General features: G+C 58.7%; 61 protein-coding genes (2 of these 61 running past the window's edge). 49 read left to right on the forward strand and 12 right to left on the reverse strand.

The features are described from left to right. The 24 genes from fabD to AB4P92_RS24215 all read left to right on the forward strand — a co-directional run. Positions 1–93, forward strand: the final stretch of a protein-coding gene (fabD, locus tag AB4P92_RS24100) for an ACP S-malonyltransferase (protein WP_395598264.1). The gene continues 846 nt to the left of window position 1, outside the view; only the last 93 of its 939 coding nucleotides appear in the window; its start codon lies beyond the left edge, outside the window; it ends in the stop codon at positions 91–93. A 16-nt stretch (positions 94–109) separates the two neighbouring features. Continuing rightward, the gene (gene fabG / locus AB4P92_RS24105) at positions 110–850 is read left to right on the forward strand and encodes a 3-oxoacyl-ACP reductase FabG (RefSeq protein WP_042560433.1); all 741 of its coding nucleotides are present in this window, start codon (positions 110–112) and stop codon (positions 848–850) included. Between the two features lie 196 nt (positions 851–1046). After that, on the forward strand, positions 1047–1283 hold the full coding sequence (gene acpP, locus AB4P92_RS24110) for an acyl carrier protein (RefSeq protein WP_003442511.1): 237 nt from the start codon (positions 1047–1049) through the stop codon (positions 1281–1283). A 108-nt stretch (positions 1284–1391) separates the two neighbouring features. Continuing rightward, positions 1392–2636, forward strand: coding sequence for a beta-ketoacyl-ACP synthase II (gene fabF / locus AB4P92_RS24115; protein ID WP_042560432.1), 1245 nt, complete (start codon positions 1392–1394; stop codon positions 2634–2636). After that, on the forward strand, positions 2636–3451 hold the full coding sequence (pabC, locus tag AB4P92_RS24120) for an aminodeoxychorismate lyase (RefSeq protein ID WP_042560431.1): 816 nt from the start codon (positions 2636–2638) through the stop codon (positions 3449–3451). Before fabF ends, pabC begins: the two co-directional genes overlap by 1 nt. Before the next feature lie 3 nt (positions 3452–3454). After that, positions 3455–4630, forward strand: a complete 1176-nt coding sequence (gene mltG, locus AB4P92_RS24125) for an endolytic transglycosylase MltG (protein WP_047302579.1) — start codon at positions 3455–3457, stop codon at positions 4628–4630. A 19-nt stretch (positions 4631–4649) separates the two neighbouring features. Then, positions 4650–5282, forward strand: a complete 633-nt coding sequence (tmk, locus tag AB4P92_RS24130) for a dTMP kinase (RefSeq protein ID WP_042560429.1) — start codon at positions 4650–4652, stop codon at positions 5280–5282. Then, on the forward strand, positions 5275–6258 hold the full coding sequence (locus tag AB4P92_RS24135) for a DNA polymerase III subunit delta' (RefSeq protein WP_047302577.1): 984 nt from the start codon (positions 5275–5277) through the stop codon (positions 6256–6258). Before tmk ends, AB4P92_RS24135 begins: the two co-directional genes overlap by 8 nt. 57 nt (positions 6259–6315) lie before the next feature. Beyond that, positions 6316–6672 (forward strand): PilZ domain-containing protein, encoded by a 357-nt coding sequence (locus AB4P92_RS24140; RefSeq protein WP_042560427.1) that lies wholly within the window; start codon positions 6316–6318, stop codon positions 6670–6672. 14 nt (positions 6673–6686) lie between these two features. Continuing rightward, positions 6687–7472, forward strand: a complete 786-nt coding sequence (locus AB4P92_RS24145) for a TatD family hydrolase (protein ID WP_115146231.1) — start codon at positions 6687–6689, stop codon at positions 7470–7472. Between the two features lie 341 nt (positions 7473–7813). Beyond that, the gene (locus AB4P92_RS24150; protein WP_007908276.1) at positions 7814–8452 is read left to right on the forward strand and encodes a TetR/AcrR family transcriptional regulator; all 639 of its coding nucleotides are present in this window, start codon (positions 7814–7816) and stop codon (positions 8450–8452) included. Between the two features lie 137 nt (positions 8453–8589). After that, positions 8590–9558: a GTP 3',8-cyclase MoaA gene (locus tag AB4P92_RS24155; RefSeq protein WP_047302572.1), complete on the forward strand. Its 969-nt coding sequence runs from the start codon at positions 8590–8592 to the stop codon at positions 9556–9558. Between the two features lie 170 nt (positions 9559–9728). Next, positions 9729–10334: a DUF4823 domain-containing protein gene (locus AB4P92_RS24160; protein WP_042560424.1), complete on the forward strand. Its 606-nt coding sequence runs from the start codon at positions 9729–9731 to the stop codon at positions 10332–10334. Positions 10335–10350: 16 nt separating this feature from the next. After that, positions 10351–10911 carry a DUF1285 domain-containing protein gene (locus AB4P92_RS24165; RefSeq protein ID WP_042560423.1) on the forward strand — a complete coding sequence of 187 codons (561 nt, stop codon included), beginning with the start codon at positions 10351–10353 and terminating at the stop codon, positions 10909–10911. A 190-nt stretch (positions 10912–11101) separates the two neighbouring features. Then, entirely contained in the window at positions 11102–11818 is a 717-nt protein-coding gene (locus AB4P92_RS24170) for a FadR/GntR family transcriptional regulator (protein ID WP_042560422.1), read from the forward strand. 53 nt (positions 11819–11871) lie between these two features. Beyond that, positions 11872–12747, forward strand: coding sequence for an SMP-30/gluconolactonase/LRE family protein (locus AB4P92_RS24175; RefSeq protein WP_395598265.1), 876 nt, complete (start codon positions 11872–11874; stop codon positions 12745–12747). A gap of 271 nt (positions 12748–13018) precedes the next feature. After that, positions 13019–13837, forward strand: a complete 819-nt coding sequence (locus AB4P92_RS24180; protein ID WP_200617136.1) for an SDR family oxidoreductase — start codon at positions 13019–13021, stop codon at positions 13835–13837. Between the two features lie 135 nt (positions 13838–13972). Next, positions 13973–14977, forward strand: coding sequence for a substrate-binding domain-containing protein (locus AB4P92_RS24185; RefSeq protein WP_395598266.1), 1005 nt, complete (start codon positions 13973–13975; stop codon positions 14975–14977). Positions 14978–15032: 55 nt separating this feature from the next. Further along, positions 15033–16577, forward strand: coding sequence for an L-arabinose ABC transporter ATP-binding protein AraG (gene araG, locus AB4P92_RS24190; protein WP_395598267.1), 1545 nt, complete (start codon positions 15033–15035; stop codon positions 16575–16577). A 12-nt stretch (positions 16578–16589) separates the two neighbouring features. Next, positions 16590–17558, forward strand: a complete 969-nt coding sequence (gene araH, locus AB4P92_RS24195; RefSeq protein WP_261736494.1) for an L-arabinose ABC transporter permease AraH — start codon at positions 16590–16592, stop codon at positions 17556–17558. Positions 17559–17837: 279 nt separating this feature from the next. Further along, positions 17838–18551, forward strand: coding sequence for a GntR family transcriptional regulator (locus AB4P92_RS24200; RefSeq protein ID WP_042560418.1), 714 nt, complete (start codon positions 17838–17840; stop codon positions 18549–18551). Continuing rightward, on the forward strand, positions 18548–19546 hold the full coding sequence (locus tag AB4P92_RS24205) for an ADP-ribosylglycohydrolase family protein (protein WP_395598268.1): 999 nt from the start codon (positions 18548–18550) through the stop codon (positions 19544–19546). The genes AB4P92_RS24200 and AB4P92_RS24205 overlap by 4 nt, the downstream gene beginning before the upstream one ends. A 219-nt stretch (positions 19547–19765) precedes the next feature. Beyond that, positions 19766–21232, forward strand: a complete 1467-nt coding sequence (locus AB4P92_RS24210) for a cytosine permease (protein WP_047302562.1) — start codon at positions 19766–19768, stop codon at positions 21230–21232. Then, on the forward strand, positions 21225–22154 hold the full coding sequence (locus tag AB4P92_RS24215; RefSeq protein ID WP_395598269.1) for a PfkB family carbohydrate kinase: 930 nt from the start codon (positions 21225–21227) through the stop codon (positions 22152–22154). Before AB4P92_RS24210 ends, AB4P92_RS24215 begins: the two co-directional genes overlap by 8 nt. Positions 22155–22320: 166 nt before the next feature. Here AB4P92_RS24215 and AB4P92_RS24220 read toward each other — a convergent pair whose 3' ends face one another. The 4 genes from AB4P92_RS24220 to AB4P92_RS24235 all read right to left on the reverse strand — a co-directional run bounded on the left by AB4P92_RS24220 (position 22321) and on the right by AB4P92_RS24235 (position 25002). Beyond that, positions 22321–22578: a hypothetical protein gene (locus tag AB4P92_RS24220; protein WP_042560413.1), complete on the reverse strand. Its 258-nt coding sequence runs from the start codon at positions 22576–22578 to the stop codon at positions 22321–22323. Between the two features lie 45 nt (positions 22579–22623). Further along, the gene (locus tag AB4P92_RS24225) at positions 22624–22959 is read right to left on the reverse strand and encodes a hypothetical protein (RefSeq protein ID WP_047302557.1); all 336 of its coding nucleotides are present in this window, start codon (positions 22957–22959) and stop codon (positions 22624–22626) included. Positions 22960–23041: 82 nt separating this feature from the next. Further along, complete coding sequence (locus AB4P92_RS24230) at positions 23042–24238, reverse strand: MFS transporter (protein ID WP_395598270.1); 1197 nt, start codon at positions 24236–24238, stop codon at positions 23042–23044. A 110-nt stretch (positions 24239–24348) separates the two neighbouring features. Continuing rightward, positions 24349–25002, reverse strand: coding sequence for an HD domain-containing protein (locus AB4P92_RS24235; RefSeq protein WP_395598271.1), 654 nt, complete (start codon positions 25000–25002; stop codon positions 24349–24351). A 225-nt stretch (positions 25003–25227) separates the two neighbouring features. Here AB4P92_RS24235 and AB4P92_RS24240 point away from each other — a divergent pair, with 225 nt between their 5' ends. The 11 genes from AB4P92_RS24240 (at position 25228) to AB4P92_RS24290 (ending at position 34467) form a co-directional block, all read left to right on the forward strand. Beyond that, positions 25228–25710, forward strand: a complete 483-nt coding sequence (locus AB4P92_RS24240) for a GNAT family N-acetyltransferase (protein ID WP_042562173.1) — start codon at positions 25228–25230, stop codon at positions 25708–25710. Positions 25711–25868: 158 nt separating this feature from the next. Then, a complete protein-coding gene (locus AB4P92_RS24245) occupies positions 25869–26531 on the forward strand; it encodes a hypothetical protein (RefSeq protein ID WP_395598272.1) in 663 nt (220 codons plus the stop codon). Beyond that, positions 26528–27022 carry a PAAR domain-containing protein gene (locus AB4P92_RS24250; RefSeq protein WP_395598273.1) on the forward strand — a complete coding sequence of 165 codons (495 nt, stop codon included), beginning with the start codon at positions 26528–26530 and terminating at the stop codon, positions 27020–27022. The genes AB4P92_RS24245 and AB4P92_RS24250 overlap by 4 nt, the downstream gene beginning before the upstream one ends. Before the next feature lie 5 nt (positions 27023–27027). Beyond that, entirely contained in the window at positions 27028–27765 is a 738-nt protein-coding gene (locus AB4P92_RS24255) for an alpha/beta hydrolase (protein ID WP_150686818.1), read from the forward strand. A 78-nt stretch (positions 27766–27843) separates the two neighbouring features. Next, entirely contained in the window at positions 27844–28263 is a 420-nt protein-coding gene (locus AB4P92_RS24260; protein WP_395598274.1) for a hypothetical protein, read from the forward strand. Positions 28264–28277: 14 nt separating this feature from the next. Further along, entirely contained in the window at positions 28278–29219 is a 942-nt protein-coding gene (locus AB4P92_RS24265) for a hypothetical protein (protein WP_395598275.1), read from the forward strand. A gap of 77 nt (positions 29220–29296) precedes the next feature. Further along, positions 29297–30286 (forward strand): 2-dehydro-3-deoxygalactonokinase, encoded by a 990-nt coding sequence (locus AB4P92_RS24270; protein ID WP_042560407.1) that lies wholly within the window; start codon positions 29297–29299, stop codon positions 30284–30286. A 19-nt stretch (positions 30287–30305) separates the two neighbouring features. Continuing rightward, positions 30306–30926 carry a 2-dehydro-3-deoxy-6-phosphogalactonate aldolase gene (locus AB4P92_RS24275; RefSeq protein WP_200616938.1) on the forward strand — a complete coding sequence of 207 codons (621 nt, stop codon included), beginning with the start codon at positions 30306–30308 and terminating at the stop codon, positions 30924–30926. 45 nt (positions 30927–30971) lie between these two features. Beyond that, a complete protein-coding gene (gene dgoD / locus AB4P92_RS24280) occupies positions 30972–32120 on the forward strand; it encodes a galactonate dehydratase (RefSeq protein WP_395598276.1) in 1149 nt (382 codons plus the stop codon). A gap of 172 nt (positions 32121–32292) precedes the next feature. Then, on the forward strand, positions 32293–33603 hold the full coding sequence (locus AB4P92_RS24285; protein ID WP_042560404.1) for an MFS transporter: 1311 nt from the start codon (positions 32293–32295) through the stop codon (positions 33601–33603). A 60-nt stretch (positions 33604–33663) separates the two neighbouring features. Beyond that, entirely contained in the window at positions 33664–34467 is an 804-nt protein-coding gene (locus tag AB4P92_RS24290; protein WP_210704457.1) for an IclR family transcriptional regulator, read from the forward strand. On the opposite strand, the gene AB4P92_RS24295 is transcribed toward AB4P92_RS24290, so the two are convergent. Beyond that, positions 34468–35520: an NAD(P)-dependent alcohol dehydrogenase gene (locus AB4P92_RS24295; protein WP_200616941.1), complete on the reverse strand. Its 1053-nt coding sequence runs from the start codon at positions 35518–35520 to the stop codon at positions 34468–34470. Between the two features lie 190 nt (positions 35521–35710). On the opposite strand from AB4P92_RS24295, the gene AB4P92_RS24300 reads away from it, so the two are divergent. After that, the gene (locus tag AB4P92_RS24300) at positions 35711–36601 is read left to right on the forward strand and encodes an AraC family transcriptional regulator (RefSeq protein ID WP_042560401.1); all 891 of its coding nucleotides are present in this window, start codon (positions 35711–35713) and stop codon (positions 36599–36601) included. A gap of 183 nt (positions 36602–36784) precedes the next feature. Here the strand turns inward: AB4P92_RS24300 and AB4P92_RS24305 are convergent, their stop codons facing one another. Beyond that, the gene (locus tag AB4P92_RS24305) at positions 36785–38449 is read right to left on the reverse strand and encodes an electron transfer flavoprotein-ubiquinone oxidoreductase (RefSeq protein WP_042560400.1); all 1665 of its coding nucleotides are present in this window, start codon (positions 38447–38449) and stop codon (positions 36785–36787) included. 550 nt (positions 38450–38999) lie between these two features. Between AB4P92_RS24305 and AB4P92_RS24310 the strand changes: the two genes are divergently transcribed. The 10 genes from AB4P92_RS24310 to AB4P92_RS24355 all read left to right on the forward strand — a co-directional run bounded on the left by AB4P92_RS24310 (position 39000) and on the right by AB4P92_RS24355 (position 48428). Continuing rightward, positions 39000–39749: an electron transfer flavoprotein subunit beta/FixA family protein gene (locus tag AB4P92_RS24310; protein WP_007908338.1), complete on the forward strand. Its 750-nt coding sequence runs from the start codon at positions 39000–39002 to the stop codon at positions 39747–39749. Between the two features lie 2 nt (positions 39750–39751). After that, complete coding sequence (locus AB4P92_RS24315; protein WP_042560399.1) at positions 39752–40681, forward strand: electron transfer flavoprotein subunit alpha/FixB family protein; 930 nt, start codon at positions 39752–39754, stop codon at positions 40679–40681. 80 nt (positions 40682–40761) lie between these two features. Continuing rightward, entirely contained in the window at positions 40762–41583 is an 822-nt protein-coding gene (locus AB4P92_RS24320) for a substrate-binding periplasmic protein (RefSeq protein ID WP_395598277.1), read from the forward strand. A 9-nt stretch (positions 41584–41592) separates the two neighbouring features. Next, positions 41593–41949, forward strand: a complete 357-nt coding sequence (locus tag AB4P92_RS24325; RefSeq protein ID WP_042560397.1) for a DUF4398 domain-containing protein — start codon at positions 41593–41595, stop codon at positions 41947–41949. Continuing rightward, a complete protein-coding gene (locus AB4P92_RS24330) occupies positions 41946–42758 on the forward strand; it encodes an OmpA family protein (RefSeq protein ID WP_042560396.1) in 813 nt (270 codons plus the stop codon). The genes AB4P92_RS24325 and AB4P92_RS24330 overlap by 4 nt, the downstream gene beginning before the upstream one ends. Before the next feature lie 201 nt (positions 42759–42959). After that, the gene (locus tag AB4P92_RS24335; protein WP_042560395.1) at positions 42960–44399 is read left to right on the forward strand and encodes a PLP-dependent aminotransferase family protein; all 1440 of its coding nucleotides are present in this window, start codon (positions 42960–42962) and stop codon (positions 44397–44399) included. Between the two features lie 78 nt (positions 44400–44477). Next, the gene (locus AB4P92_RS24340) at positions 44478–44954 is read left to right on the forward strand and encodes a translation initiation factor 2 (RefSeq protein WP_261736483.1); all 477 of its coding nucleotides are present in this window, start codon (positions 44478–44480) and stop codon (positions 44952–44954) included. Between the two features lie 165 nt (positions 44955–45119). After that, the gene (locus tag AB4P92_RS24345; protein WP_042560393.1) at positions 45120–45374 is read left to right on the forward strand and encodes a YkgJ family cysteine cluster protein; all 255 of its coding nucleotides are present in this window, start codon (positions 45120–45122) and stop codon (positions 45372–45374) included. Between the two features lie 41 nt (positions 45375–45415). Continuing rightward, entirely contained in the window at positions 45416–46021 is a 606-nt protein-coding gene (locus AB4P92_RS24350) for an START domain-containing protein (RefSeq protein WP_261736482.1), read from the forward strand. Positions 46022–46334: 313 nt separating this feature from the next. After that, the gene (locus AB4P92_RS24355) at positions 46335–48428 is read left to right on the forward strand and encodes an LTA synthase family protein (protein ID WP_261736481.1); all 2094 of its coding nucleotides are present in this window, start codon (positions 46335–46337) and stop codon (positions 48426–48428) included. Between the two features lie 63 nt (positions 48429–48491). Here the strand turns inward: AB4P92_RS24355 and AB4P92_RS24360 are convergent, their stop codons facing one another. Further along, on the reverse strand, positions 48492–48650 hold the full coding sequence (locus tag AB4P92_RS24360; protein WP_181818456.1) for a DUF3309 family protein: 159 nt from the start codon (positions 48648–48650) through the stop codon (positions 48492–48494). 279 nt (positions 48651–48929) lie between these two features. On the opposite strand from AB4P92_RS24360, the gene AB4P92_RS24365 reads away from it, so the two are divergent. From AB4P92_RS24365 to csrA, 3 genes are all read left to right on the forward strand, one after another. Next, the gene (locus tag AB4P92_RS24365; protein WP_042560390.1) at positions 48930–49745 is read left to right on the forward strand and encodes an SDR family oxidoreductase; all 816 of its coding nucleotides are present in this window, start codon (positions 48930–48932) and stop codon (positions 49743–49745) included. Between the two features lie 62 nt (positions 49746–49807). Then, the gene (locus AB4P92_RS24370; RefSeq protein WP_003226957.1) at positions 49808–50140 is read left to right on the forward strand and encodes a YnfA family protein; all 333 of its coding nucleotides are present in this window, start codon (positions 49808–49810) and stop codon (positions 50138–50140) included. 148 nt (positions 50141–50288) lie between these two features. Continuing rightward, positions 50289–50474: a carbon storage regulator CsrA gene (gene csrA, locus AB4P92_RS24375; RefSeq protein WP_047302530.1), complete on the forward strand. Its 186-nt coding sequence runs from the start codon at positions 50289–50291 to the stop codon at positions 50472–50474. A 4-nt stretch (positions 50475–50478) separates the two neighbouring features. On the opposite strand, the gene AB4P92_RS24380 is transcribed toward csrA, so the two are convergent. The 5 genes from AB4P92_RS24380 to AB4P92_RS24400 all read right to left on the reverse strand — a co-directional run. After that, complete coding sequence (locus tag AB4P92_RS24380) at positions 50479–50706, reverse strand: YheU family protein (protein WP_003236706.1); 228 nt, start codon at positions 50704–50706, stop codon at positions 50479–50481. A gap of 202 nt (positions 50707–50908) precedes the next feature. Beyond that, a complete protein-coding gene (locus AB4P92_RS24385; protein WP_042560387.1) occupies positions 50909–52099 on the reverse strand; it encodes an osmoprotectant NAGGN system M42 family peptidase in 1191 nt (396 codons plus the stop codon). 162 nt (positions 52100–52261) lie between these two features. Next, entirely contained in the window at positions 52262–54010 is a 1749-nt protein-coding gene (gene ngg, locus AB4P92_RS24390) for an N-acetylglutaminylglutamine synthetase (RefSeq protein ID WP_395598278.1), read from the reverse strand. A 3-nt stretch (positions 54011–54013) separates the two neighbouring features. Further along, the gene (locus AB4P92_RS24395; RefSeq protein ID WP_042560385.1) at positions 54014–55786 is read right to left on the reverse strand and encodes an N-acetylglutaminylglutamine amidotransferase; all 1773 of its coding nucleotides are present in this window, start codon (positions 55784–55786) and stop codon (positions 54014–54016) included. Positions 55787–56009: 223 nt separating this feature from the next. Further along, positions 56010–56850, reverse strand: partial view of a dermonecrotic toxin domain-containing protein gene (locus AB4P92_RS24400; RefSeq protein WP_395598279.1) — the 3' end only. Its footprint extends 935 nt past the window's final position; the window shows 841 of its 1776 coding nt (coding positions 936–1776); its start codon lies off the right edge, out of view; it ends in the stop codon at positions 56010–56012.

Consider the following 56850-nt stretch of genomic DNA (forward strand, 5'->3'; position numbering starts at 1 on the left):
GCTGGTCTGAACAAACGTTGCGCCGAAGGCGTTTCGACTTCCAACCTCAATACCCCAGACGCTTTCGCTGCCGCTCGTGCAGCGCAGGCCTGAATCAGGAGAAACTTGCATGAGTCTGCAAGGTAAAGTTGCACTGGTCACCGGTGCAAGCCGCGGTATCGGCCAGGCTATCGCACTGGAACTGGGCCGTCAGGGCGCCATCGTTGTGGGTACCGCAACCTCCGCCAAGGGTGCCGAGGCGATTGCCGCCACGCTCAAAGAGCACGGCATTCAGGGTACCGGTCTGGAACTCAACGTCACCAGCGACGAATCCGTCAGCAAAGTGATCGCGACCATACAGGAGCAGTTCGGTGCACCGGCGATTTTGGTCAATAATGCCGGCATCACCCGCGATAACCTGATGATGCGCATGAAAGATGACGAATGGTACGACGTGATCGATACCAACCTGAACAGTCTGTATCGCCTGTCCAAGGGCGTTCTGCGCGGCATGACCAAAGCCCGTTGGGGTCGAATTATCAGTATTGGCTCGGTGGTGGGTGCCATGGGCAACGCAGGCCAAGTAAACTATGCAGCCGCCAAGGCCGGTCTGGAAGGTTTCAGCCGTGCAATGGCGCGTGAAGTCGGTTCGCGTTCGATTACGGTCAACTCGGTAACCCCAGGGTTTATCGACACCGATATGACCCGCGAACTGCCTGAAGCACAGCGTGAAGCCTTGCAGACGCAGATTCCGCTGGGTCGTCTGGGACAAGCTCAAGAGATCGCGTCTGTGGTCGCTTTTCTTGCATCCGACGGTGCGGCATACGTTACTGGGGCTACAATCCCGGTGAACGGTGGGATGTACATGTAAGTAAAATGTGACGGATTGCTTCAAAAAAATGTCATACGAGCTGTCTAAAATCCGTTATAAAGCTGCAATCTATTTATAGGCAGAGGGCCGCAGGGTTTGAGGAGTGAAGCTTTCAGTTGAAAAACTGAAAAGTCTTTCTATACACTTACCCACTGGCCAGCTGCCTGAATTTGTCCATTAGGAGTGAAAACAAGGTATGAGCACCATCGAAGAGCGCGTCAAGAAAATCGTTGCCGAGCAACTGGGTGTTAAAGAAGAAGAAGTGGTTAACACCGCTTCCTTCGTAGAAGACCTGGGTGCCGACTCCCTTGACACCGTTGAGCTGGTGATGGCTCTGGAAGAGGAATTCGAGACCGAAATCCCTGACGAAGAAGCTGAGAAGATCACTACTGTACAAGCTGCAATCGATTACGTTACAAACCACCAGGCTTAATAGCTTGTAATCGTTGCTCGCTGTCATGGAAAAACCGCACTGCCATCACGGCGTGCGGTTTTTTCTTTAGGCCTGATGCAAAGTCGTCATTTGAAAAAGGAGAGTGCTGTGTCGCGTAGACGCGTCGTAGTCACCGGTATGGGTATGTTGTCGCCACTGGGCACGGATGTGCCAAGCAGTTGGCAGGGCATTCTGGCTGGCCGCAGTGGCATTGGTCTGATCGAACACACCGACCTTTCTGCCTATTCCACCCGCTTTGGCGGCTCGGTAAAGGGCTTCAATGTCGAGGAATACCTGTCGGTCAAGGAAGCGCGCAAGCTCGACCTGTTCATCCAGTACGGTCTCGCGGCTGGCTTTCAAGCCGTACGCAACGCTGGCCTGGAAGTCACTGACGCCAACCGCGAGCGCATTGGCGTGGCCATGGGTTCGGGCATCGGCGGTCTGACCAATATCGAAGAAACCAGCCGTACTTTGCATGAGACGGGCCCGCGTCGAATCTCGCCATTCTTCGTGCCAGGCTCGATCATCAATATGATTTCCGGTTTCCTGTCGATCCATCTGGGTGCACAGGGACCTAACTACGCCATTGCTACAGCGTGTACCACCGGTACGCACTGCATCGGCATGGCGGCGCGCAACATCATGTACGACGAAGCCGACGTGATGATTGCCGGCGGTGCCGAAATGGCCGCATGCGGTCTGGGCATGGGCGGCTTCGGCGCGTCCCGTGCGCTGTCGACCCGCAACGACGAGCCAACTCGCGCCAGCCGTCCCTGGGACAAGGGCCGTGACGGTTTCGTACTGTCCGACGGTGCCGGTGCACTGGTGCTCGAAGAACTCGAACACGCAAAGGCGCGCGGCGCGACCATCTACGCCGAGCTGATCGGTTTCGGCACCAGTGGCGATGCGTTCCACATGACTTCGCCACCTGCTGACGGCGCGGGTGCAGCTCGCTGCATCACCAACGCCTTGCGCGACGCGAAGATCAACGCCGATCAGGTGCAATACATCAATGCCCACGGCACCTCGACCCCGGCCGGCGACCTTGCCGAGGCCAACGCGATCAGGTCGGTGTTCGGTGAGCACGCCTATAAACTGGCGGTCAGCTCCACCAAGTCCATGACGGGCCACCTGCTGGGTGCGGCCGGAGCGGTCGAGGCGATCTTCAGCATCCTGGCGATCAACAGCCAGGTAGCGCCGCCAACCATCAACCTTGATGAGCCGGACGAAGGCTGTGATCTCGATTTCGTGCCGCACACCGCGCGCAACATGGACATCGATGTCGTGCTGTCGAACTCCTTCGGCTTTGGCGGCACCAACGGTACCTTGGCGTTCCGTCGGTTCGCAGGCTGATGGACAGCTGGGTCGACGGTCAACCGGCTGACACTCTGTCGCTGAAAGACCGCGGCCTGGCTTACGGCGATGGTCTGTTCGAGACCATTGCCGTGCGTGACGGCCAGCCGGTATTGCTTGATCGACACATGACGCGGCTGGCCGATGGCTGCTCGCGTCTGGCTATCGCTGCCGATATCGAAATGATTCGCCACGAACTGCTGAGCTACGCTGCCGCGATGGACGAGGGTGTGCTTAAACTCATCCTCACCCGTGGCGACGGTTTGCGCGGTTACGCGCCTGACCCTGCGGCGCCGGGTCGACGCATTCTGCAAGGCAATCCGCCGGCGGCTTATCCTGCTGCGCATGCCGAACATGGCATCCGCCTGTTTCCGTGCAATACGCGTCTGTCCAGGCAGCCATTGCTTGCCGGACTCAAGCACCTCAATCGACTGGAACAAGTACTCGCCCGCGCCGAATGGCAAGACAGCGAGCACGCTGAGGGCTTGATGCTTGATCAGGCCGGTCGAGTGATCGAAGGGGTGTTCAGCAACGTGTTTCTGGTGCGCGATGGTGTGTTGATCACGCCCGATCTGAAACGCTGCGGTGTCGCCGGTGTGATGCGCGCGGAAATATTGTTTCAGGCCGAGTCATTGGCCATCCCCACCCAAACCGTTGATATCGGCCTGGAACAGCTGCAATGGGCCGATGAAGTGTTTGTCTGCAACAGCGTATATGGCGTCTGGCCGGTACGCGCCTACGCTGCACTGAGCTGGCCGGTTGGCCCGCTCACCCGTAAACTGCAAGCCATTGCCCGCGCCCTACTGGATGCCTGATTTGTGAGACGTAAATTATTGCTGCTGCTGGAAACCGGACTGGTTCTGGCGGGGCTGCTGTTGGGCGCCAGCGCCTGGAAGATTCACTCCGCGCTGGAACAGCCCTTGAACATCACGCAGGAAGAACTGCTGGATGTGCCGAAAGGCTCTACACCGACCCGTACCTTCCTTGGACTCGAAAGCGATGGCGTCATCAAAGACGCTTTCTGGCTACGGGTCTATTGGCGTTTCAATCTTGCTGGCACGCCGATCCACACTGGCGAATACCGCATGCAGCCCGGGATGACCGTCAACGGTCTGATCGATTCGTGGAAGCGTGGCGACGTGGTTCAGTACAGCCTGACGCTGGTTGAGGGCTGGAATTTCCACCAGGTGCGTGCTGCGCTGGCGAAAGATGAAAAAATCGAACAGACCATCAATGGTTTGAGCGACAGCGACGTGATGGCGAAGATTGGCCACAAGGGCCTGTTCCCGGAAGGCCGTTTCTTCCCCGATACCTACCGCTTCGTGCGCGGCGTGTCCGATACCGAGCTGCTGAAAAAGGCTTTTGAGCGTCTCGACGAAGTGCTGGCCAAAGAGTGGGAAAAACGCGCTGCCGATGCACCGTACAAAGAGCCTTACCAAGCGCTGATCATGGCGTCCCTGGTCGAGAAGGAAACCGGAGTACCGCAGGAGCGCGGCGAGATTGCCGGGGTTTTTGTGCGCCGGATGGCGCTGGGCATGCAGCTGCAGACCGATCCGACGGTGATCTATGGTTTGGGCGATCGCTACACCGGCAAGTTGACCCGCGCTCACCTCAAGGAGCCGACGCCGTATAACACTTACGTGATTCCCGGCTTGCCGCCGACGCCGATTGCGATGGTCGGGCGTGAAGCCATTCACGCGGCGCTGAACCCGGTGGGAGGCACCAGCCTCTACTTTGTTGCCCGTGGCGACGGTAGCCATGTGTTCTCTGACGATCTCGATGCGCATAACAATGCGGTGCGTGAATTTCAGCTCAAGCGCCGTGCCGATTACCGCTCCAGCCCGGCGCCGGCAACTACGCCGGAAGCGGCACCGGCCGCCGAGGAGTCGATTCCTGCCGCATCGCCTAATACTGCGCCCGAGTCGCTGCCGCAGGTTCCGACTGAGGAATCCGCGCCGACTCCTGACGCCGACGCACCACAAAACACGCAATGACTTTTATTAAGGACTGCCTGTGACTGGCTTGTTTATCACCCTGGAAGGCCCGGAAGGCGCCGGCAAGAGCACCAATCGCGAATACCTCGCCGAGCGTTTGCGCGCCGCTGGTGTCGAGGTCGTGCTGACCCGCGAGCCCGGCGGTACGCCACTGGCAGAGCGGATTCGCGATGTGCTGCTGGCCCCGGCCGACGAAGTCATGAACCCGGATACCGAACTGCTGCTGGTGTTCGCCGCGCGTGCTCAGCATCTGGCCGAGGTGATTCGCCCGGCGCTGGCGCGCGGTGCGGTGGTGCTGTGTGATCGCTTCACCGATTCGACGTATGCCTATCAGGGAGGCGGTCGCGGTTTGTCGCTGGAGCGTATCGCGACGCTGGAGGCTTTCGTGCAGGGTGATCTGCGCCCGGATCTGACGCTGATTTTCGACCTGCCGGTAGAAATCGGCCTGGCTCGTGCCAGCGCTCGCGGTCGCCTCGATCGTTTCGAGCTGGAAGGCCGGGCATTTTTCGAGGCGGTGCGCAGTGCATTCCTCAAGCGTGCTGAAGCCGATCCTGCGCGCTATGTGCGCATCGATGCCGGTCAGCCGTTGGTCAAGGTCCAACAATCGCTGGATACCCTGATTCCGAACTTGCTGGAGCTGAGCCGTGGCTGAGGCCTATCCATGGCAGGACAGCCTCTGGCAGCAACTGGCCGGACGTAGCCAGCATGCTCACGCTTATCTGCTGCATGGGCCGGCCGGGATCGGCAAACGCGCACTGGCCGAGCGGTTGATGGCCAGTTTGTTGTGCAAGCACCCGACGCCGGAGGCTTGCGGTGAATGCAAATCCTGCCTGCTGCTCAAGGCCGGCAGCCATCCGGACAATTACATTCTCGAGCCGGAAGAAGCCGACAAGGCGATCAAGGTCGATCAGGTGCGCGATCTGGTCAGTTTCGTTGTGCAGACCGCGCAACTGGGCGGGCGTAAGGTGGTGCTGATCGAACCCACGGAATCGATGAATATCAACGCCGCCAACGCCTTGCTCAAGAGCCTTGAAGAGCCTTCTGGCAATACGGTGTTGTTGCTGGTCAGCCACCAGCCGAGCCGTTTGTTGCCGACGGTCAAGAGTCGTTGTGTGCAGCAGGCCTGCCCGCTGCCGGGTGAAGCGATGAGCCTGCAATGGCTGGCTCAGGCCCTGCCGGAGTGTTCCGAAGCGGAGCGTGTCGAACTGCTGACGCTGGCCGCCGGTTCGCCGTTGATGGCGGTAACTCTTCAGTCCCAGGGCGTACGCGAACAGCGCGCACAAGTGGTCGAAGGGGTGAAGAAGTTGCTCAAGCAGCAGCAATCGCCAACGCAATTGGCCGAAGAATGGAAAAACATTCCGATGCTGCGCCTGTTTGACTGGTTCTGTGACTGGTCGAGCCTGATCCTGCGTTATCAACTGACTGAGGACGAAGCCGGCCTCGGTCTGAACGACATGCGCAAAGTGGTGCAGTACCTGGCGCAGAAAAGCGCCCAAGGCAAAGTGCTCGATATTCAGGACTGGATTCTCGCGCAGCGGCAGAAAGTGTTGAGCAAGGCCAATCTCAATCCGGCGCTGTTGCTGGAAGCGCTGTTGGTGCAATGGGCGGGACTGCCAGGCCAGCGGTGATCCCCGCAAAAACGATGGTGTGCGCCTAGACTCTGAGCATCAGCAGTGGAGGTCAACATGAATGAACCCGTCAGCCCGGGGCCGCGCAACGGCATTTTGTCCCTGACCATCAAAGACAAGTCGGTGCTTTACGCCGCTTACATGCCGTTCATCAAAAACGGTGGCCTGTTCATCCCGACCAACAAGAGCTACAAGCTGGGCGACGAGGTGTTCATGCTATTGAACTTGATGGATGAACCGGAAAAGATCCCGGTTGCCGGCAAAGTCACCTGGATTACGCCCAAAGGCGCACAAGGCAATCGCGCAGCCGGTGTCGGCGTGCAGTTCAACGACGGCGACAACACCGCGCGCAGTCGCATCGAAACCCATCTGGCCGGAGCCCTCAAGTCCGACCGTCCCACTCATACGATGTAAGTAGCCGTATTTTTATGCTCGTAGATTCCCATTGTCACCTGGATCGCCTCGACCTCACCGCCCATGACGGCTCGCTGGATGCCGCACTCGATGCGGCCCGCGAGCGCGGGGTAGGGCATTTTCTGTGCATCGGCGTAAGCGCCGACAACGCCGCTGACGTCAAAGCCCTCGCCGAGCGTTACGACGATGTCGATTGCTCGGTCGGCGTGCATCCTCTCGATGTGCAACCGGGAGCCGCCCCCGCGCTGGACTGGTTGCTGCACGAACTCAATCACCCGAAAGTGGTGGCGATCGGTGAAACCGGTCTGGATTACCACTACGAGCCGGAAGCCGCCGAACTGCAGCAGGCCTCGTTCCGCCTGCACCTGCAAGCGGCGCAGCACACCGGCAAACCGGTGATCATCCACACCCGCGGCGCCCGCGCCGATACCCTCGAACTGCTGCGTGAAGCCGCGTTGCCACAGGCCGGGGTGCTGCATTGCTTCACTGAAGACTGGGACATGGCCAAGGCTGCGCTGGACATGGGTTATTACATTTCCCTGTCAGGCATCGTCACGTTCCGCAATGCCGATGCGCTGCGTGATGTGGCGAGCAAAGTCCCGGCGGATCGTCTGCTGGTTGAAACCGATTCGCCATACCTGGCGCCGATCCCTTATCGCGGCAAGCCGAACCTGCCGCAATACGTGCGTGAAGTGGCAGAGTTCCTGGCGATGCTGCGTGGTGAGAATTACGAGCGTTTTGCCGAGCAGACGACCGAAAACTTCAAGCGGCTGTTTCCGCTGGCTCATGTGAAAGTCTGAATCGCAGGCAAAAAAAACCCGGGTTCTGGGGGGTGAATCCGGGTTAAGACCATTAGGAGTAAAACAAAGGCACGCGGTCCGTTGGTACCTTTATCGGCACGGCACTTGGGGGAGATGCCGTCCGACAGTTGAAGTATTGATCAGTCTGGCGTGCAGTCCAGTTAGCTGGTCGTGGTTTTTAAACAAATTTGGAATACGTTCGCTTCAGTTGAGTTCTCATTGCGCCCAAAACGTTCTCAAAATGAACAAGAAACACAGATGTGGTCGGATGATCCGTGCATTTTTGCGCAAGTTAGGCATAATACGCGGCTTCGAATTTTGACCCTTCAGACCTTTTTCTTATGCACAAAGAACCTCGTAAGGTCCGTGAGTTTCGTCGCCGCGAGCAAGAAATTCTCGATACCGCGCTCAAGCTGTTCCTCGACCAAGGTGAAGACAGTGTCACCGTCGAGATGATTGCTGATGCCGTAGGTATCGGCAAAGGCACGATCTATAAACATTTCAAGTCCAAGGCCGAGATCTATCTGCGCCTGATGCTCGATTACGAGCGCGATTTGAACGAGCTGCTGCATTCGGCCGATGTCGACAAGGACAAGGAAGCACTGTCCCGTGCCTACTTCGAATTCCGTATGCGTGATCCGCAGCGCTACCGTCTGTTCGATCGTCTCGAAGAGAAGGTGGTCAAGGGCAACCAGGTGCCGGAAATGGTCGAGGAGCTGCACAAGATCCGTGCCTCGAACTTCGAACGCCTGACCCTGCTGATCAAGGGGCGCATCAGCGAAGGCAAGCTCGAAGACGTGCCGCCGTACTTCCACTACTGCGCGTCCTGGGCATTGGTGCACGGCGCTGTCGCGCTGTATCACTCGCCGTTCTGGAGCAATGTGCTGGAAGATCAGGAAGGTTTCTTCCAGTTCCTGATGGACATCGGCGTGCGCATGGGCAACAAGCGCAAGCGCGACCCCGAAACGCCGAGCAGCTGAGCCATTCAGCTGCCTTATTGCGCAATGATTTCGTTACATGGCGCAGTACCGCAGGAATATACTCAGGCATAGGGCTTGCTAAAACTTGATTTGTGAGTCAAGTTTTAGCTGCTCGATTTCCTTTCGCCGGAGTAATCATGATCGTTGACCGTCAAGGCAGGCGTTTTCGCAATTTGCGGATCAGCCTGACTTCAGCCTGCAATTACGCTTGTACCTACTGCGTGCCCAACGGCAAGCGGTTGGTAGCTGCGCAGGATGAGCTGTCGGCCGACGCCATGGCGCGCGGCGTGGCGTATCTGATTGAAGCCGCTGGCATTGAGCGTTTGCGCATTACCGGTGGCGAGCCGCTGGTCAGCCCCAAACTTGAATCGTTCATGACCGCCGTCGGCAAGATGGGGCTGGAAGACATCAGTCTGACCACCAACGGTCAACTCCTCGCCAAGAAACTTCCGCTGCTGGTGGATGCCGGTCTGCGCCGGATCAACGTTTCTCTCGATACCCTCGACGCCGACGCGTTCCGCAGCATTGCCCGCGGCGGCGACCTGGCCACCGTGCTCGACGGCATGGACAAGGCCGCAGCGGCGGGGATGAAGATCAAGGTCAACATGGTGCCGTTGCGCGGCCAGAATCTTGATCAGGTCATGCCGTTGCTCGACTACTGCCTGGAGCGCGGGTACGAGCTGCGCTTTATCGAGCTGATGCGCATGGGCCACCTGGCCAAAGACTCCAATGCCTTCCTGCAGCAGTTTGTCAGTCTTCAACAATTGCTGGAGCTGATCGGTGAGCGTTACGAGTACGCGCAAGCTGATGCCCCTGTCGACGCTACGGCGGTGCGTTACGCGATTGCCGGGGTGGGCCATTTTGGGGTGATTGCCAATGAAAGCGTGCCTTTCTGCCGAACCTGCTCACGCCTGCGCCTGTCGTCGACCGGTTGGCTGCATGGTTGCCTGTCGTCGAGCAACCGCCACTACGTCGGCGATCTGCTCGACAAACCGCGTCACGAGGCACTGCCTGCGCTACAACGCTTGCTGGTGAAGGCCTTGGGCGACAAGCAGGAAGTGGCATTTTCCGGCGGCGCAACCATCATGAAAATCATCGGCGGCTGATATTCCCATTCGCGAGCAGGCTCGCTCTCACATCTGGAATGCGTTCCACTTGTGGGAGCGAGCCTGTTCGCGAAAGCGTCCTGTAGATAGACGAAGTTCCCGAGCTGGCGCAAAAGCTGCATTCAACGCCCATTCGCCGGTTTTCCGTCACCGGCTTCTGGAGGATAAGGATGCGTAGCCTGGTTTTGCTGCTGGCCATTTTGGCGCTTGGCGGCTGTATGACTGTCAGCGATATGGCCGAAGGCACTCGCTATCAGATGAGCGACGCGGGGCTGCTGGACCACAGCGACAGCCGCCGCGTGAACAACTTCCGTATTCAGCCGGATTCGTTTATCTACATCGCCCAGGGTGCGTTTGCGCCGCCGGGTGGTTCGTATCCGCGGCCGAACGTGGTCGCCGAGGAAGCGTTCAAAGGCTTTATCGAATACTTCCCGATGGTTCGCCGCGCCCGCGCGCCGGAAGGCCTCGATCAGGCAATGGGTGAAGCCCGTGACGCGGGTGCGCATTACCTGCTCTACACCCGTTTCGCCAAGGCAGACGACCGCATCGGCAACTCTGATGAGTGGCTGGATGAGGAGGCTGTGGATCGCCTCGGTATCGACGGCGGCGTGATTCAGATCATGTTGATCGAGACCAGCACCCAGTATTTGATTGATACTGCACGGATCAAGAGTCGTGGCGGTTTACTGACGTTCCACGACAGCAAACCCGAAGACCTGATCGGCCCACCGCTGGCGCAGTACGCGCGCAGCCTGTTGGGGATCGGCAACCAGTAATTTCAAGGAGTACGCCATGAGTGGCCCGCAAAAAGCCAATGACCTGTTGGGACAAATCCCCAAAACCAAAGGCCTGCCACCGGTGCACTTGTGGAACCCGGACTTCTGCGGCGACATCGACATGCGCATCGCCCGGGACGGCACCTGGTATTACCTGGGCACGCCGATCGGGCGCAAGCCGATGGTTAAGCTCTTCTCCACGATCATCCGCCGCGACGGTGATGATTATTTTTTGATTACCCCGGTCGAGAAGGTCGGCATCAAGGTCGACGACGCGCCGTTTGTGGCGATTGCCGTCGAGGTTGAAGGCGAGGGCGAGGCGCAGGTGCTGCGCTTTACCACCAATGTTGACGAAACCGCTGAAGCTGGGCCGGAGCATCCGATTCGAGTTGAGATCGATCCGGTCACTCAAGAGCCTGCGCCTTACGTACACGTGCGCACCAACCTTGAAGCCTTGATTCATCGCAATGTGTTCTACCAATTGGTCGAACTGGCGGTCAGTCGAAAAATCGATGGGCAGAACTGGCTCGGTGTGTGGAGTGGCGGCGAGTTCTTCCGTATCGGCCTCGAACCGTAATTCAAATCCCTGTGGGAGCGAGCCTGCTCGCGATAGCTGTGTATCAGTCGACGAAAATATTGACTGACACTCCGCTATCGCCAGCAGGTTCGCTCCCACATTTGTTTTGTGTGATCAAAAAAATCTGATTTGACACCCAATCGTATGATCATTAGCTTGATCACCCATCGCGATCCGCTTTGAGGTGTTCATGTCCAGCAGCTTTCATGCATCAACGGTTGACTGGCTGGGCAGTTGGATTGCCGCTGGCCAGATAAAGCCGGGGCAGACCATCAAGGTCGAAGCTGATCTGGGCGAACAGCTCGGCGTCAGCCGCACCGTCATTCGTGAAGCGATCAAAACCCTCGTTGCCAAAGGCATGCTTGAAGTCGGGCCGAAGGTCGGCACCCGCGTGTTGCCGGTGCGCCGCTGGAACCTGTTCGATCCCCAGGTCGTCGGTTGGCTGTCACGCAATGGTCTGCCGGAAAACTTCGTCGATGATTTGCTCGACCTGCGCCGCACCATTGAACCCATGGCCGTGCGCTGGGCCTGCGAGCGCGCGACGCTGGAGCAGATCGACGCCGTGCAACTGGCCTACAACGCCCTTGAGCGCGCGGTAGACAGCGGCGGCGATTACAACCGTGCCGATCAGGCCTTCCACGAGTGCATTCTTGCCGCCAGCCATAATCAGTTCATTGAACAGATGGTCCCGGCGCTCGGGGCGTTGCTGGCCGTTTCGTTCGAAGTCTCGGCGGCCGATCCGGATGAACTGCGCCGCACCTTGCCAATCCACAAAGACATGGCCGACGCCATCGCCGCTCGCGATTCTGCGCGCGGTGTGTGGGCCTGCATGACCCTGATCGACAACGCAGACCTGGCGATCAAACGGTTTTACCCAAAAGTCATGGCCGACAAAAAGGCCGGCTAAATATCCAATATCGCTCCCACACTGAAAAAAACTACAAGATCCAAGGAGTTGAAATGACCTGGACCGCACTGACCCAGCACCGCGCCCAACTCGGTGAAGGCCCGTTCTGGGACGCGCCCACCCAGGCGCTGTACTGGGTCGATATCGCCGGCCAACAGGCCCTGCGCCTGATCGGCCAGAACGTGCAGATCTGGCAAATGCCCGAGCACGTTTCCGCGTTCATCCCCTGCGCCAGCGGCGATGCGCTGGTTACGCTGAGCAGCGGCGTCTATCGTCTCGATCTCGACTCCCCGGGCCTGGAACCGCGCCTGACGCTGTTCTGTGTCGCCGACCCGCAACCTGGCAATCGTCCCAACGAAGCCCGCTGTGACGGACAAGGCCGACTGTGGCTCAGCACCATGCAAAACAACATCGGCGAGCAGGGCGAAGATCTGCCGATCGTCCGGCGTTCCGGTGCCCTGTTCCGTATCGATCCCGACAAACGCGTCACGCCATTGCTGCGCAACCTGGGGATTCCCAACACGCTGCTGTGGAGCGACGACGGCACCAGGCTGTTGTTCGGCGACAGCATGGACGCCACGTTGTACAGCTACTTCATCCACACCGACGGCAACCTCGACGTCGCCAATCTCTGGTACGGCCCGGATGAACAGGGCGGCCCTGATGGTTCGGCGATGGATGTCGAAGGCTATGTGTGGAACGCCCGTTGGGACGGCAGCTGTCTTTTGCGACTGGCGCCTGATGGCAAGGTCGATCGCAAAATCGATCTGCCGATCAGTCGCCCGACCAGCTGCGTATTCGGCGGCGAAGACCTGAAAACCCTGTACATCACCAGCGCCGAGAGCCCGCACAACCATCCTCTGGACGGCGCAGTGCTGTCGATGCGTGTTGATGTTGCAGGAAAGCTCTGTACGCGCTTCGCTGGTTAAATCCCAAAATATGGGATGCAAAATTATATATTGAGATTATTTGGCGGTCGGGTTTATAGTCGGCTCCAGCAGTAACACGCACTCACACTTAAAAAGAACAAAACAGGTGAAGTGATGCAGCGAATTTCCATCGCACTCCCACGCGGAGTCCGTGCCACGCAACGGCCCAATGCCGTCAGTGGCGCCTGCCTGTTCAGTTCTAAACGCTCTCCAGACCGGACATCGTCAGATGCCCGGTTTTTTTGCGCTTGCGAACAGGAGTCCTTGAGCCATGGCTGAACCTCTTTCCCTGCCGCCGGTGCCCGCACCGCCGAAGGGCGAGCGTCTGAAAAACAAGGTCGTGCTGCTCACCGGTGCCGCTCAGGGTATCGGTGAAGCCATCGTCGCAGCCTTCGCTTCGCAGCAAGCCAAACTGCTGATCAGTGATATTCAGGCCGAAAAAGTCGAGAAGGTTGCCGCCCATTGGCGCGAGCAAGGCTTTGACGTTCAGGCGATCAAGGCTGATGTGTCGCGCCAGCCCGACCTGCACGCCATGGCCAAACGCGCTGTTGAACTGCACGGGCGCATCGACGTGCTGGTCAACTGCGCCGGGGTCAATGTGTTCCGCGATCCGCTGGAAATGACCGAAGAAGACTGGCGTCGCTGCTTCGCCATCGACCTCGACGGCGCGTGGTACGGCTGCAAAGCGGTCCTGCCGCAAATGATCGAGCAAGGCATCGGCAGCATCATCAATATTGCCTCGACTCATTCTTCGCACATTATTCCCGGCTGTTTCCCGTACCCGGTGGCCAAGCACGGGTTGCTGGGACTGACGCGCGCACTCGGCATCGAGTACGCAGCGAAAGGCATCCGCGTCAACGCCATCGCCCCCGGCTACATCGAAACGCAGCTGAACGTCGATTACTGGAACGGTTTCGCCGACCCGCATGCCGAGCGTCAACGCGCCCTCGACCTGCACCCGCCCAAACGCATTGGTCAGCCGATTGAAGTGGCGATGACGGCGGTGTTCCTGGCCAGCGATGAAGCGCCATTCATCAATGCTTCGTGCATCACCATCGATGGTGGCCGCTCGGTGATGTACCACGACTGATCGATCGAATTCCACGCAAAGAAATCCGCCTGAAATCCAATCATCATACGATATGACTATTTTCAACAGGCTTTGCAGGAACGTGCTTTACCGCTTTTCAAACATTGCTCAAAAAAAATAACAAGGAGTCAGCTTATGAAACGTCGTTTCGGGATTCGTACCCTGTGCAGTGCCGCGCTCGCGGTCACCGCATTCAGCCTGAGCAGTGCGCTGCTCGCCGCCGATGCCGTGAAGATCGGTTTCCTCGTCAAGCAGGCCGAGGAGCCGTGGTTCCAGACCGAGTGGGCCTTCGCCGAGAAAGCCGCCAAGGACAGGGGCTTTGAACTGATCAAGATCGCCGTCCCGGATGGCGAAAAAACCCTGTCGGCCATCGACAGCCTCGCCGCCAACGGTGCCAAAGGCTTTGTGATCTGCCCGCCTGACGTGTCGCTCGGCCCGGCGATCATGGCCAAAGCCAAACTCAATGACCTCAAGGTGATTGCCGTCGACGACCGTTTTGTCGACGCCAACGGCAAGTTCATGGAGGACGTGCCTTACCTGGGGATGGCCGCGTATGAAGTTGGTCAGAAGCAGGGCGCCGCCATGGCTGCCGAAGCGAAAAAACGCAACTGGGACTGGAAAGACACCTACGCGGTCGTCAACACCTACAACGAACTCGACACCGGCAAGAAACGCACGGACGGCTCGGTCAAGGCCCTCGAAGACGCCGGCATGCCGAAGGATCACATCCTCTTCGCCGCACTGAAAACTCTCGATGTGCCAGGCAGCATGGACGCCACCAACTCCGCGTTGGTGAAACTGCCAAGCGCGGCGAAGAACCTGATCATTGGCGGCATGAACGACAACACTGTGCTTGGGGGCGTGCGCGCCACAGAAGCCGCCGGGTTTGCCGCGGCCAATGTGATCGGCATCGGTATCAATGGCACCGACGCCATCGGCGAACTGAAAAAGCCTAACAGCGGCTTCTTCGGTTCGATGCTGCCGAGCCCACACATCGAAGGCTACAAGACCGCCGAGATGATGTACGAGTGGGTCACCACCGGCAAAGAGCCGCCGAAATACACCGCCATGGACGACGTCACCCTGATCACCCGCGCGAACTTCAAGCAAGAGCTGGAAAAAATCGGCTTGTGGAACTGACGTAGCGACGGCCCGGGCAACCGGGCCGTTTGAACGGTGTGAAGAGGTGGCTTAAATGCACGCGCAAGTACAAAGACAAGAAAACAGCGCCGGCGGCAGTCTGCGCTTCAACGGGATCGGCAAAACCTTTCCCGGCGTGAAGGCGCTGGACGGCATCAGCTTCGTCGCCCATCCCGGCCAGGTCCACGCCTTGATGGGCGAGAACGGTGCCGGCAAGTCGACCCTGCTGAAAATCCTCGGCGGCGCTTACATTCCGAGCAGCGGCGAGTTGCAGATTGGCGAACAGACGATGGCCTTCAAGTCGACCGCCGACAGCATCGGCAGCGGCGTGGCGGTGATCCATCAGGAACTGCATCTGGTGCCGGAAATGTCCGTCGCCGAAAACCTGTTCCTCGGCCATTTGCCGGCCAGTTTCGGTTTGATCAATCGCGGCACGCTGCGTCAGCAAGCGCTGGATTGCCTCAAAGGCCTGGCCGATGAAATCGATCCGCAGACCAAAGTCGGGCGTTTGTCGCTGGGCCAACGGCAACTGGTGGAAATCGCCAAAGCCCTGTCGCGTGGCGCCCATGTGATCGCCTTCGACGAGCCAACCAGCAGTCTTTCGGCGCGCGAGATCGACCGCTTGATGGCGATCATCGGGCGCCTGCGGGATGAGGGCAAAGTCGTACTTTACGTGTCCCATCGCATGGAAGAAGTGTTCCGTATCTGCGACGCGGTGACGGTGTTCAAGGACGGCCGCTACGTGCGCACCTTCGAGGACATGAGCCAGTTGACCCACGATCAACTGGTGACCTGCATGGTCGGCCGCGACATTCAGGACATCTACGATTACCGCAACCGCCCACGCGGCGCAGTGGCGCTGAAAGTCAACGGCCTGCTCGGCCCGGGCCTGCGTGAGCCGATCAGTTTCGAGGCGCACAAAGGCGAGATTCTGGGTTTGTTCGGATTGGTCGGGGCAGGGCGCACCGAGTTGTTTCGCTTGCTCAGTGGCCTGGAGCGCAAAACCGCCGGACGCCTCGAACTGCGAGGCCATGAACTGAATCTGCGCTCACCGCGCGATGCCATTGCCGCCGGGATTCTGCTGTGCCCCGAGGATCGCAAGAAAGAAGGGATTATTCCGCTGGCCAGCGTCGCCGAGAACATCAACATCAGTGCGCGTGGCGCGAATTCGGGTCTTGGCTGCCTGATTCGTGGTTTGTGGGAGAAGGGCAACGCCGACAAACAGATCAAGGCACTGAAAGTCAAAACGCCCCACGCCGGCCAGCAGATCAAGTTCCTTTCCGGCGGCAATCAGCAAAAGGCCATTCTCGGTCGCTGGCTGTCGATGCCGATGAAAGTCCTGCTGCTCGACGAACCGACCCGTGGCATCGACATCGGCGCCAAAGCCGAGATCTACCAGATCATCCATAACCTCGCTGCTGACGGTATTTCGGTGATTGTGGTGTCGAGCGACCTGATGGAAGTGATGGGTATTTCCGACCGCATCCTGGTGCTGTGCGAAGGCGCCCTGCGCGGCGAAGTCAGCCGCGATCAGGCCAATGAATCCAACCTGCTGCAACTGGCTTTGCCGCGCCACCGCGCTGACGGCGTGGCGAACTGAGAGGTGACTATGATGACAACCCAAAACGAAACCTTGCCGAAAGAGCGCAAACCTTTGGACATGCGCCGCTTCCTCGATGACTGGGTCATGCTGCTGGCGGCGGTGGGCATTTTTGTCGCCTGTACGCTGCTGATCGACAACTTCCTTTCGCCGCTGAACATGCGCGGGTTGGGCCTGGCGATTTCCACCACCGGCATTGCTGCCTGCACCATGTTGTATTGCCTGGCGTCGGGACACTTCGACTTGTCGGTGGGCTCGGTGATTGCCTGCGCCGGGGTGGTGGCGGCGGTGGTGATGCGCGACACCGACAGCGTATTCCTTGGCGTCAGTGCGGCGCTGGTGATGGGCTTGATCGTCGGGCTGATCAACGGGATTGTGATCGCCAAGTTGCGCGTCAATGCTTTGATCACGACGCTTGCGACCATGCAGATCGTGCGTGGCCTGGCCTACATTTTTGCCAACGGCAAAGCAGTGGGCGTGTCGCAGGAGTCGTTCTTCGTGTTCGGCAACGGTCAGTTGTTCGGCGTGCCGGTGCCGATCCTGATCACCATCGTCTGCTTTCTGTTTTTCGGCTGGCTGCTGAATTACACCACCTACGGGCGCAACACCATGGCCATCGGTGGCAACCAGGAAGCGGCGTTGCTGGCGGGGGTCAACGTTGATCGCACCAAGATCATCATCTTCGCCGTGCACGGTGTGATCGGTGCACTGGCCGGTGTGATTCTGGCGTCGCGCATGACCTCCGGGCAGCCGATGATTGGTCAGGGTTTCGAGCTGACAGTGATTTCCGCGTGTGTGCTGGGCGGCGTGTCGCTGAGTGGCGGGATCGGCATGATTCGGCATGTGATTGCCGGGGTGTTGATTCTGGCAATCATTGAGAATGCGATGAACCTGAAGAACATCGATACGTTTTATCAGTACGTGATTCGCGGTTCGATTTTGCTGTTGGCTGTGGTTATTGACCGCCTCAAGCAACGCTAAGTCAAAGCTAACCCTCACCCCAGCCCTCTCCCGGAGGGAGAGGGCTGGGGTGAGGTTTCTGGCATCCTGCATCGACCTGATAAATACAGTCGACTATGGATTCGGCAAAGCACTTCCAGGTCGGCAAATCTTCTGAGCATCCCCCATTCAGTCCCCTCTCCCTCCGGGAGAGGGCTGGGCGGGCGGCGTTCCGATGAGGGGCTTTTGACCTTCAGCCTTCCGTCATCTTGCTTAAATTTCCCTTGCCCACCCACGCCCGTTTCGGTTATCAATTTGTACATGATTAGACAGGTACGATTCGACAAGAAACAACGGGTGGTCGACGAGCTCGTCCGGCGCATCGAAAGCGGTCTCATGGAGGACGGCTTTCTGTTGCCCGGCGAGCATCAGTTGGCTCAAGAATTCAACGTCAGCCGTGGCACGTTGCGCGAAGCGCTGGCCGAACTGAAGCGGCGTAAATACATCGCCACGCAAAGCGGGGTCGGTTCCATCGTCACCTTTGACGGTGTGGTCCTCGACCAACGCAGCGGCTGGGCTCAGGCACTGGCAGACACTGGTGCGTTGATCAACACCGAAGTATTACGCCTCGAAGCCGTGACCCGGACCGACCTTTCGGCTGTGTTCGGCTCCGATCAATTCATTCTGCTCGAGCGCCGTCGCCGCTCCAACGACGGCACATTGGTGTCCCTCGAACGCTCGCTGATGCCGGCCAACGGCGGCCTGGAAAGCCTGCCGCGTGTCGGCCTGATCGACAATTCCCTGACCATCACCCTGGCCGCCTACGGCTACATCGGCGAGCGCGGCGATCAGTGGCTCGGCGCCGAACCCTTGAATGCCGAAGACGCCGAATTGCTCGGCCGCCCGCCAGGCACGGTATTTCTCAAAGCCCTGCGCACCACCTATGACCGGCAGAACCGTTTCATGGAGCAGGTTGAAAGCCTGCTCGACCCGGTGCATTTCCGTCTGCATCTGCAATTTGGAGAATCGAAGTGACCCCGCTTAACCGTGCCCTCGGTGCGTTTTATGGCCTGGCCCTCGGTGATGCGCTGGGCATGCCAACGCAATCGCTGAACCGCGAAACCATCAAGACACGTTTCGGCCAGATTACCGATCTGCAAGACGCCGGTCCGCTGCAACCCATCGCTGCGAACATGCCCAAAGGCTCGATTACCGACGACACAGAACAGGCGATTCTGGTTGGCGAGTTGCTGGTCGAAGGCAAGGGCCACATCGAACCGGCCATCCTTGCGCAACGGCTGATCGAGTGGGAAGCGCAGATGCAGGCCAAAGGCTCGCAGGACCTGCTGGGCCCTTCGACCAAGCGCGCCATCGAAATGATCCTCGCCGGTCATTCGCCGCAAGAAGCCGGGCGCTACGGCACCACCAACGGCGCGGCCATGCGCATTACCCCCGTCGGGATCGCGGCGGACGTTGCTGATCCTCAGCGGTTTATCGCCGCAGTGGTGCAGGCCTGTCAGGTCACACACAACACCACTCTGGGGATTTCCAGCGCGGCGGCGGTGGCGGCGGTGGTCTCGGCCGGGATCAATGGCATGGACCTGGGCGAGGCGCTCAACCTCGGCCAACAAATCGCGCAACAAGCGCAAGAACACGGTCACTGGGTGGCCGGTGGGCGCATCGCTTCGCGCATCAGTTGGGCGCGCAGCATCAGCGTCGACAGCGACAAGGCATTGCTCGCCGATCTGCTCTACGACGTGATCGGCACTTCCGTGGCGTCGCAGGAATCGGTGGTGGTCTCGTTCGCCCTGGCGCAGCAGGTGGCCATCGGTGAAATGAGCGCGTTCGATGCGTTGTGCATGGCGGCGAGCCTGGGTGGCGACACCGATACCATCGCCGCGATTCTCGGCGCCATGCTTGGGGCCTGCCTGGGTCTTGAGTGTTGGCCGACCGAGATGATCAATACGGTGAAAGCCGTCAATCATCTGCAGCTTGAGCCGTTGGTGCAGGGGCTATTGGCCTTGCGCTGATTGAACTGACGCCATCGCTGGCAAGCCAGCTCCCACAGAGCAAGTGCACACCTTAAGGTTCACTCTGTACCTGTGGGAGCTGGCTTGCCAGCGATAGGCGCACCGCATAATCGAATATTCACCCGCAATGGATCGCAAAGACAGGCCGAGGATGGCCGCGATGTCTTGTTGTTTCGCATCATTGCCACAACCACAAAAAAGGCAAACAGGAGCATTTTCATGAGTTCATCGAACGCCGGGCAGAGCGCCGGGCAGCTGGAAACCCGTGGCATCGAGCCGGTGCCGGAAGCCGAGTGCAACGGTCATCCGCTGCAACTGTTCTGGGTCTGGTTCGCCGCCAACATTTCCATTCTCGGCCTGCCGCTGGGTGCCACGCTGGTCGCGTTTCGCGGTCTGGCGATCTGGCAGGCAATCATCGTCGCGATCATCGGTGCCGCCGGTTCGTTCGCGGTGGTCGGGATCATCTCGATTGCCGGCCGCCGTGGCCGCGCGCCAAGCCTGACCTTGTCGCGGGCGATCTTCGGCGTGCGTGGCAATATCGGCCCGACACTGGTCTCGCTGATGTCGCGTCTGGGCTGGGAAACCGTTAACACCACCACCGCTGCATTCGTGCTGTTGTCGCTGTGCTCGATCCTGTTCGGCTCACCGGTTGAGGCGAAAAGCGCACCCGTGCTGACGCTGCTCTTCATTGCGATTTTCGTGCTGCTGACCCTGGCGGTCTCCGGCCTCGGCCATGCAACTTTGCTGGTGATCCAGAAGTGGGCGACGTATGTCTTCGGCGCGCTGAACATTCTGGTCGGCGGCTTCCTCTGCGCCACCATCGACTGGAGCGCGGTGTTCAACGCCACACCGGCGCCGGTCAGCGCAATGATCATCGGCATCGGTACCATGGCGGCCGGCACCGGTATCGGTTGGGCCAACGCGGGCGCTGACATGTCGCGCTATCAGCATCGCAGCGTCAAAGCCGTGCGTCTGGTCGCTTCCGCAGCGTTCGGTGCGGGTATTCCACTGGTGCTGCTGATCACCCTCGGCGGCCTGCTGTCGGTGGGTAACAACGATCTCGCCTCGGCGACTGACCCGATCGTGGCGATCCGCGACATGCTGCCGACCTGGATGGCCGTACCGTACCTGATCACGGCGTTCGGTGGCTTGCTGCTGTCGAACAACCTGTCGGTGTACTCCGCCGGTTTGACCACATTGACGCTCGGCCTCAAGGTCAAGCGCGTCTACGCCGTGGTGGTCGACATCGTTGCGATCTTCGCCGGTTCGATCTACTTCATGCTGATCGCCGACAGTTTCTACGGCCCGTTCATTACCTTCATTTCCCTGCTGGCGGTGCCGATCACCGCGTGGGTCGGGATCTTCGTGATCGACTTGATTCATCGTCATTACTACAGCCCGCAAGACCTGCTCGACGTCAGCCCAAGCAGTGCCTATTGGTATCACGGCGGTATCGAGTGGCGCGCATTCGGGGCTTGGGCAATCGCCATCGTGCTCGGTTTCAGCTTCACCACCATCGGCACCACCGCTGAGAATGTCTGGTTCAAAGGTTTCCTGTCCGACTCGTGGCTGGGCCACAACGGCCTCGGCTGGATCGTGACGTTCGTGGTGGCCGGTGGCATCTATTTCCTCCTCGGCGGGGCAAAAGATCGCCGTGCCGCGCCAGTCGAGAATGCTCATGCCTAAGATGTTGCACACCGGCCAGGTCATCATCGACCTGGTCATGGCCGTGGATAAACTGCCGCAGATTGGCGGCGATGTACTGGCGCAGTCCGCCGGTTTCGAGGCCGGCGGCGGTTTCAACGTGATGGCGGCAGCGGTGCGCAATGGCCTGCCGGTGGTTTACCTCGGTCGCCATGGCACGGGGCGTTTCGGCGATCTGGCGCGGCAGGCGATGCAGGCCGAGGGGATTCACATCGGTATCAGCCAGCCTGCCGAGCGCGACACGGGTTTGTGTGTGGCGCTGACCGATGCGTCGGCCGAGCGCAGTTTCATCTCCTACATCGGTGCCGAGGGCGAGGTGAGCATCGATGATTTGAACAGCGTGGCTTTTGAGGCCGGGGACTATGTTTATCTCAGCGGTTACAGCCTGCTGCACGAGGGCAAGGCGCAAGCTCTACTTGACTGGACGTTGGCATTGCCCGCCACGATTCACGTGGTGTTCGATCCGGGCCCGTTGGTGGAATCGCCGGATTCACCGCTGATGCAGGTGCTGTTGCCGCGCATTGATGTGTGGACCAGCAACAGTGTCGAGGCGTTGCGTTTTACCGGTGCTGAAGACATCGGTGTTGCGCTGGATTGTCTGGCTGAGCATCTGCCGCGAGACGTATTGATGGTGGTGCGCGATGGGCCGCAGGGTTGCTGGATTCATCAACGTGACGAGCGTCGGCATGTGCCGGGGTTTGCCGTCAAAGCGGTGGACAGCAATGGTGCCGGTGATGCGCATGCCGGGGTGTTTGTTGCGGGCTTGGCGCAGGGTTTGACTGCGTATGAAGCGGCGCAGCGAGCGAACGCGGCGGCGGCATTGGCCGTGACACGCTGGGGGCCGGCGACAGCGCCGGGGACTGCTGAAGTGGATGCGCTGATCCGTGAATCCAGCGGCGGCTGATCTACCTTTATCGCTGGCAAGCCAGCTCCCACAGAGATCGGAGGTGTGCACAAATGTTGCTCCCACCAGAAAAACTGTGGGAGCTGGCTTGCCAGCGATGAGGCCATCAGCCCCACCATAAATTTCAAGCGGCCGCTCACCGCATCTGCAGCGAGCGGCCGCAGTACTACTGCATATCCAGTTTGCGCGCTGCTTCAACCCCGGCAGCACTGAGCTTGATCGGCAAATTCAGCGAGTGTTCACCGGCCTCGTTGCAGGTGATATGGCCATGGTGAATCAAACCGCGGTCCTGCAATGAGGCGAGGGCGCTGGCGACGACTTTTTCGCCCCGGTAGTTGTCCAGCACCTCCTTGCCCAGTCCACTCGGGTGGGCGTGCAGCAGGCGGGTGAGGACTTCTTTTTCCAGGTTTTTATCGACGTTCATGGTTACCTCTTCATGGGTGTGAATAGGGTCGCTCGCGTCGGCGAACTACTGGCCGGATCCTTCGGAACCGGAGCCACCGGTGGTGGTTTTCGAACCGACGCCCGGGCCCGCGTTGTCTGGCGTGGCGGGAGCGTCGGGGGTGTTCATGCCACCTTGACGACCGGGATCACTGCCTTGCGTGCGCGGGTCAGTACCGGTGGCAGGTGGCTGGTTGATCAATGGCACGCCAGAGCCATCGGTGTTCATGCCGGGGGCACTGTTGATGACTGGGGCTCGGGGTGGGGTCGGATCGGTAGGGCCGGTGCCCGCAGCGGTGGCGGCGAACACCGTGGGGCAGAGCAGGGCGCTGAATACGAAAGCGGTCAACCTTGACGGGATCATAGGGCTTCTCCAGTGATTGGAATCCATACCCTTTGTTGGTCTGCCCTCGTCGTCGATTGGTGCCTGATGAGCGACGAACGGTCTAGATCGCTGGCGCGGTTCTGACGTTGAGTCGTCGCCAGAGCAAGCGGCCGATGGTGATCAGCCAGTTGATCAGCGCCACAGCCAATACGGTGTACAGCAGTGCCGCCATTCCGTGTTCGACGATGATTTTTCCGGCCAGCAGCGGAAAGCCGAACACGCCGATGAAGTACGCCAGGCTGAACAGCAACAAGGCCTGCGAAGTGGTACCGATGGGCGCTTCGTTGGCCGCCAATCCGTTGATCACCGAATAGGTCAGGCCGTATCCGACACCGAGCATGACCGCCGCCAGCAGATAGCTGAAAGCGCTGTGCACGCCGAAGGCGAACAGCACAATCGAGCCGAGCATCAAGCCCGACAACAGACACGACGCCCGCAACGGATCACGCTTGACCACAAACCCTGCGATCAACAGGCGACTGCTGATTGCCGCGCTCATGAAGCCGAGAAAGAACAGCGAATAATCCAGCGAATGGGCGGCGGCGTAACTGGTCTGGAAACTCGACAAACCGCCGAATACGCAGCCACCGAGACCGACCATGATGATCGCGAAGACTGCGCGGGAACCGAGCACCTGCGCCGACGTTGACCAAGTGATGCTTGCGGCTGTTGTGGCTTGGGTGCTTTTCAGTTGCGAGCCGAGACGCCAGAACAACAACACGCCGATCAGGCTCGCCAGCGCTGCCAGATAAAACGCCGAGGTCACCGGTAACTCCAGCGCACTGGCCGCACGCCCGAGCAATGGGCCACTGCCAATCCCGGTCATCATGCTGCCGGACAGCAAGGCAAAGTACTTCGCCCGCTGCGCCGGGGTCACCAGACTCGCCACAATAATCGGCCCCAACGTGTAAAACACACCCCAGCCCAGACCGAGCAGCAAGCCGAAAAACAGCAAGAGATGACCGAACCCCGGCGTCATCGCAAAGCCCAGGCTCGCCGCAACAAGCATCAGACCAAACAAGGCAATCGAACGCGCCGCCCCCAGCAGATCCGACAAATGCCCGGACACCAGCACCGCGACAAACGTACTGAGCATCGCCGCAGAAATCACGCTGCCCGCATCGTGTTCATTGCCACCGCGAGAACCGATCAACAGCGCCAGCAAAAACGTCGAGCCGTAGGACAACGACAGCAGATAACTGGCGAGGCAGAACAGGCCGAACAGCTTGCCCGACACTTGAGGTGTTGCTTGCGACATGACGCGGTTCCTTGACCCGAGAAAGTGAACAGCATCTGTTTACCACGCCATGGTCAGGGATTAGGTGCGAGGTTGGCGAAGTCAGGATCGCGGCAGGCCGGAGTATTGCTTCAGAGGATGCCGATCTCTTCTTTGAACTGTTCCATGAAACCCTTCAGACGCTGATGGCGAATCTGCGCCAGACGCTGGCCGGCGACGGTCTGGAAACCGTCGGCGAGGTGCAGCAGTTTGGTCTGGAAGTGGTCGAGGCAAAAACGTGTGTCGTTGTAGTCGCGCTCCTTCGCTTCCGGATCTTGCGGGTCATACAGCGCCGACCCCATGCGTCCGGCAACATAGAACGTGCGAGCGACGCCGAGCATGCCCAGCGAGTCGAGACGATCGGCGTCCTGGACGAGTTTCGCTTCGAGGGTGAGCGGGGTGATGTTGGCGGAAAAACTGTGGGCTTGGATGGCGTGGGCGACGGCGTCGATTTTAGCGTCGGCCCAGTTCAACTCCGTCAGCACCGCCGACGCTTTTTCCGCTGCCAGACGTGAAGCTTGCGAGCGCAGTGGCGAGTTCTTTTCGACGGCTACGCAATCGTGAAGCAGCACGGCGGCGAGCAGCACTTCCAGATCGCCACCTTCTTCGGCTTGCAAAGTGCGCACGTTGTGCCAGACACGTTGCAGGTGTGCGAGGTCGTGCGCGCCGTCATCCGAGGGCTCCAGAGCATGGGGCAGCAGTTCTGCCGCAAGCGATGGCAGTGGTGCGAAGGCGTAGTTATTCATAAACATCCTTTTAAGCGAATGCAGAGCCTGTGGGAACGAGCCTGCTCGCGAAAGCATACTGTCAGTCACATTGAAGGCGGCTGAAATAATGCATTCGCGAGCAGGCTCGCTCCCACAGGAACGGCGGTGTTTTGCCACATCGAGCAGGATAATGCGTTGTTGCCATATGAAGAGCGCTTCAACGCGTTTTACTATGGCGTTTTCCTCCCCCGACAAGGCCCGTCCATGACGATCGAGATCCGCCCGGCGACTCCCAGCGATGCACCCCAAATCCTCGCCTTCATCACTGAACTCGCGGATTTCGAAAAGGCTCGCCACGAAGTCATCGCCAGCGTTGCCGACATTGAGCGCAGCCTGTTCGGCGAAGGCGCGACCGCCCATGGTCTGATCTGTCTGCGCGACGGCCTGCCAATCGGTTTTGCGGTGTTCTTCTTCAGCTATTCGACCTGGCTCGGCAGCAACTGCCTGTACCTTGAAGACCTCTACATCACCCCCGAACAACGCGGCGGCGGCGCGGGCAAAACCCTGCTGCGGCAACTGGCGAAAATCGCCTGCGCCAATGACTGCGGACGCTTCGAGTGGAGCGTACTCGACTGGAATACCCCGGCCATCGAATTCTACAAATCCCTCGGCGCGCAACCGCAGGAAGAATGGGTGCGCTATCGCATGGACGGCAAAGTGTTGCGCGAGTTCGCCGAAGGCCAGTGAGCGATGATGGCTATTTAGTGTTTATTCGATTGTCGCCAAGGCTCTAGTCCGGCATTCTACGCGCGCATTTTTGCGCGCTCACGGACGACACCTGCAATGCCTCTGGCAAAAACTCTCCACGCCCGTGGAGCCTTCGCTGTGTCAATGAGTGGCGGGCGATGAGCGGACTAAGTGCGTCAATACGTTTGTATGGCCTGGTGAAAAACTCGGGCTTTTCCGACAACCCCCAGCGCCAACCGGTAGACATTCTCTGCATGGTCAATCGCCTGGGCGGCAAAGCCATCCGCGCATTTGTCTCGCGCCTGGATGCCGAACTCATGACTCGCTGCGCAGGCCTTCACGACTATCGCGTAATCCCGTTGCGCAACTTCGAACCGAAGACGTTCATCGACGCGCACCAAGGCTGGCTAACGCTGCACATCAGTTGCGGTTTCGTCGCTCCGGCGGGGCATTCGCTGCTCAAGGATGGCGCATTGATGCCGATGGGGTGGTACGTCTACTCCGAGATCGGCCAGTGGACGGCCGAACATCATTTGGACCTCGGCACGCAAATGGCTGAGTTGCTGCAAAGTACCTACGAGCTGAATCGCCTGCGAAACTACAACGCTTGGCTCAACGAACTCGATGACGCCACGCCCGCTGAACTCACCTGGCATGTCGACGAAGCCTGGCAGCACCTGCAAACCGCTATATCCCCCGACAGCCGCGAGCACAGCCACGCACTGTTCGACCCCGTCGACAATCGCTGGCGCTTTGCCGCGACCGAAGTCGACATCTACCAGCCACACCCGGAACCTCTGAAGCAAGGAGCTTTGAATTGAGTGGAAAACCCGCCGCCCGCGTCACCGACCCGACCGCATGCCCATTGCCAGGCCACGGCACTAACCCGATTGTTTCCGGCTCGCCCGACGTCTTCTTCGACGGCCTCGCCGCTGCGCGCATGACTGATAAATCGGCCTGCGGCAGCCCGATCACCGGCGCTGTCTCCGGCACCGTTTTCATCAATGGCCTGAACGCCGCAACGCTCGACAGCACCGGAGGACACGGCAATGTCGTGGTCGGTGGTTCGGGGACGGTGATTATTGGACAGAGTGGCGGAGGGGCGGCGTTTAGTGGGTTGCTGCCGATGCCGGTGCATTTTACGGACAGGTTGCAAGTGGTGAATGACACGACTGGAGAACCCGTGCCCTACCACCCCTACACGATTCAGCGTGGCAATGGCAGTGAGGAACATGGCATTACGGATGCTTCGGGATATACCCATACCGTTAGTTCGCATTTACCTGAAACTATTAAATTATTTGTTGAGTGACGGACATGGCAGGAGAAAATACGGCGGGCCTGGAACCTTTGGCTAAAAGAGACGTAGGAAACGTTGAATTAACCAAGCCCGAAGATAAGTGCGCCAAAATCATTGCCATCAGCATGAAGAAGGTGTTTATTTTATTTGTCGGTGGGGCTGGAGATCAGGAAAGTTACTACATGAGCGGGCCGAACTGGAACGTGACCCATGTTCAAACTAAAGTAGTGGCTGATGCTGATGCGCTTTGCTATTTGTCGAAATGCGATATGAAAGCATTGGCCTATAATAAGTTCTTGACGGATGACGATCTGGCGAAAAATGTATTGGTTGAAGCTCCTGATAAAACGACACCTGTTTATATCATCGGGCATAGTTTGGGCGGTTGGAACGGTGCACACCTTTCCAGTGTTTTGACGGATAAGGGCTACAAAGTCAGAATGTTGATCACGATAGACCCCGTGGGCCAGGGAAAGATCGTCTATGGTATTTCAACCATTTACAGGCGAAAACCTGAGCCAAAGGCGGAGTTCTGGATAAATATCCGCGCGGCGAAAATCCAGAATCGGGACATATCGGATACTGTTGCAGACTTTGGTGAACAGTGGGAGATAACTTCAGGTCCCAATGTCAGTGGTCGAGTCGATGTCAATCACGCAGATGCGGATATTATGTTTGATCAAAAACTGGAGGGTGGGAAGTCGGCCCGTCAATTGTTGGCGGACTCGATACTCGGTTATCTCAGGGAAAAATAAGCTGTGAATAGAATTTTTTTGGCAATCGCCATATTGCTATGCAGTTCATGTTCCTCGAATCATGGCAGGCAAATAGCGGTGCTTGACTTTCAAGGCGTTTCAATTACGCCGAGCGCGAGTTCGTTTTTCGTTTGGTTCTCAAGTGATACGGATCTGTTAGGATTATTCCAGTCTAAAATCGGCGAGGAGCTGGTTTGTACTCTGGATGATGATCTGGATTTTTCTATTGGTCATTACCAGAAACGATATGGTAGCGGTATCGTTGAGGTGAGTGAGAACTCTTCGAAAGGAAAATATATCTCCCGGGTTATTTTTCGAGAGACCGGAGACGTGCAGGGCAAGGAACTTATTCTTGAGGGCGATAGGTTGCGCAGTGCCTTGAGCGCGCACCCATTTGTCGTATGTACGTTTAGAGTCAATACAACGAAATATAAAACCTACTTTTCGGAGTTTATGCGCATCCCTTCAGAGGACTTTACAAGGGCATTCGGCAGGTGAGGACAGAGGGCTAAATGTTGAGTTTGCGAATTTTTAAATGGCTTTTGCTCGGTGGTTTTTTATCGTGTGCGGCTTGCATGCATCTGGATGTCCCTCCCGCCAGGCTTGAGTTTGTCTCGATCGATCACCTGAGTTCTTCCTATTACGATCTGCGTTTTACATCCGACAGAAATCTGATCGACTTGTATAAGGTGCATGGGCGACAAGGTCAGATCGGTACCTCGATCCGGTGCTCGCTGGATGGCGATCTGGACTTTTCCGTCGAACATCAAATCGCGCTTGAAGCTGCCGGAACTGTCAGTGAAATGCGATTGATCGAAGGTGATCGTCGTTATGAAATGTTTGCAAGCATCCGGGTCGAGAACCATGTCATCAATGATGGTCATAACGAGATCAGGCCCGTTGAGTTGGTGCAGCTCCTCAAACCGCAGGAATACATTCCATGCAAAGTGGTGATTACTGCGTTTGCATTCGTGGCGTATTACTCAAAGGTCATGTATTTGCCCACCTCGCGGTTTATCGCCGCCGTGGAAAACCCGCGGGTGGCGCCTTCACGCCTGACGCTCAAACCCTCTGATCAACCGCGAACGTGGGTGCCCTTTGCGCCCCTGTGCATTCTGCGCTGGCGCTATGAACGGTCGCCGATGTATGACCAGATCGACAGTCTCGGTTTATGTAGCGACGTGCCCTATGCCGGCATGCTCGCTTCATTCGCGCCATACAAGACCAAATTACGACTTGTTTCAGAGGTAGATGAAACTCCCGCGCCGCTGGCGGCGTACACCATCATCAGAGGGGATGGGCGCCTGGAGCCCGGTGTAACCGATCAGGAAGGGCGGACGCATGAAGTCGGAGCCAGCGAACATGAAGTACTGCGCGTCATCCTCGACAAAAAACTGCAACCCGTAAAGCGATGGACGCCGTGGATTGAATACGTCCCAAAATATGGGATGTGAAATTACATATTGAGATTTTCAGCTTGAGAGGTCTATAGTCCGTCGCACTCACTGCCAAAAACAAAACAGGTGAAGCGATGCTGGCGCAATTGATCGCGCTCGATTGGGGGACGACCTCATTACGTGCTTACAAACTCGCGGCGGGCGGTGTGGTGCTGGAGCAGCGCTCGCTGTCGTCCGGGATCATGCAACTGCCGAAGACCCCGCGAGTCATCAACGGTCGCGAATGTGCCGACGGTTTTGAACTGGCCTTTGATGAGGCCTGTGGCGACTGGCTCGATGCGCAGCCGGATCTGCCGGTGATCGCTTGCGGCATGGTCGGCAGCGCGCAAGGCTGGCGCGAAGCCGCCTACTGCGACACGCCGGCGAACGTCGCCAATCTCGGAAACTCCCTACAAACAGTTATCAGTCTTCGCGGCGCGCGAGTGCATATCGTGCCGGGCGTGATTCAGCGTTCCCGTCTGCCGAACGTGATGCGCGGCGAAGAGACCCAAGTGCTGGGCGTTCTGCAGAACCTCCCGGTCGAGGCGGGCGGTGATCTGTTGATCGGCCTGCCGGGCAGTCACTCGAAATGGGTCGAAGTGGTCGATGGCTGCATCACCCATTTCGACACCTTCATGACCGGCGAAGTGTTCGCGGTGCTCAGCGAACACAGCATTCTCGGCCGCACCCAACAGCAAGGCGCCGCTTTCGATGGCCAGGCATTTGACCGCGGTGTGCAGGTTGCGCTGTCGGCGGACGGTGAACTCGGCGTGCTCTCTACATTGTTCAGTGCCCGCACCTTGGGTCTGACCGGCGAGCTCAGTCCGACGGCGCAAGCGGATTACTTGTCCGGCCTGATGATTGGCCATGAACTGGCGGCACTTGCCGCCGCTCAGCGCCGTCGCCGTGACAATCCAAATCTTCCCTCGATCATCCTCATCGGCAATGCGCAACTGTGCACACGTTATAGCCGTGCCCTCGACGCCTGTGGGTTCGCCAACGTGACGCTGGCCGAGCAGGCCACCGAGCGTGGCCTGTGGCAACTGGCGCTGGCCGCCGGACTGATCGATTCCTCATCCCGTTAACCCCGACTGGAGGCCTGACATGCTCAAGCAAGCATTGGCGCAAAACGGTCTGATCGCGATTCTGCGTGGCCTGCATCCGCAGGAAGCTGCTGCTGTGGGAGAAGTCCTGTATGCGGCCGGATTTCGCGTCATCGAAGTACCGCTCAATTCCCCTTCGCCGTACGAAAGTATCGCCATCCTGCGTAAGGCCTTGCCACCCGATTGCCTGATCGGTGCCGGTACGGTGTTGACCCCGGAACAGGTCGAATTGGTGAAGGAGGCCGGCGGCCAGGTCATCGTCATGCCCCACAGCGATGCCAAGGTCTTGCGTGCGGCAAAAGCGGCGGGGCTTTACCTGTCGCCAGGCGTTGCCACGCCGACCGAAGCCTTCGCTGCGCTGGAGGAGGGCGCGGACATTCTCAAGCTGTTTCCGGCCGAGCAGATGGGGCCGGCGGTCGTCAAGGCCTGGCTGGCGGTGTTGCCCATCGGGACGATTCTGGCGCCCGTCGGTGGCATCACCCCGGACAACATGCAGGTGTTCATCGATGCTGGCGTCAAGGGTTTCGGTCTCGGCTCGGGGCTGTTCAAACCGGGGATGAGCGTTGAGCAAGTAGCGGCGAATGCCAAGGCCTATGTGGCTGCCTGGAAAGCCCTTCGCTAAGACTTTTGGCGCTGCGAGCGCTACCTCTACAAGAGAGACAACAAGATGAAAATCACCAAACTCACCACCTTCATCGTTCCGCCGCGCTGGTGCTTCCTCAAGATCGAAACCGACGAAGGCGTGATCGGTTGGGGCGAGCCTGTGGTTGAAGGTCGCGCACACACGGTAGCAGCGGCTGTTGAGGAATTGTCCGACTACCTGATCGGCAAAGACCCACGCAACATCGAGGACATCTGGACGGTGTTGTATCGCGGCGGCTTCTACCGTGGCGGCGCGATCCACATGAGTGCGCTGGCCGGTATCGATCAGGCGCTGTGGGACATCAAAGGCAAGGCTCTTGGTGTGTCGGTCAGTGATCTGCTCGGTGGTCAGGTGCGCGACAAGATTCGCGTGTATTCGTGGATAGGCGGCGACCGTCCGGCTGACACGGCGCGTGCAGCGAAAGAGGCCGTGAGCCGTGGTTTTACCGCGGTAAAAATGAACGGCACGGAAGAGCTGCAGTTTCTCGATACCTTCGAAAAAGTCGATCTCGCCCTGGCCAACGTCGCCGCCGTGCGTGATGCGGTCGGGCCGAACGTCGGCATCGGTGTCGACTTCCATGGTCGGGTGCACAAGCCGATGGCCAAGGTGCTGATGAAGGAACTCGACCCCTACAAACTGATGTTCATCGAAGAGCCGGTGCTCAGCGAGAACTACGAAGCGCTGAAAGAACTGGCACCGCTGACCAGCACGCCAATTGCACTGGGCGAGCGGCTGTTCTCCCGTTGGGACTTTAAACGCGTGTTGAGTGAAGGCTACGTCGACATCATCCAGCCGGATGCCTCCCACGCTGGCGGCATTACCGAAACCCGCAAGATCGCCAACATGGCCGAAGCCTATGACGTGGCGCTGGCGTTGCATTGCCCGCTGGGACCGATTGCGCTGGCGGCGTGTCTGCAACTGGATGCGGTTTGCTACAACGCGTTTATCCAGGAGCAAAGCCTGGGCATTCATTACAACGAGAGCAACGATTTGCTCGACTATGTAAAAGATCCGCGGGTGTTCGATTACGACAAAGGCTTTGTGAAGATTCCGAACGGGCCGGGGTTGGGTATCGAGATCAACGAGGAATATGTGATCGAACGCGCGGCCGTCGGTCACCGCTGGCGCAACCCGATCTGGCGCCATGCCGATGGCAGTTTTGCCGAGTGGTGAGTCCAGCCTGACACACCACTAATCCCTGTGGGAGCTGGCTTGCCAGCGATGACGGCGGCACGTCCAACACTGATGTGACAGACACACCGCAATCGCTGGCAAGCCAGCTCCCACAGGGTTCCGTGCAAGTCTTAAGACTGTCCTCAAATAAACATAAGAAGAGGCATCTCTCATGCAACCGCAAACCCTCACCGGGCAGGCGTCTTTAGTCGCGCCTAGCCGAAAGCGTTTTTTCATCATGGTGTTGCTGTTTATCACCGTGGTCATCAACTACCTCGACCGCAGCAACCTGTCGATTGCCGCCCCGGCCCTGACCAGCGAGCTGGGCATCGATCCGATTCACGTTGGCCTGATCTTCTCCGCATTCGGCTGGACCTACGCTGCGATGCAAATCCCCGGTGGCTGGCTGGTGGATCGCGTGCCGCCACGCATTCTTTACAGCGTCGCGTTGCTGTTGTGGTCGATCGCCACCGTGATGCTTGGTTTCGCCGCCAGTTTCATCGCGCTGTTCGTCCTGCGCATGGCAGTCGGCGCGCTGGAAGCCCCGGCCTATCCAATCAACAGTCGCGTGGTGACAACATGGTTTCCCGAGCGTGAACGCGCCACGGCGATTGGTTTTTACACGTCCGGGCAGTTCGTGGGTCTGGCCTTTCTCACGCCGGTTCTCGCGTGGCTGCAACACGAATTCGGCTGGCACATGGTGTTTGTCGCGACAGGTGCGGTGGGCATTATCTGGGCGGCAATCTGGTACGCGGTGTATCGCGAGCCACGGGATTTCAAAGGTGCCAACGATGCAGAAATCGAGCTGATCCGCGAGGGCGGCGGGCTGGTGGATATCCAGGCCGACAGCGCCAAGGTCAAAGCCAAATTCAGCTGGACCGATCTCGGCATTGTTCTCACTAAACGCAAGTTGTGGGGCATCTATCTCGGCCAGTTCTGCCTGAACTCGACACTGTGGTTTTTCCTGACGTGGTTCCCGACCTACCTGGTGAAATATCGCGGCATGGACTTCATCAAGTCTGGCTTGCTGGCCTCGTTGCCGTTTCTCGCCGCGTTCGTAGGGGTGTTGTGCTCGGGGTTCTTTTCCGACTTCTTGATTCGTCGCGGTTACACCATTGGTTTTGCGCGCAAGTTGCCGATCATTGGCGGACTGCTGATTTCCACTTCGATCATCGGCGCCAACTTCGTCGAGTCGACGCCGCTGGTGATTGCCTTTCTGGCGCTGGCGTTTTTCGGCAATGGACTGGCCTCGATCACCTGGTCGCTGGTGTCGACACTGGCGCCGGCGCGCCTGCTCGGCTTGACCGGTGGAGTGTTCAACTTCATCGGCAACCTGTCGGCGATTGCAACGCCGATCGTGATCGGTTTCCTCGCCAGCGGGGATTCTTTCGCCCCGGCGATCACCTATATCGCGGTTCTGGCATTGATCGGTGCATTGTCCTACGTGCTGCTGGTGGGCAAGGTTGAACGTATCGAGTTGTAGTGCTTAGCGTCGGGCGACCATAATGCCGCCCGTTCCCTCGCTCAACGGTAAAGGCTGGATATGCAGGAAGACGCCCCGGAAAAAATCAAGGACGCCGCACCCACCGGCACCCAGACGCTGCTTCGCGGGCTGGGTGTGGTGCAGGCCGTGGCCAGCGGCGCGCGTGATCTCAAGGAGATTGCCCGGCTGATCGGCACCACGCGCAGCACCACCCATCGGCTGGCCAGTTGTCTGGTGGATGAGCGCTACCTGCGCGTGGTGCCGCAAGTCGGTTATCTGCTGGGACCGAAGCTGATCGAGCTGGGCTTTCAGGCGCGTGAAGAATTGCCGCTGGTGACGTTGGCCGGACCTTATCTGGATGAGTTGTCGGCACTGACCGGGGACACCGTTCACCTGGGGATTCGTGAAGGCGATGAAGTGCTGTATCTGCTGAAGAACCCGGGGCGCAACGGACCGGAAATGCGTTCGCGGGTAGGCCATCGTATGCCGCTGGCACGCACCGGGATCGGCAAGGCGTTGATGCTCGATGATTCGCCGCAGGATTGGCAGCGTCTGTACGACATCAGCCTGCCGGCGGGTGGGAAAAGTCAGTTCTGGCCGCAGCATCCCCAGCAGTCGTGGGAACAGCTTGAACAACGCATGACCGATTACGTGGCCGGTGGCTACGCGTTCGATCTGGAAGACAACGAACCGTCGATCCGCTGTGTGGCGGCGCCGATTCGTGATGCGAGCAAAGGCATTGTGGCGGCAATCAGCATCGCCAGCACCGTGCCCTATATGCCGCTGGAGAAAATGGCCGAGCTGATTCCCCTGATCAAAGGGGTCACAGCCCGGCTATCGGCGGAGCTGGGTTTAAAGGTGTGATTAAACCTTGAGCGTTGCCATGTCGATCACGAAACGGTACTTCACGTCGCCGGCGATCATGCGGGCGTAAGCCTCGTTGATCTGGCGGATGTCGAGCATTTCGATGTCGCAGGTGATGTTGTGCTCGGCGCAGAAATCCAGCACTTCCTGGGTTTCGGCAATGCCACCGATCAACGAGCCGGCGAGTACGCGGCGGCTCATTACCAGTTTGCCGGCGTGTACCGGTGGATCAATCGGCTCGATAAGGCCGACCAAAATGTGCACGCCGTCAAAGCGCAGGGTATCGAGGTACGGGTTGAGGTCGTGCTGCACCGGAATGGTGTCCAGCAGGAAGTCGAAGTAACCCGCGGCAGCCTTCATCTGCTCGGCGTCGGTGGAGACGATCACATGATCGGCGCCCTGACGACGACCTTCTTCAGCCTTGCTCGCCGAACGGGTGAACAGGGTTACTTCCGCGCCCATCGCCTTGGCAAACTTGATGCCCATGTGGCCCAGGCCACCCATGCCGAGAATCCCGACCTTGTCGCCAGCCTTGACGCCGTAATGCTTGAGCGGCGAGTAAGTGGTAATGCCGGCGCAGAGAATTGGCGCGGCGCTGGCCAGGGCGAGTTTTTCCGGGATGCGGACGACGAAGTGCTCGCTGACGACGATGCTGTCGGAGTAGCCGCCCATGGTGTTGCTGCCGTCGACCCGGTCCGGGGTGGCGTACGTCATGGTCGGGCCTTCGAGGCAATACTGCTCGAGGTTCGACTGGCATGCTTCGCAACTGCGGCAGGAGTCGACCATGCAGCCAACGCCGACCAGATCGCCTACTTTGTGTTTGGTGACATTCGCACCGATTGCGGTGACTTTTCCGACGATCTCGTGGCCGGGCATTAACGGGTAAACAGCGATGCCCCATTCGTTGCGTGCCTGGTGGATGTCGGAGTGGCAGACGCCGCAGTAGAGAATTTCGATGGCGACGTCGTCGACGCGAGGGCTGCGGCGTTCGAATTTCATCGGGGCGAGGGGCGTGGTGGCCGATTGGGCGGCGTAGCCGATAGCGGTATACATGTGAAACCTCGCAAAAGCAGTGACAAGTGAGGCGGCGCATTTTGGGCGCCGCGCGACTGTCCGGCCATGGCGATTCCTCCGGGTCTCATGCCTAATCCTCCGGCATGCGGGTTTGTTCAGTCGCATTGGCAAAAGGATCTGCGATGATGCTTTCATGCCTTTTTCCGTTACTTTTTTCTGAAGAACCTCGATGCAATTAACTCGTCACCTTGATGCCAATGCCACCCTGGTTTCGCTGATTGAACCGCTGGCACTGCGCGACGGTTATTCCCCTACCGGGCTACCGGGCGTGCAGGTGCTGCGCGCCAGTTGCGATGTTGCCCGTGGCCCGCACATCTATGAACCGAGCCTGATGATCATCGCCCAGGGCAGCAAACTGGCGTTTCTCGGGCCGCGCACCATGGAATATGGCGCCGGGCATTATCTGATTCAGGCGCTGCCGGTGCCTTTCGAGTGTGAAACCTTTGCCTTGCCGGATGCGCCGCTGCTGGGTGTGTCGGTGGCGATCGACCGGGTTTTGCTCGGCGAGCTGGTGCTGGCGATGGGGCTGGCGCCGGGGCGGCATATTCCGGCGCAGACACCGGAGTCGATGACGTCGGTGGTGCTCGACGATGACATGCGCGGCTGTGTCGAACGGTTGCTCCGTTGTCTGCACGATCCGCTGGAGTGTCAGATTCTGGGGCCGGCGCGCATTCGCGAATTGCTGTTTGTCGCGTTGCGCGGACCGCAGGCCGATGTGTTGCGCGCGCTGGTTGAGCAGCAGGGGCAGTTCGCCCGCGTGGCGGCGTCGATTAGCCATTTGCATGCGCATTACACCGAACCGTTGAATGTCGAGACATTGGCCAGTTGCGCGAACATGAGCGTGTCGACCTTTCATGAGCATTTCAAACGCAGCACGTTGTTGTCACCGGTCCAGTATTTGAAACGCTTGCGGCTGCTCAAGGCGCAGACATTACTGGTGGCTGAGGGATTGGGTGTGGCGCAGGTGGCGCATCGGGTGGGGTACCAGAGTACTTCGCAGTTTAGTCGTGAATATAAGCGCTACTTTGAGCGCAGCCCCGGGGATGAACGCGCTGCTTGAGGATTTACACAATCCCTGTGGGAGCTGGCTTGCCAGCGATTGCGGTGGTTCAGGCTGCCAGGATGGTGTCTGACACGGCCCCATCGCTGGCAAGCCAGCTCCCACAGGGTTTGATGTGATGCACTGAATGGAGGGCAACAAAAAGGCCCCCGTTTCGGGAGCCTTGTTGTTCAACGGTTCGGCTTACATGTTCGGGTAAGTCGGGCCGCCAGCGCCTTCCGGCGTCACCCAAGTGATGTTCTGCGAAGGGTCCTTGATGTCACAGGTCTTGCAGTGCACGCAGTTCTGGGCGTTGATCTGGAAGCGTTTCTCGCCGTCTTCCTTGGTGATTACCTCGTACACGCCGGCCGGGCAGTAGCGCTGCGCCGGCTCGTCGTACAGCGGCAGGTTTTTGCTGATCGGAATGCTCGGGTCGGTCAGCTTCAAGTGGCAAGGCTGTTCTTCTTCATGGTTGGTACCGGAGATGAACACCGAGCTGAGTTTGTCGAAGCTGAGTTTGCCGTCGGGTTTCGGGTAGTCGATCTTCTTGCAGTCGGCCGCGAGCTTGAGGCAGGCGTAATCCGGCTTGTTATCGTGCAGGGTGAACGGCAGTTTGCCGGCGAAGATGTTCTGATCCAGCCAGTTGAAACCACCGCCGAGGATCGCGCCGAACTTGTGGATCGCCGGGCCGAAGTTACGGCTGGCGAACAGTTCGTCGTAGAGCCAGCTCTTCTTGAAGGCGTCGACGTAAGTGGTCAGCTCTTCAGTACCGTCCTTTTCAGCGAACAGCGCGTCAGCCACCGATTCAGCGGCGAGCATGCCGGATTTCATCGCGGTGTGGCTGCCTTTGATCTTGGCGAAGTTCAGGGTGCCGAGGTCGCAACCGATCAGCGCGCCGCCCTTGAAAACCATCTTCGGCAGCGAGTTCAGGCCACCTTTGCAGATTGCGCGGGCGCCGTAGCTGATGCGCTTGCCGCCTTCCAGATACTGAGCCAGCACCGGGTGATGTTTGAGGCGCTGGAACTCGTCGAACGGCGACAGGTAGGTGTTGCTGTACGACAGATCAACGATCAGGCCGACCACTACCTGATTGTTTTCCAGGTGATAGAGGAACGAGCCGCCGGTGTTCTCGGTGCCCATGATCTCCAGTGGCCAACCGGCGGTGTGAACCACCAGGCCTGGCTGGTGTTTGGCCGGATCGATTTCCCAGATTTCTTTCAGACCGATGCCGTAATGCTGGGCGTCGGCATCGCTGTCGAGGTTGAAACGCTTGATCAGTTGCTTGCCGATGTGGCCACGGCAACCTTCGGCGAAAAGCGTGTATTTGCCACGCAGCTCCATGCCCGGGGTATACAGGCCTTCTTTCGGATTGCCTTCGCGATCGACACCGAGGTCGCCAGTGATGATCCCGCGAACCACGCCTTGCTCGTCGATCAGCGCTTCCTGAGCAGCGAAGCCCGGGTAGATTTCCACGCCGAGGTTCTCTGCCTGCTGGGCGAGCCAGCGGCACAGGTTGCCCAGGGAGATAATGTAGTTGCCTTCGTTGTGCATGGTCTTGGGCACAAAGAAGTCAGGAATTTTCTGCGCGCTTTCGGCGTTTTTCAGCACGAAAATGTCGTCGCGGGTAACCGGCGTGTTCAGCGGGGCGCCGAGTTCTTTCCAGTCCGGGAACAGTTCGTTCAGTGCGCGGGGTTCGAATACGGCACCGGAAAGGATGTGTGCGCCGACTTCGGAGCCTTTTTCGACCACGCAGACGCTGATTTCCTTACCGGCTTCGGCGGCCTTCTGCTTCAAGCGGCAGGCGGCGGACAGGCCAGCGGGGCCGGCACCGACGATGACCACGTCGAATTCCATGTATTCGCGTTCCACAGGCTATCTCCTACTCAAGGCTCAACAGTTTTTTTTCTAATATGGAGGTTTGATGTCGCTTCCGCTACGCCTTTACGTTAACGTCAAGGGGATAAAGGAGAAGCCACCTTTCTCTCTAGGGGGCGCATTATATCTACACCACTCCTAGCGTCCAATACAAACGTTTGTTTGAATCGGCTCCAGGCCAGATAAATCAAAGAAGCGCGGCTTATGAATGGTCATTTTGCTGTATTGACCGGAATAGGCGTTCCGGTCAAGATACGGGCGGTTTTGCGCTCGCCGTAGGCAGACTGGCGGTTTCAAGAGCACCTCTAAAGACAGGGCGTAGGCAATACAAGGTGATGCGCAACGCAGGTGCGGCGCGCAGTTTACACACCGTGAAGAGGTATGACTCGTCGGTCACCACTGACGAACGGTCACAGCACTTCGCAGCGTGGAATCACCGCGTATACAGGCCGGCGTTTTTAGAGGTGCCCTTGTAGCCCGATGAGCATCAACCGCCAGGTTCGCCTAGGCGACTTTCTTTTCACCGGAGAGTAACGAGGAATCCATGAAGGTTCTTGTAGCTGTCAAACGCGTTGTGGATTACAACGTCAAGGTTCGCGTCAAGGCGGACAATTCCGGCGTAGACCTCGCCAACGTCAAGATGTCGATGAACCCGTTCTGCGAAATCGCAGTGGAAGAAGCCGTACGCCTGAAAGAGAAAGGTGTTGCGACTGAAATCGTCGTCGTCTCCATCGGCCCGACCACCGCTCAGGAGCAGCTGCGTACCGCACTGGCTCTGGGTGCCGACCGTGCCATCCTCGTCGAATCCGCTGAAGATCTGACCTCGCTCGCCGTGGCCAAGCTGCTCAAGGCTGTGGTCGACAAGGAACAGCCTCAGCTGGTGATCCTTGGCAAACAAGCCATCGACAGCGACAACAACCAGACCGGCCAGATGCTCGCTGCACTGAGCGGTTATGGTCAGGGCACGTTCGCCTCGAAAGTCGAAGTCTCCGGTGACAGCGTTGCCGTGACCCGCGAAATCGACGGCGGCGCGCAGACTGTTTCGCTGAAACTGCCGGCGATCGTCACCACCGACCTGCGTTTGAACGAGCCGCGCTACGCGTCCCTGCCAAACATCATGAAAGCCAAGAAGAAGCCTCTCGAAGTGCTGACTCCGGACGCTTTGGGCGTTTCCACCGCCTCCACCAACAAGACCCTGAAAGTCGAAGCGCCGGCTGCACGCAGCGCAGGCATTAAGGTCAAGTCGGTGGCTGAACTGGTCGAGAAACTGAAAAACGAAGCGAAGGTAATCTAATCATGACTATCTTGGTAATCGCCGAACACGACAACAAAGTGCTGGCTCCGGCCACGCTGAACACCGTGGCTGCTGCTGCCAAAATCGGCGGCGACATCCACGTTCTGGTTGCTGGTCAAGGCGCTGGCGCCGTGGCTGAGGCCGCTGCGAAAATCGCTGGCGTGAGCAAAGTCCTGAATGCTGATAACGCCGCTTATGCGCATCAGTTGCCGGAAAACGTTGCTCCGCTGGTCGCAGAACTGGGCGCTGGCTACAGCCACATCCTGGCTGCCGCCACCTCCAACGGCAAAAACATCCTGCCACGCGTTGCTGCGCAGCTGGACGTTGACCAGATCTCCGAGATCATCTCGGTAGAAAGCGCTGACACCTTCAAGCGTCCGATCTACGCCGGTAACGCCATCGCTACCGTGCAATCGACTGCTGCGATCAAAGTGATCACCGTGCGTGCCACCGGTTTCGATCCGGTTGCTGCTGAAGGTGGTTCGGCTGCTGTTGAAGCTGTTGGCGCTGCACACGACGCCGGTACTTCGAGCTTCGTGGGTGAAGAGCTGGCGAAGTCTGATCGTCCTGAGTTGACCGCTGCCAAGATCGTCGTTTCCGGCGGCCGCGGCATGCAGAACGGCGACAACTTCAAGCACCTGTATGCCCTGGCCGACAAGCTGGGCGCTGCTGTAGGTGCTTCGCGCGCCGCCGTCGACGCAGGTTTCGTACCGAACGACATGCAGGTCGGTCAGACCGGCAAAATCGTTGCGCCACAGCTGTACATCGCCGTCGGTATCTCCGGCGCGATCCAGCATCTGGCCGGTATGAAAGACTCCAAAGTGATCGTTGCGATCAACAAGGACGAAGAAGCGCCGATCTTCCAGGTAGCTGATTACGGTCTGGTAGCAGATCTGTTTGAGGCAATCCCTGAGCTGGAGAAGCTGGTCTAATCCAGCGGCTTCACTTATAAAGAGCCCGACCTTTTGGTCGGGCTTTTTTTTGTCTCGGGTTTGAGTGGGAGCGTTTGGCTATGGATCTGCGCTGCGGATTGTTGTTGGGATTGGCGCTGTTGTCAGGATTGGCCTCGGCCGCGGGCAAGTGCGAGCGCCTCATCGTCACCGGCAGCCCGGATGCTCCGCCGTATCTGTGGCAGGATCCGCAAAACCCCAAGCAATTGATCGGTGCCAGCGCAGACCTGTTGCAGCAAGTGGCCAAGGACTTGGGCATCAAGGTCGAGTTGCTCTACGCCGGCAAGCGCTCGCAGGCCCTCGATGAGGTGCGCAGTGGGCGCATGGACATGCTGGCCGATGCGTCGCTGACGCTCAATGAGCTGGAGAACCTCGACTACATCCATCCGCCGCTGCTGGAAAACGACTATCTGGTGTGGACCCGCAAAGGCTCTACGCTGACCTACGGGGAAGCCAGCGACCTGCACGGCCATACCGGTGGCGTGTCGGAAAAGTCTCGAATGACCCAGGCATTCGGCACTTTCGCCGCTCAGCAATTGACCCTGACCCGGACAGCAAACCTCACCCAGGCCTTTCAGAAACTTCTGCTGGGTGAAGTGGAATATGTACTCGCCGGACGCTACTCGGGCATGGCCGCCGCGCAGGCGTTGGGCATGGCCGATGACCTGCTGGCGTTTGAACAACCGATCGACAGACCCGGTCTGTTCCTCGCGGTTTCCCACAACTCGGCGTGCAACGATCCGTGGTTGCGCGGACAGCTGGCCAAAAAGATGACAGAATTGCCCGCGTCCGGACTGACGGAAGCCGCGCTGCAACGCAATATCGAGCGCTGGAAGGCGCAGCAGCAACAGCCGCAACTGCCTGTCAGTGCCCCAAAACAGTAGGGATTCTTAGTGAGTATTCGACCTCTTTTCGCGGCTGTGGCCGTTCTGGCCATGGCCGGTTGCGCGACCGATCCGGCACCCATTGAACAAATGCGTTTGACCGAGCAGGCCATTGCCCAGGCCAAGGCCGTCGGTGCCACTGGCGATGACGTGCCTGAAATGAAACTGGCCGAAACCAAGTACAACCGGGCCAAAGGCAACATGGCAGACGAATCGTTTCGGAACGCGCGCATGCGTTCCGAACAGGCTGAACTCGACGCACGTCTGGCAGAAGCCAAAGTGCTGACCCAGAAAAGCGAAGAACAGTTGAATGTGCTTAACACCCGCATCGTCCGTCTGCGCAAGCAACTGGGAGACGCCCAATGAGCCTCAAATCCAAGGTCCTCGGTGGTCTGATTCTCGTCGGTTGCGCGAGCCTGTTCGGCTGCGCCGGTCAGCACAGTGAATCCGCTTTGCAAGAGGCTGGCGCCGACTTCCAGAAGGTCAAGGAAGATTCCAACGTGCTGCGCATTGCGCCGAAAGACGTGATCCGCGCCGGAGAGTCTCTGGCCCGTGCCGATCGCCTGTCCACTTACTGGGGCAGCGGTTCGGACGTGGTGCACTACGCCTACCTGAGCCAGCGTTATAGCGCGATTGCCCGCGAGCACACCAATCAAGTGCTCAACGAAGAGCGTGCAGCCAAGCTCGAACTGGATCGTCAGCGCCTGCAACTGGCCCTGCGTGAATCAAAGCTGCTGAGCGTGCAACAGCAGGGCAAGTGGCTCGAAGAGCAGATTGTTGCGCTGGCCACCACGCAGACTGATCGTGGTCTGGTGATGACCTTGGGTGACGTGTTGTTCGACACCGGTGAAGCGGAGCTGAAAAACTCGGCCAACCGCGTTGTTCTGAAGATTGTGCAGTTCCTGCAGTTGAATCCGAAGCGCGTAGTGCGTATCGAGGGCTACACCGACAGCACCGGCGGCAAACAGGAAAACCTCAAACTGTCCCGCGACCGCGCGCAGTCGGTGGCCGATGTGCTGATGGACCTGGGCATCGACGACAAACGTATTCAGGTCGAAGGTTACGGTGACGAATACCCGGTGGACGCCAACGCTTCCGAGCGTGGGCGAGCGCAGAACCGTCGTGTGGAAATTGTGTTCTCCGACGAAAAAGGCCAGCTCGGCGCCGCCCGTTGAGGGTTGCGTCTCTGGAAAGCCCGGACTGTCATGCAGTGCCGGGCTTTTTTACGCCTGTGCAATAGCGCGCAAATCGGTACAGTTGTGGCAGACAACGCACTGTATGGTCGTCTATGGTGACAACTGTCCCAGTACACTTCTAAACTGTTCCGGTATTGTTTCACACAAGAATAAAATGCCCGTGAAATCGAGTGCTGCGTCATGACCAATCTCTTGCTCTACCAACGTATTGCTCAGCAACTGGCCGAGGACATCCGCCGTGGTGTCTATCAACCAGGGGAGCGCGTGCCTTCGGTACGCAAGATGAGTTCGCAGCTCAACGTCAGCCATGCGACGGTGTTGCAGGCTTACGCCAATCTCGAAGATCAGGGCCTGATTCGCGCCAGACCGCAGTCTGGTTATTACGTGCACCAGACGCCCGCGCTGACGGCACCGACGCCGGATATCGCCCGGGTCGAGCGGCCAGGGCTGGTCACGCGCAGCAGCATCATTCAGCAGGTTCTGGTCGAGTCGCGCCGCGAAGGCGTTTTTCCGTTGGGCGCCGCAGTGCCGAGCGTGGACTATTTGCCGGTGCGGGCGCTGCACCAGCAACTGGCCAAAGTCACTCGCTTCCACAGCCCGCGAGCGTTCAGCTACATGTTCAGCCCCGGCTTCGAACCGCTGCGCCGGCAAGTGGCGATCCGCATGCGCGACGCCGGTGTGGTGGTAGATCCGTCTGAAGTGGTGATTACCCACGGTTGTGTCGATGCGTTGCAGATGTCGCTGCGCGTGCTGACCCGCCCGGGCGATCTGATCGCCGCCGAGTCGCCGACCTATTACGGGCTGCTGCAACTGGCCGACCTGCTGGGCCTGAAAGTCATCGAGATCCCCAGCGATCCCGCCACTGGCATGAGCCTCGAAGCGCTGCAACTGGCCGCCAACCAGTGGTCGATCAAGGCGTTGGTGTTGACCACGCGCCTGAGCAATCCCCTGGGCGGCACCATGCCTGAAGAGCGGCAGAAACAACTTTTGCGCCTGGCGTCGGATTTCGATATCCAGATCGTCGAAGACGACATCTATGGCGAGTTGATGTTTGAACAGGGCCGCACCAAGGCCCTCAAGGCGTATGACCGACTTGACCGAGTGATCTATTGCTCGAGCTTCTCCAAGACCTTGTCGCCCGGTGTGCGGATCGGCTGGATGATTGCCGGTAAGTACCAGCAGGAAATCCAGCGCTTGCAGACCTTCAGCACCCATTCGGCGTGCAGCGTGACGCAGATGGCGATTGCCGCCTATCTTGAAAACGGCGGCTATGACCGGCATTTACGGTACATCCGCCAGGAATACCGGAAAAACCTCAGCGCCTTCCAGTTAGCGGTGCAGCAGCACTTCCCCGAAGGCACGCAAATGACCCGGCCCACGGGCGGTTTTATCCTCTGGGTGAGTCTGCCGGGGCGGGTCAATACTCAGGAATTGCACGTGCGCGCGTTGCAGCAGGGCATCAGTATCGCGCCCGGCCTGATCTTCAGTAATACAGAGCAATTCAACCACTGTATCCGCCTGAACTGCGGCATTCCGTGGAACCGCGAGGCGGAGCGGGCGTTGATGACCCTTGGAATGTTGGCAACCCAACTGTGTCAGGAAACGGCGGTCGGTTTCTGAACGAAGGTACGGACAGACTTGTCTTGTGACGCTCAACAAGCGAGCATATGGCCCTCTGCTGTTAGTGTCGTTGGGTTCATGAAAGCGATTTTTTCTGCCGCCGGGATTGTCCTTTGCTTGCTGATGATCAGTCATTCGCCGGGTGTCATGGCGGCTGCGGTCCAGGAAAAACCGGCCGCGGCGGCGCCCCAGAAGAAACCGCTGGCGAGCCAAACAAATACGCCGGCTAATGTGCAGAAGAAGAAAGCTGCGCCGGTAAAGAAGCGTCCACCAGTGGCTTCCAAGTCGAAATCTGCCAGCGAAGTGGCGAAAACCAAACTGCCGTCAGCCAGACTCGACTTGAGCTTGCCCAAGGACATGGTTGAAGAGTTGAAACCAATCGGCACAGTCAATCTGCCCAAGCGCGAACCGATCCTGCCGCAAATGTTTGGCGAGAAGAACAGCGGGTTCCAGCTCAATGGCCGTTTACTCAGCAACGAAATGCAGTTGCAACTGCGCAATGACGAGCGTCGCGAAGTAGACGGCGCAGCCCTGGATTTTGAATTCAAGCAGTAAATCCAATGCATCTGTGAGCCCTGAACCAGACGCTTTGTCGGAGACTGGTCAGTCACATTCACTTATCCGTAAAAACCCCGGCGCAGGGAATTTTAAACAGCCGTTTTAGCGGTTACCCTGTCCGCGTCCCTTTCACACATCGCCCCTCGCGAGGATTTGTTCGTCATGAAATGCCGTGAAGGCTGTGGCGCCTGCTGCATTGCCCCCTCCATCAGCTCGGCGATTCCCGGCATGCCTGATGGCAAACCTGCCGGCGAACGTTGCGTGCAACTCTCGGTCGAAAACCTGTGCAGCATTTTCGGCCGCCCGGAGCGCCCGGCTGTCTGTTCGGGCTTTGCCGCCGATGTCGAAGTCTGTGGCGATAGCCAGGAAGAGGCGATCAAGTTGATCGGCTGGTGGGAGCAAATGACGGCGGCCTGATGTGTCAAACGAACGGAACTTCAACAATAAGGAAAAAGACTATGGGTTCGCTGCATCGTATTGCTGTGTTGTGTGGTTTGACCGCCGTACTGGCCACGTCGCTGGCGCAGGCTGAAGACTGGAAAGTCGCCAAGAACGAGGACGGCATCAAGGTTTCCCTGAGCGAAATCCCGGGTTCGGACTACAAGTCCTATCAGGGCGTAGCCTTGATGAAGACCACTGTCGCCAAGTTGCGCGCGCTTCAGGACGATGTGACGGGCGCTTGTGCATGGATTTACGAATGCAAAACCCAGAAGCTGCTCAAGCACGAAGGTGATCAGAGTTGGACTTACACCCAGTTCAATACGCCGTGGCCCGTGACTCCGCGTGATTCGGCAACGCATGTCACCACCGTTGAAGGCGCCGATGGCAGTCTGACTCGCACTCTTGAAGGTGTGCCGAAGTACATTCCGGAAGAAAAAGGGTTTGTCCGCGTGGCCCAGGTCAAGGGTTTCTGGAAGTTCGTGCCCAAAGGCGATCAGGTTGAAGTGACCTATCAAGTGCACACCGAGCCAGGCGGCAGTGTCCCGGCGATGGTTGCCAACAAGTTCGTCGTCGATGCTCCGTTCAACACCCTTAAAGCTCTTAAAGAGCGCGCCGAGAAGTAATTCCCGTCTTAATGAAACGCCCCGATCGATTCGGGGTGTTTTTTTTTGCGGTTTATATTGTGTTTCCAGATATGCGTTGAACGAAATTTTCACAACGCGTTCAAGACAATCCGCCCGCGCTATTTCCATGCTGTCCCGTGGACATTACTTCAAATGAATGTGTCTGGTGACAGGGCAGTAATCAATGGCAATGGTGCCGGTGATCGTGCAACATTTGCGCACTGCGCACGCCCCGGGGTCTGGAATGACCAATAGAGGGCATGGCGCCGCTGTATTTTTTGCAACTTCAACTTCCAATGGGTCCTAAAACGACATGGCAAACCCGGACGCCCTGAATCAGCAGCGATCTTCCAGTCGCCTGCTGCAACCGACCGTCAAATCGCATCTGGCCTACACGCTGCTCTGTGCGCTGGTCATGATGGTGATGTTTTCCGTGCTGCGCCTCGCGCTGCTGGTCTACAACCGCGAGATGATCCTCGACACCCCGGCCGCGACGTTCCTCGAAGCATTCGCCAACGGCTTGCGTTTCGACCTGCGCCTGGTGGTTTACCTGAGCATTCCGCTGGTACTGGCGCTGTTCAGTGCCCGCGCCATGGCGGCGCGCGGCTTCTTCCGGCTGTGGCTGACCGTTGCGTCGAGCATCGCGCTGTTCCTCGGTCTGATGGAAATGGACTTCTACCGTGAGTTCCACCAGCGCCTCAACGGTCTGGTGTTCCAATACGTGAAGGAAGACCCGAAAACCGTGATGAGCATGCTCTGGTACGGTTTCCCGGTGGTGCGCTATCTGTTGGCGTGGGCTATCGGCACGGTGATTCTGACGCTGGCGTTCAAAGGCGCCGACCGTGCCACGCGTCCGCGCGGGCCTTTCAGCGGTGGCACTGTCAGCTCCCGTCAGGTGGCGCCGTGGTACACCCGTCTTGCGGTGTTCGTGGTTTGTCTGCTTATTTGCGTGGTCGCTGCACGCGGCACCCTGCGTCAAGGCCCGCCAATGCGCTGGGGTGACGTGTACACCACCGACTCCAACTTCGCCAACCAGCTCGGCCTTAACGGCACGCTGTCGTTGATCGCTGCCGCCAAGTCACGCATGGGCGAGGACCGTGACAACATCTGGAAAGCCACGCTGCCGCAAGAGCAAGCGCAGCAAATCGTCCGCGACATGCTGGTGATGCCACAAGACAAACTGGTCGATACTGAAACCGCCGCCGTGCGCCGTGATTACACGCCGGACGCCGACAAGACCCTGCCGATCAAGAATGTCGTCGTGATCCTGATGGAAAGCTTCGCCGGTCATTCGGTCGGCGCTCTGGGAAGCCCTGGCAACATCACGCCGTACTTCGACCAATTGTCGAAAGAAGGCCTGCTGTTCGACCGCTTCTTCTCCAACGGCACCCACACCCACCAGGGCATGTTCGCCACCATGGCCTGCTTCCCTAACCTGCCAGGTTTCGAATACCTGATGCAGACCCCGGAAGGCAGCCACAAACTGTCCGGCCTGCCGCAACTGCTCAGCGCCCGCGACTACGATGATGTGTATGTCTACAACGGCGATTTCGCCTGGGACAACCAGTCGGGGTTCTTCAGCAACCAGGGCATGACCAACTTCATCGGGCGTAACGATTTCGTCAATCCGGTGTTCTCCGACCCGACGTGGGGCGTATCCGACCAAGACATGTTCAACCGTGGTCTGGAGGAATTGAAGGCTCGCGACGGCAAGGACAAGAAACCGTTCTATGCCTTGCTGCAAACCTTGTCCAACCACACGCCATACGCATTGCCGACGCCGTTGCCGGTCGAGCGTGTGACCGACCGTGGCAGTCTCAACGAACACCTGACCGCCATGCGCTACTCCGACTGGGCACTGGGTCAGTTCTTCGAGAAGGCGCGCAAGGAGCCGTACTTCAAGGAGACGCTGTTCGTGGTCGTCGGTGACCATGGTTTCGGCAATGAGCAGCAGATCACTCAAATGGACCTAGGCCGTTTCAACGTGCCGATGCTGATGATTGCTCCGGGGATGCAAGAGAAGTTCGGCCAGCTTGACCACACAGTGGGCACCCAGATCGACATCGTGCCGACCATCATGGGTCGCATCGGTGGTGAAGTCCTGCACCAGTGCTGGGGCCGCGACTTGCTCAATCTGCCGGAAGGCGACAAGGGTTTCGGCGTGATCAAGCCGTCCGGCAGCGATCAGACCGTGGCTCTGCTTACCGCCGACCGCGTGCTGGTTCTGCCCAAAGAAATGCCACCGAAACTCTATCGCTACGAACTGGGCGCAAACCCGAAAGGCGAAGTGATTCCGGCGTCGGAAGATGAGGCGGCACTGAAGCAGAAACTTGAGTCGTTCATTCAGACGGCGACTAAAAGCCTGATCGACAACACCGCCGGTGTCGTTGATGGCAAGCCAGACTGATTTGTCCGCGCAATAAAAAAGAGGCCCTTTTTCAAGGGCCTCTTTTTTTGTCTGTCAGATCGTTTATATCCGACCGAGTAACAGCAGCACCAGCAGCACGACCAACACCACGCCGATAATGCCCGATGGACCATAACCCCAACTTCTGGAGTGCGGGAAGACCGGCAGACCACCGATCAGCAACAGGATCAGGATAATGATAAGAATTGTGCCCATGGTGATTTCCTTGTTGATAGCGTTCGAGAAGTCTTGGTATTCCAGGGCGACTGGAGATTAACTAATTCCAGACGGCTTACAAATTCCGACCGGTATGAATGAAAGAAAATTCAATGTTTTTTTAAGGTATTTGGATTGCTTGCTTATTTCCTTTTAAAGGCATCGATCTTTTGATCTTTACGCCACGGTTTGCCCTCACCATTCAGCAATCTGATAGAGCGTGGGTGGGCACCGTTCCTTCGCTACACTCGGCGAATCTTTCCCGGAACAACAAGGCTGTCTGCTATGCAAAATCGCATGATGATCACTGGCGCGGGCTCAGGCCTGGGTCGCGAAATCGCGCTGCGCTGGGCGCGTGAAGGCTGGCAACTGGCCTTGTCCGACGTCAGCGAACCCGGTCTGCAGGAAACCTTGAAACAGGTCCGTGAGGTTGGCGGCGACGGTTTTATCCAGCGCTGCGATGTGCGTGATTACAGCCAGCTCACCGCGTTCGCCCAGGCTTGCGAAGAGAAACTTGGCGGTATCGATATCATCGTCAACAACGCCGGTGTCGCTTCCGGCGGGTTCTTCAGCGAACTGTCGCTGGAAGACTGGGACTGGCAGATAGCGATCAACCTGATGGGCGTGGTCAAGGGCTGCAAGGCGTTCCTGCCATTGCTTGAGCAAAGCAAAGGCAAGATCATCAACATCGCCTCCATGGCGGCGCTGATGCAAGGCCCGGCCATGAGCAACTACAACGTCGCCAAGGCGGGGGTGGTGGCATTGTCGGAAAGCCTGTTGATCGAACTGGCACAACAGGAAGTCGGCGTGCATGTGGTCTGCCCGTCGTTCTTCCAGACCAACTTGCTCGACTCGTTCCGTGGCCCGACCCCGGCGATGAAAGCGCAGGTCGGCAAGTTGCTGGAAAGTTCGCCGATCAGCGCAGCGGACATCGCCGAGTACATCTATCAGCAAGTAGCGGCCGGCGAATTCATGATCTTGCCCCACGAACAAGGGCGCATGGCGTGGGCGATCAAACAGAAGAATCCGCAACTGCTCTACAACGAGATGACCTCCATGGCCGATAAAATGCGCGCCAAGGCCAAACAAAACAACGGTTGATCTTGTCCGTAGCACTTCCCGTCGTTAGGGTGGCCGCAATGGTCACCCTGTCGAGACGCGATATGCTCAATTACTTGTGGTTCTTCCTCGCGGCATTATTTGAAATCGCCGGATGTTTCGCCTTCTTCATGTGGCTGCGTCAGGGCAAAAGTGCGCTGTGGGTAATCCCGGCGCTGCTCAGCCTGACGTTGTTTGCGCTGTTATTGACGCGCGTTGAAGCGGCCTACGCCGGGCGTGCCTATGCCGCTTACGGCGGGATCTACATCGTGGCGTCGATTGGTTGGCTGGCCGTGGTCGAGCGGGTTCGGCCATTGGGGTCGGACTGGATCGGCGTGGCACTGTGCGTGATCGGTGCCAGCGTGATTCTGTTCGGGCCGCGCTTTTCTGCTGCTTGAGATGAGGGCTGTTTAACAATTTGCGGGAAACGTCTGAAGGGCTGCGCGCTGAAGGGTTGTAGGGCATTACTGATTTGCCCGCGATGCATTGAACCGGCGCCGTAAGCCGCGCATCTTCATTGCTCGCTAACCCTGAAGGACGAATCTCATGCTTGTACTCAGCCGTGTCGTTGGTGAGTTGATTTCAATTGGTGACGACATCACCGTGCGCGTTCTGTCAGTGAACGGTGCAAGTGTGCGCTTTGGCGTCGAGGCACCCAAGAAGGTCAATGTGCATCGCGCGGAAGTCTACGAGCGGATCCAGCGCAAACAGGCCCTGGAAAAGGCCCGTTGAGGTTTCAGTCAAACAGATGCTTGGGCACGTCATGCTTGAGCATCAACTGGCACTGCTCGCTGTCGGGATCAAAAACAATCAATGCCTGGCCCTTGGTCAGCGCCTGACGCACACGCAGAACGCGGGTTTCCAGCGGAGTGTCGTCGCCGTTGTCGGTACCGTCGCGGGTGACGAAATCTTCGATCAGGCGGGTGAGGGTGTCGACTTCAAGAGCGTCGTAAGGGATGAGCATGGGCACCTCGGCTAAATCAATGTCGCGATGCTACGGCGATTGATCTTCGCCTGCCAGTTTTGTGTTGTCTTGGCCGGCCCCATCGCCGGCCAGCCAGCTCCCACAGTGACTGATGCTGTACGCAAAAGTTGTGTTCCACCCAAATAACGGTGGAAGCTGGCTGGCCAGCGATGGGGTCAGTCATGGCGCTACACCATCTGGATCAATTGTCTGAACGCTGCCCCACCAGACTGTCCACCGGTGGCACCCGCGTATCGCTTTCCATCTGCGTGTCGTGCTCGATCTGATGACTGAAGCGGTCCAGCGAAGCATTCGCCGGCGCCGCGTCGCTGGCGAATACCGGCGGGCTCAGGATGTACGCCCCTAGCAAGCGGCTCAGCGCTGCCAGGCTGTCGATGTGCGTACGCTCATAGCCGTGAGTCGCATCGCAGCCAAAGGCGAGCAGGGCGGTGCGGATGTCGTGGCCGGCGGTCACCGCCGAATGCGCGTCGCTGAAGTAATAACGGAACAGATCACGGCGCACCGGCAACTCGTTTTCACCGGCCAGGCGCAGCAGGTGCCGCGACAGGTGATAGTCGTACGGCCCGCCGGAATCCTGCATCGCCACACTCACGGCGTGTTCGCTGGAGTGCTGCCCCGGCGCGACCGGTGCGATGTCGATGCCGACAAACTCACTGACGTCCCATGGTAAGGCCGCCGCTGCACCGCTGCCGGTTTCCTCGGTGATGGTGAACAGCGGATGACAGTCGATCATCAGTTCCTGACCGCTGTCGACGATGGCTTTGAGTGCCGCCAGCAGCGCTGCGACGCCAGCCTTGTCATCGAGGTGGCGGGCGCTGATGTGGCCGCTTTCGGTGAATTCCGGCAATGGATCGAACGCCACCACGTCGCCGACATTGATGCCCAGCGACTCGCAATCGGCCCGGGTTGCGCAGTAGGCGTCCAGGCGCAGTTCGACGTGATCCCAACTGATGGGCATCTCGTCAACGGCGGTATTGAACGCGTGCCCGGAGGCCATCAGCGGTAACACGCTGCCGCGGATCACACCGTTGTCGGTGAACAGGCTGACGCGACTGCCCTCGGCAAAACGGCTCGACCAGCAGCCGACCGGTGCGAGCGTCAACCGACCGTTGTCTTTGACCGCACGGACCGCGGCACCGATGGTGTCCAGGTGCGCGGAAACGGCGCGGTCGGGGCTGTTCTTTTTACCTTTGAGCGTCGCGCGAATGGTGCCGCGTCGGGTCATCTCGAACGGAATGCCGAGTTCTTCCAGACGCTCGGCAACATAGCGCACGATGGTGTCGGTAAACCCGGTGGGGCTGGGAATGGCGAGCATTTCCAGCAGTACTTTTTGCAGATAGTTGAGATCCGGTTCGGGGGTTTGGAGGGTCATGGAAACTCCTGATGGGTTGAGCACATCGATGGTTTCGATGAGGAGGGAGAGTTAGCGTCGCTTGTCAGGCCCTCATCGCTGGCAAGCCAGCTCCCACAGGGGAATGCGGTCACATGTGGGAGCTGGCTTGCCAGCGATGGCGTCAGACCAGACAAAGCAGATTCAGGAAACAACCGGCTGACTGTGCGGAAACAACAAATCCACAAAGCGTTCAGCCGTGGGCTGCGGCTCATGGTTGGCAAGACCGGCCCGTTCGTTGGCTTCTATAAACACGTAGCCTGGCTGATCCGCCGCCGGCACCATCAGATCGAGGCCGACCATCGGGATGTCCAGCGCCCGCGCCGCCCGCACTGCTGCGTCGACCAGCGTTGGATGCAGAATCGCCGTGACGTCTTCCAGTGTGCCGCCGGTGTGCAGATTTGCCGTGCGTCTTACGAACAAGTGCTCGCCGGCCGGCAAGATGCTGCTGTAGTCATAACCCGCCGCATGCAGCGTGCGCTGGGTTTCATGGTCCAGCGGGATTTTGCTTTCGCCGCCCGTGGCCGCTTGCCGGCGTCGGCTCTGGGCTTCAATCAGCGCACCAATCGAATGCTGACCGTCACCGATCACTTCGGCCGGTCGACGAATGGCTGCCGCCACCACTTCAAAACCAATCACCAGAATCCGCAGATCCAGACCTTCGTGAAAGCTCTCCAAGAGCACACGGCTGTCAAACTGCTTCGCTGTTTCGATGGCCTGCTGCACCTCTTCGATGCTCTGCAAATCCACGGCCACGCCCTGACCCTGTTCACCATCGAGCGGTTTGACCACCACCCGCTGATGCTCATCAAGAAACTCCAGATTGTCGTCAGCGTTGCCTGCCAGTTGCTGCGACGGCAGTTTCAGCCCGGCGGCTTTCAGCACTTTGTGGGTCAGGCTTTTGTCCTGGCACAGGCTCATGCTGATCGCGCTGGTCAGGTCGCTCAGCGATTCGCGGCAGCGTACGCGGCGCCCGCCGTGACTGAGAGTGAACAGGCCGGCGTCGGCGTCATCCACTTGCACATCGATGCCACGCCGATGAGCTTCTTCGACGATGATCCGCGCATACGGATTGAACTGCGCTTCAGGACCCGGGCCGAGAAACAGCGGTTGATTGATGCCGTTCTTGCGCTTGATTGCAAAGGTCGACAGGTTGCGGAAACCGAGTTTGGCGTAGAGGCTTTTCGCCTGACGGTTGTCGTGCAGTACCGACAGATCCAGGTAGCTCGAACCGCGACTCATGAAGTGCTCGACCAAGTGCCGCACCAGCACTTCGCCTACTCCGGGCCGCGAGCACTGTGGATCAACTGCCAGGCACCAGAGGCTGCTGCCGTTTTCCGGATCGTTGAACGCCTTGCAATGATTGAGGCCCATGACGCTGCCGATCACCGCGCCGCTGTCCTCGTCCTCGGCCAGCCAGTACACCGGGCCGCCCTCATGACGCGGGGTCAGCAGCGCGGCGTCGATCGGCAGCATGCCACGCGCCTGGTACAGCTGATTGATCGCCTGCCAGTCCGCTTCGCTTTGCGCACGACGAATGCGGAAGCCACGAAACACGCGAGTGGCGGGGCGATAGTCGCTGAACCACAGGCGCAGGGTGTCTGACGGGTCGAGGAATAACTGCGTCGGTTCGAGGCCAAGAATCTGCTGCGGCGCGGCGACGTACAGGGCGATATCACGCTCGCCCGGCTGCTCGTTGAGCAGTTCCTGGGCCAATGACGCAGGGTCGGGAAACGTGTGACCGATCAGCAACCGGCCCCAGCCGCAATGCACGGCAATCGGGGCGGTGTTGAGTTCGCTGCCGTCTTCAGCCAGACGCGCCTGTAATCGTTCATACGACGGTGTCTGGCCGCGTAGCAGGCGTTGGTTAATGGCTGTGGCGTGAGGTTTCATCAATCAGATTCCTTGTTCACTGAGCCACAGGTTCAGGGCTGCCAGTTGCCACAGCTTCGAGCCGCGCAATGGGGTCAGTTGGCCTTGCGGGTCAGTCAGCAACTTGTCGAGCATGGCCGGGTTGAACAGGCCGCGATCCTGACTTGGATCGAGCAGCAGTTCGCGTACCCAGCTCAATGTGTCACCTTGCAAATGCTTGAGGCCGGGCACCGGGAAGTAGCCTTTTTTGCGGTCGATCACTTCACTTGGAATGACTCGTCGCGCAGCTTCCTTCAGCACCTGCTTGCCGCCATCGGGCAGCTTGAACTTGCCTGGCACACGGGCCGAGAGTTCAACCAGTCGATAGTCGAGGAACGGCGTGCGCGCCTCCAGACCCCAGGCCATGGTCATGTTGTCGACACGTTTGACCGGGTCATCGACCAGCATCACCGTGCTGTCCAGGCGCAGGGCTTTGTCCACGGCGGCGTCAGCACCGGGCTGGGCGAAATGTTCTTTGACGAAGTCGCCGGCAGCGTCATTGGCGGTCAGCCATTTCGGTTGCACAGTGGCAGCGTAGTCGTCGTAGCTACGGTCGAAAAATGCATTGCGATACGCCGCATACGGGTCGGCTGCGCCATCCACCTGCGGATACCAGTGGTAACCGGCGAACAACTCATCGGCACCCTGACCGCTCTGCACAACCTTGCAATGCTTGGCCACTTCGCGGGACAGCAGATAGAACGCGATGCAGTCATGACTGACCATCGGTTCGCTCATCGCGCGGAACGCGGCGGGCAGTTGCTCGATGATCTCTTTCTCGTCGATGCGCAGTTGGTGATGCTGGGTGCCGTAGTGCTTGGCGATCAGATCGGAATACTGGAACTCGTCGCCGCGCTCGCCACCGGCATCCTGAAAACCGATAGAGAAGGTCGACAGGTTTTCCACACCGACTTCACGCAGCAGGCCTACGAGCATGCTCGAATCGACGCCGCCGGACAGCAACACACCGACATCCACCGCCGCACGTTGACGAATTGCCACGGCTTCGCGGGTGCTGTCGAGCACGCGGTCGACCCAGTCTTCGAGGTTGAGGTTTTTCTCGTCCTCGTGTGGGCCGTAAGGCAGGGTCCACCAGGTTTTCTGCTCGGTGGTGCCGTCGGCTTCAACACGCATCCAGGTCGCTGGCGGCAGTTTCTCGATGCCGGCCAGCAGGGTGCGTGGCGCGGGCACCACGGCGTGGAAATTCAGATAGTGGTTGAGCGCTACCGGATCGAGGATCGGGTTGATGTCGCCACCCTTGAGCAGCGCCGGCAGTGCAGAGGCGAAACGCAAGCGCTGGCCGGTGCGCGACAGGTACAGCGGCTTCACGCCGAGACGGTCGCGGGCGATGAACAGACGCTGCGCATCTCGCTCCCAAATGGCGAACGCAAACATGCCGTTGAGTTTGGGCAGCAGTGCTTCGCCCCAAGCGTGATAACCCTTGAGCAATACTTCGGTGTCGCCACCGGAATAGAAGGCATAACCCAGTGCTTCGAGTTCAGCGCGCAGTTCCGGAAAGTTGTAGATCGCGCCGTTGAAGGCCAGGGACAAACCCAGTTGACTGTCGATCATCGGCTGCGCCGAGCCGTCCGACAGGTCCATGATTTTCAGGCGACGATGGCCCAGGGCAATCGGCCCTTGGGCATGGAAACCCCACGCGTCAGGGCCGCGAGGGGCCAGGTGATGGGTGATTCTCTCAATGGCTGCAAGGTCTGCAGGTTGATGATCAAAACGTAACTCGCCAGCTAATCCACACATAAAATCCTTACCGGTTTTTCCGTTGGGGAGGGGGTCAAACGCTACCTCGCCAAAGGGCGGGTACTCAGAAACTGACCCGCCCCGGTATGTGGAGTTTTAGAACGATAAGTTATAAGCATCCCGTTGAGACAAACGGCAGCCACCGTTCTGGCCGGGCGCGTGTGCGATCCTGCTCAGGTCATGGTTTGTGTTCGACGAGTCGCCCGACCTGTGCGGTGGACGCTTATTTAGCCAACTCCCAACCTCGGTACATGACGTACGGGCGATAAGCGCTTTTATTGAATGGGTGGACCACTCGCCAACCCAGGAGGCTTGGCTTCACTTCATAGGCGCTGTCCTTGATCCAGATAAAGTACCTGCTGTTGAAGAGCAGGATCTGCGCTCCGTCTTCATAAGGTTGCCCTGAAGTCTTCAGTCGGCTTGCCACAACGTCTCGTTGCTGGTAACCGGCCAGATCGCGTTTCCATAGAAAAAGGCGTGTGTTTTCACGGTTGCCTACCAGCTCGAACGCGTTGAAGTAATCCGGTAACCGGGTTTGAGCATCGGAGTTTTCTTCGTCTTCGGCAGAAGAGGACGTGGGCTGCTGATTTCGCAACTCCTTCAGCTCCAGCAATTGCAGTAGCCCCTTCTTTTTTTCTTCAACTGTCCATTCTTCTACTCCGGTAAACAATTCGCTTAGCAGAGCATCCACAGGGGACGACCGCAGGCGCATGTGGAAGGAATAAGTGAGTTGTTCGGACACCGGCGGGCGTGGGTGCAAATGACTATTTGCACGCCGATTGGCATGGGTTGGCAGATTGACTTCATTGACGGGAACGGCAATTCGTTTGGTATCGGTTATAAATGTATTCAGGTTCAGGGTGGCAATATGGGCGAACAGGTTTTCGGCCTTCAACTTTGTCAGCGTTACATATTCTCTGCCGGACAAATCGATGGTCTCTACGCTCCGTTCTTTCCTGTCAACTGTGCCGGTATTCTTTGCTTTCTGTAATTCCTTTAGTTCAGCCAGGCAGGCCGCTTGGTCGACAAGGTTCATCCGGGATGCTAAAAATTTTGGCAGAGGT

Source organism: Pseudomonas sp. A0308, from assembly GCF_044218815.1.
In the GTDB taxonomy this organism is placed as follows: Bacteria; Pseudomonadota; Gammaproteobacteria; order Pseudomonadales; family Pseudomonadaceae; genus Aquipseudomonas; species Aquipseudomonas iridis.

Coding starts and splice junctions, on each gene's coding strand:
- AB4P92_RS24185 (WP_395598266.1), top strand. CDS start 13,973: ATGAAACGTCGTTTCGGGATTCGTACCCTGTGCAGTGCCGCGCTCGCG.
- AB4P92_RS24265 (WP_395598275.1), top strand. CDS start 28,278: ATGTTGAGTTTGCGAATTTTTAAATGGCTTTTGCTCGGTGGTTTTTTA.
- AB4P92_RS24370 (WP_003226957.1), top strand. CDS start 49,808: ATGCTCAATTACTTGTGGTTCTTCCTCGCGGCATTATTTGAAATCGCC.
- AB4P92_RS24160 (WP_042560424.1), top strand. CDS start 9,729: ATGCGTAGCCTGGTTTTGCTGCTGGCCATTTTGGCGCTTGGCGGCTGT.
- AB4P92_RS24380 (WP_003236706.1), bottom strand. CDS start 50,706: ATGCTCATCCCTTACGACGCTCTTGAAGTCGACACCCTCACCCGCCTG.
- acpP (WP_003442511.1), top strand. CDS start 1,047: ATGAGCACCATCGAAGAGCGCGTCAAGAAAATCGTTGCCGAGCAACTG.
- AB4P92_RS24145 (WP_115146231.1), top strand. CDS start 6,687: ATGCTCGTAGATTCCCATTGTCACCTGGATCGCCTCGACCTCACCGCC.
- AB4P92_RS24320 (WP_395598277.1), top strand. CDS start 40,762: ATGGATCTGCGCTGCGGATTGTTGTTGGGATTGGCGCTGTTGTCAGGA.
- AB4P92_RS24295 (WP_200616941.1), bottom strand. CDS start 35,520: ATGTATACCGCTATCGGCTACGCCGCCCAATCGGCCACCACGCCCCTC.
- AB4P92_RS24270 (WP_042560407.1), top strand. CDS start 29,297: ATGCTGGCGCAATTGATCGCGCTCGATTGGGGGACGACCTCATTACGT.
- AB4P92_RS24170 (WP_042560422.1), top strand. CDS start 11,102: ATGTCCAGCAGCTTTCATGCATCAACGGTTGACTGGCTGGGCAGTTGG.
- AB4P92_RS24210 (WP_047302562.1), top strand. CDS start 19,766: ATGAGTTCATCGAACGCCGGGCAGAGCGCCGGGCAGCTGGAAACCCGT.
- AB4P92_RS24300 (WP_042560401.1), top strand. CDS start 35,711: ATGCAATTAACTCGTCACCTTGATGCCAATGCCACCCTGGTTTCGCTG.
- AB4P92_RS24335 (WP_042560395.1), top strand. CDS start 42,960: ATGACCAATCTCTTGCTCTACCAACGTATTGCTCAGCAACTGGCCGAG.
- AB4P92_RS24395 (WP_042560385.1), bottom strand. CDS start 55,786: ATGTGTGGATTAGCTGGCGAGTTACGTTTTGATCATCAACCTGCAGAC.
- fabG (WP_042560433.1), top strand. CDS start 110: ATGAGTCTGCAAGGTAAAGTTGCACTGGTCACCGGTGCAAGCCGCGGT.
- AB4P92_RS24220 (WP_042560413.1), bottom strand. CDS start 22,578: ATGAACGTCGATAAAAACCTGGAAAAAGAAGTCCTCACCCGCCTGCTG.
- AB4P92_RS24165 (WP_042560423.1), top strand. CDS start 10,351: ATGAGTGGCCCGCAAAAAGCCAATGACCTGTTGGGACAAATCCCCAAA.
- AB4P92_RS24285 (WP_042560404.1), top strand. CDS start 32,293: ATGCAACCGCAAACCCTCACCGGGCAGGCGTCTTTAGTCGCGCCTAGC.
- AB4P92_RS24155 (WP_047302572.1), top strand. CDS start 8,590: ATGATCGTTGACCGTCAAGGCAGGCGTTTTCGCAATTTGCGGATCAGC.
- AB4P92_RS24255 (WP_150686818.1), top strand. CDS start 27,028: ATGGCAGGAGAAAATACGGCGGGCCTGGAACCTTTGGCTAAAAGAGAC.
- AB4P92_RS24340 (WP_261736483.1), top strand. CDS start 44,478: ATGAAAGCGATTTTTTCTGCCGCCGGGATTGTCCTTTGCTTGCTGATG.
- AB4P92_RS24140 (WP_042560427.1), top strand. CDS start 6,316: ATGAATGAACCCGTCAGCCCGGGGCCGCGCAACGGCATTTTGTCCCTG.
- pabC (WP_042560431.1), top strand. CDS start 2,636: ATGGACAGCTGGGTCGACGGTCAACCGGCTGACACTCTGTCGCTGAAA.
- AB4P92_RS24315 (WP_042560399.1), top strand. CDS start 39,752: ATGACTATCTTGGTAATCGCCGAACACGACAACAAAGTGCTGGCTCCG.
- AB4P92_RS24235 (WP_395598271.1), bottom strand. CDS start 25,002: ATGAATAACTACGCCTTCGCACCACTGCCATCGCTTGCGGCAGAACTG.
- AB4P92_RS24175 (WP_395598265.1), top strand. CDS start 11,872: ATGACCTGGACCGCACTGACCCAGCACCGCGCCCAACTCGGTGAAGGC.
- AB4P92_RS24200 (WP_042560418.1), top strand. CDS start 17,838: ATGATTAGACAGGTACGATTCGACAAGAAACAACGGGTGGTCGACGAG.
- AB4P92_RS24355 (WP_261736481.1), top strand. CDS start 46,335: ATGGCAAACCCGGACGCCCTGAATCAGCAGCGATCTTCCAGTCGCCTG.
- AB4P92_RS24230 (WP_395598270.1), bottom strand. CDS start 24,238: ATGTCGCAAGCAACACCTCAAGTGTCGGGCAAGCTGTTCGGCCTGTTC.
- csrA (WP_047302530.1), top strand. CDS start 50,289: ATGCTTGTACTCAGCCGTGTCGTTGGTGAGTTGATTTCAATTGGTGAC.
- dgoD (WP_395598276.1), top strand. CDS start 30,972: ATGAAAATCACCAAACTCACCACCTTCATCGTTCCGCCGCGCTGGTGC.
- AB4P92_RS24245 (WP_395598272.1), top strand. CDS start 25,869: ATGAGCGGACTAAGTGCGTCAATACGTTTGTATGGCCTGGTGAAAAAC.
- AB4P92_RS24150 (WP_007908276.1), top strand. CDS start 7,814: ATGCACAAAGAACCTCGTAAGGTCCGTGAGTTTCGTCGCCGCGAGCAA.
- AB4P92_RS24215 (WP_395598269.1), top strand. CDS start 21,225: ATGCCTAAGATGTTGCACACCGGCCAGGTCATCATCGACCTGGTCATG.
- AB4P92_RS24275 (WP_200616938.1), top strand. CDS start 30,306: ATGCTCAAGCAAGCATTGGCGCAAAACGGTCTGATCGCGATTCTGCGT.
- AB4P92_RS24290 (WP_210704457.1), top strand. CDS start 33,664: ATGCAGGAAGACGCCCCGGAAAAAATCAAGGACGCCGCACCCACCGGC.
- araG (WP_395598267.1), top strand. CDS start 15,033: ATGCACGCGCAAGTACAAAGACAAGAAAACAGCGCCGGCGGCAGTCTG.
- AB4P92_RS24240 (WP_042562173.1), top strand. CDS start 25,228: ATGACGATCGAGATCCGCCCGGCGACTCCCAGCGATGCACCCCAAATC.
- AB4P92_RS24180 (WP_200617136.1), top strand. CDS start 13,019: ATGGCTGAACCTCTTTCCCTGCCGCCGGTGCCCGCACCGCCGAAGGGC.
- AB4P92_RS24225 (WP_047302557.1), bottom strand. CDS start 22,959: ATGATCCCGTCAAGGTTGACCGCTTTCGTATTCAGCGCCCTGCTCTGC.
- AB4P92_RS24310 (WP_007908338.1), top strand. CDS start 39,000: ATGAAGGTTCTTGTAGCTGTCAAACGCGTTGTGGATTACAACGTCAAG.
- AB4P92_RS24330 (WP_042560396.1), top strand. CDS start 41,946: ATGAGCCTCAAATCCAAGGTCCTCGGTGGTCTGATTCTCGTCGGTTGC.
- araH (WP_261736494.1), top strand. CDS start 16,590: ATGACAACCCAAAACGAAACCTTGCCGAAAGAGCGCAAACCTTTGGAC.
- AB4P92_RS24350 (WP_261736482.1), top strand. CDS start 45,416: ATGGGTTCGCTGCATCGTATTGCTGTGTTGTGTGGTTTGACCGCCGTA.
- AB4P92_RS24365 (WP_042560390.1), top strand. CDS start 48,930: ATGCAAAATCGCATGATGATCACTGGCGCGGGCTCAGGCCTGGGTCGC.
- AB4P92_RS24385 (WP_042560387.1), bottom strand. CDS start 52,099: ATGACCCTCCAAACCCCCGAACCGGATCTCAACTATCTGCAAAAAGTA.
- ngg (WP_395598278.1), bottom strand. CDS start 54,010: ATGAAACCTCACGCCACAGCCATTAACCAACGCCTGCTACGCGGCCAG.
- AB4P92_RS24345 (WP_042560393.1), top strand. CDS start 45,120: ATGAAATGCCGTGAAGGCTGTGGCGCCTGCTGCATTGCCCCCTCCATC.